The sequence below is a fragment of the Peptoniphilus gorbachii genome (assembly GCF_016908115.1).
Lineage (GTDB): Bacteria > Bacillota > Clostridia > Tissierellales > Peptoniphilaceae > Peptoniphilus_A > Peptoniphilus_A gorbachii.
The window spans coordinates 1-41904 of the sequence record NZ_JAFBDH010000010.1; the positions used below are offsets into that span (position 1 = coordinate 1).

Below are 41904 nucleotides of genomic sequence, written 5' to 3' on the forward strand. Positions count from 1 at the left end.
AACAAAGTGAAAACCAGCGCCTTGAGACGCTGGTTGGTATCACTCGGGCTTATAGCCCGTGATCAAACCACCCGTTTTACGGGTGGTTATGATTTGTAAAAAACTTTTTCTCATAAAAAATTATTCATACGCATAAAATTTATAAGAATTATGTGATTTTTAAAAATTTTAAGAAGTCCTATCAAAAACTTGTAATAAATTTCTTATGGTGTTATTATAATAATGAGAAACACCCCTAGGGGGGTATAGGAGGTAATATGGAAAAGAAATTTGATGTCAGTGGCATGACTTGTTCGTCTTGTGTCGCCAATGTCACAAAAGCTGTTGAAAAGCTTGATGGTGTGACAGACGCCAACGTCAACCTCATGACCAACTCAATGAAAGTATATTACGATGAAAATAAAACAAATGATGAAGAAATTATAGGAGCTGTGGAAAAAATTGGCTATGGAGCAAGCCCAGCTGGTGAGAAAGTAAAAGAAGAAGATAAACCAGTGGACGATAGGGAAAATGCCCTAAAGCACAGGCTTATCTCTTCAAGTATATTTATGATAATCCTCATGTATATTGCTATGGGGCCAATGATTCACCTGCCAACTCCAGGCATCTTTCATAGAAGAGAAGGGGCGATAATCTTTGCCTTTTCACAATTTCTATTGGCTCTTCCTGTAGTTTATATAAACAGGGATTTTTACATCTCTGGATTTAGGGGACTAAAGAATAGGGCCCCTAACATGGACAGTCTTGTTGCCATTGGTTCTCTTGCAGCCCTTGTCTATGGAATCTTTGCCATTTACATGATGGCCTATGGCTTTGGCCAAGGAGACATGGAACTTGTAGATGCCTACAGGCACAACCTGTACTTTGAGTCTTCAGCCATGATTTTAACTCTTATAACTGTTGGAAAATATTTGGAAGAAAAATCCAAGAACAAGACAAGATCATCTCTTGCAAATTTAATGGACCTTGCCCCAAAGATGGCAACAGTAATAGAAGATGGCGAAGAAGTTGTGAAGAATATTGAAGATGTAAGAGTTGGAGATATCTTGCTTGTAAGGCCTGGCGAATCTGTGGCAGTTGACGGAAAGGTCATTGAAGGTGCATCGTCCCTTGATGAATCTGCAGTGACTGGGGAGTCAATACCAGTTCAAAAATCTGTAGGCGACAGGGTAATCTCTGCTTCAATTAACACAACTGGATCTTTTAAGTTTCAGGCAGAGAAGGTTGGCGAAGACACAACTATTTCTCAAATTATAAAATTAGTTGACGAGGCCAACCAGTCCAAGGCTCCTATAGCCAAGCTTGCAGATGAAATTGCCGGGGTCTTTGTGCCAGCAGTCTTAATTATAGCTACCTTGACCTTTGGAGTTTGGATGGCTCTTGGCTATGGATTTGAAAATGCCCTTAACTTTGCAATTTCAGTCCTAGTTATTTCTTGTCCTTGTGCCTTGGGCCTTGCAACACCAGTTTCAATAATGGTGGCAACAGGTAAGTCTGCAGATTTTGGACTCCTATTTAAGAATGCAGAAGTCCTAGAAAATCTCCACAAGATTGACGTAATTGTCATGGATAAGACTGGGACAATAACTGAAGGAAAGCCAATTCTAACAGATATTGTGACAGACCTAGACCAAGATGAATTCTTAAAAATTGCTGGGTCTATAGAAAAAAATTCCCAACACCCACTTGCTTCAGCAATTATAAATTACGCACAAGAAAATGATATAGACTTAGAAGAAATCACCAACTTCAATTCAGTTAGTGGCAGGGGCCTAAATGGAGAGATTGCAGGAAATAAGTATCTTGCAGGAAACATTGAATATATGCTTGAAGAAAATATTGACCTAAAGGACTTTAAGAAAAAGGCAGAAGAACTAGCAGGAGAGGGCAAAACTTCCATGTACTTTGCCAATGAAAGTGAAGTCCTTGGTATAATTTCTGTAAAGGACCTTCCTAAGAAGTCATCAAAGGATGCAATTAAACTCCTAAGAGGAATGGGCAAAAAAATTATTATGCTAACTGGAGACAATGAAAAAACTGCAGAAGCAATTGCTGATGAAATTGGAGTTGACCAGACTCTTGCAGGACTTCTTCCACAAGATAAGAACAAGGAAATCGACAAGATCCAAAAATCTGGCAAAAAGGTCCTAATGATTGGTGACGGGATCAACGACGCCCCATCTCTTGCCAAGGCCGACATAGGCATGGCAATAGGTCATGGAACAGACGTGGCAATTGAGTCATCAGACGTAGTCCTAATGAGGTCAGACCTCTTAGATGTTGTTTCAGCTCTTGAACTTTCCAAGGCGACAATAAAAAACATCAAAGAGAATTTATTCTGGGCCTTTTTCTACAACACAATTGGAATTCCTCTTGCTGCAGGTCTTTTATTCCCAGCCTTTGGGATAAAACTTTCCCCAATGTTTGCAGCCTTTGCCATGAGTTTGTCCTCAGTCTTTGTTGTAAACAATGCCCTAAGGCTAAGAAGGTTTAAACCAAGAGGAGTGAAGAGATCCTTGGAAGAAGCAAAGTTTTCAAATGAAAAAGAAATTGTAAAAGAAGAAAATCCTATAGAAAAAAATGAAAAAATAACTAAAATAAAGGTAGAAGGCATGATGTGTGAGCACTGCGAAATAAGAGTAAGTGAAGCCCTGGAAAAAACTGGAAAGGCAAAAAATGTCCTTGCTAAGCACGAAGATGGTACAGTAAAATTTGTTGATAGTGGAATCGCTGCAGAGGAAATAAAAAAAGCAGTGGAAGAAGCAGGTTATAAAATTATAAAAAATAAAGGAGAAGATAGTATGGAAAAAATTTTAAAAGTTGAAGGAATGTCTTGCATGCACTGTGTAGCTCATGTAAAAGAAGCACTTGAAAAAGTGGAAGGCGTAAGAGAAGCTGATGTAAAGCTTGAAGAAAAAAGAGCAGAAGTAAAAATGGACAAAGAAGTTTCTGATGATGCCCTTGTAAAGGCAGTAGAAGGCGCAGGCTACTCTGCAAAAATAGAAAAATGAGAGCAGAAAAAGATGTGCAGCTGAGGAAATTAAAAACTGTCAGGGGACAAATTGATGGCCTTATAAAAATGGTAGAAGAGGACAGGTATTGCCTAGACATTTCTAACCAGCTTATGGCATCAATTTCCATCCTAAAAAATATAAATAAGGATGTCCTGACAGCCCACCTTAGGGGCTGCGTAAAAGATTCTTACTCTAAGAGCCAGGAAGAAATTGACGAGAAAATCGAAGAGATCAACACTATAATAAATAAGTTGTCAAAGTAGGTTTTTATGAAATTAAAAAAAATATTTTATTTGTTATTGGTCTTAATTTTTCTAACAGCTTGTAAGAAGGAACGAAGTCACGTGATAAAATTCTCCACTGGAGAAGTTTATAAATTTGAGTCTTTGAGCGTGGAAGTTATTGAGGACGAAGAAAAAATGACTACAAGAGAGATTTTTTCTTCTAAGGATAATGAAGAAAAGTTAAAAGAAATAATAAATCTCTTAGAAAAGTGCCAGGCTACCGATCCAGGCCATGGCTATGCTTCCATCCCAGATTATGAAAGTTTAATTATTAAACTAAGGGATAAAAATAAGGAAGACACAATTTTTATGTACGACTCAAAAAGAGATAGGAACACAAAAAAATTTCACTATTCCTTATATGGCAGGCTTGGAAAATATGATGGGGCTTGCCTCTTATCTGATGATGATTTAATTTCGGAGATAAAATATATAGTGGACAAATAAAAAAATCACGGTAGAAATATTTTTACCGTGATTTTTTGTGCTTAAAATTTTACCAAGTGCAGAGACCTGTCTTTTCTTGGATTTTCCAGAGGATTCTCATGAAAAATCTCTTTTCATAGTGATCTTCAAGAGGAAGAGTGTAGTCTCCGCCTTCGTTATTCCAAAGCCTCTTAAAATATGCTTCCATTTCTCTTGGCATATCAGAAGATTTTTCCATTTCAAGAGCCAGATTTGTCTCCAAATTATAATTGTCTAAATTTCTCCTTGTGTAGTTGGCAGAACCAAGTATTGCAAGGGGATTTTTGTCCTTGAATTTAAAGTAAATAAATTTCGTGTGGAACTGCTCGCCAGAAGTTTGATACCAGCGAATATTTATATCTTTATAGTCCTCTTTTAATTCACAGAGGGCAGGTCTATTTGGCGACCCATTTTTTTCAAGACCAAAGGCATCTTTGTTTAAATCAGCTATAATTTTTACATCTACGCCGCGTTCTGCTGCTTCGCCAAGGGCTTTTAAAATCCTAAACTCTGAAAGGTAAAACATTCCAAGATTTATTTCGTCGCCCTTTTTTGTCTCCCTTATATTTTTATAAATTTCATCAAAGATTTTTCCCTCACTAATAACTTTTAGCTTGTAAGGAGAAGCCACATCTTCTGCCTTAAAATTTTCTATTGCGTCAGGTAATTTATCAAAAAATATAGATTCAGACTTAATCAAATCTTCCATGGCCTTGCCGCGAAAGACAAGAGCGACATTAGAGTGATAAGCAGAAGGGTCGTGGGGATTTGCAGAGGCAACTATGGCTTCCTTTTCTGAAATGACAACTTTTCTGTGGTTGCCCTTAAAATTTACCAGCTTTAAAATTGACCTCACATTTACTTTTTCTCCGTCCTTGTCAAAAAAGTTTCTTATCCAGCCACTACCAGATGTGCCAAACCACTTTACATAAGCCCTATAGCCGCCAGATAAAAGAGGGTTGGAGTCACGCATCTTGTTTAAGTCAGTGACGACGAGGTCAATTCCATTTTCTCGAAGCTTCTTTAAATTATTTTCTTCATAGGCTCCATAAAAATTATTTATGGGGTCTGTTACAAATAAAATTGGCATGTCAGGATTTTCTTTTTTCTTTGCCACTAAAAGGTCTGTCATTTCTTCCACTTGATTTGGAAAGTCCATGGACTTGTCATAGTCATCATTGTAGAGGAAAAAATCAATCATTAGAAATTTTTCGGCATTTTTTATATTTTCCATCTCGCGCTTAAAAATTTCCTGCTCATGAATTCTCTTGCCACCTTTAAGATAAGTTAGGTCATATAAAAACTTGCAGTCAGCATCCTTAAAATCGCTGGATACATTGGTGCCAGGAGGATTTTTTGTATTTAAGCTGTATATAATTGGAATAAAAATAAGTAATAAAACAATTAAAATCATAATTTTCTTTTTCTTTTTCAAAATTTTCTCCAAAATTTAAAATTAGTTTCTGGGAATCAAGTCTTGAACCCTTGTCCCAGTACTTCCATAAACTCTATCAAACTCTATATTATATTTTCCTGTATCTGGATATCTAATATAATAAAAAATTTCTTCTCCATTTCTCAAATTTTCATTTTTGCTCCACTCAATACTTGGATTGTGAAGGATTTTTTCTATATTTTCTCTATCCTCTTCATTTTTTATACTTACAATTTTAGGATATTCTAAAATTTTTATCTCAGCTTTGCCAGATCCATCGTAGCCAGTGAAGTGAAACTGAATTGTAAGAGGGTCCATAGTTACATAGGCATCAGGCTTTCTTATCTTTACATTATAAAAAGTAGTAAAAAATATTATTAAAATGGCAAAAATTATAAAAGCAATATTAATTTTTTTAGAAGTTAAATCACTATTATTTTTTATAAAATAGCTCCTTTTAAATAATTATACCAAAAATTAATAGGTAACTTGTAAATAATTTTTTACAGGAAATAAATTGACAAGTGTTATAGAGTGTTATATAGTGTTATATAACAAGGAGGCATAATGAAAATTATTTTAATAAATGGTTCTGCTATTCCTCTTTATGAACAGATAAAAAATGCAATTAAAGAAAATATTTTAAAAAACAAGGTTGAAGAAGGAGAACAGCTTCCTTCTGTGAGGACTCTTTCCAAAGACTTAAAGGTAAGCATTTTGACAGTAAAAAAAGCTTACGATGAATTGGAAGAAGAGGGCTTTGTTGAATCTAGACAGGGACTTGGCACCTTTGTCGCAGCTAAAGACTCTGAAGTAAAAAGAGAAGAACTACAAAAGAAATTAGAAGAGCATTTGCAAGAGGCAATAAATTTGTCTATACAGTTAAATTTAGACAAAAAGACAATTTTAGAATTATTTGAAATTTTATACAAGGAGGGCTTGGACTATGACGAATAAAATTGAAGTTAGAAATTTGAAAAAAACTTATGACAATTTTGTTCTTGGGGAAAATTCCTTTGATATAAAAAAGGGATTTATCACTGGATTTATTGGGAAAAATGGAATGGGAAAGACAACAACAATAAAATCACTCTTGTCCTTAATAAATTATGATGGAGAAATTTTTATCGACGGCCAAGATGCAAAGGACTTAAATTATCTTCAAGATGTGGGGATAATTATGGACGATTCCTTTTTGTCAAAGGACTGGAAAATTTCCATGGTCAATGAGGCAATGAAGTGTGGCTATGAAAATTGGCAGGAAGATAAATTTTTTTCATATATCAAAAATTTTGGCATTGAAAAAAATAAAAAAGTTAAAGAGCTTTCTCGTGGAATGAAAATAAAATTAATGTTTTCAATTGCGCTTTCTCACAAGGCAAATCTTTTAATTTTAGATGAGCCAACAAGTGGACTTGACCCAAGTATGAGAGATGAGCTTACAGATATGTTAAAGGAATTTGTGGAAGATGAAAATAACACAGTGCTTTTTTCCACACATATCACTGAAGACTTGGATAGGATTGCCGATTATATAATTTTTATCGACCAAGGAAAGATTGTCGAAAACTCTAGTAAAGAAGATTTTTTGGAAAAATATTTGCTTTTAAAGGGAGGGGAAGAAGATAGAGAACTTTTAAAAGATTTTGATCTTCTTGGCATAAAATCTTCAGACACTTCCTTTGAAGTCCTTGTAAAAAATATAGATAGAGAAAAAATTCCAGATGAATTAATTGTTGAAAAACCAGATATAAATAAAATTTTAGTTTTATATGGGAGGAAAAAATGAAAGATATTAAAAAAATTATGGAATTAGATTATATTTCAATTAAGCCCTATTTCACAATAAAAAATCTTTTAATAATGGTTATACTCTATTTAGTTTACTTTTTTATGACGAAAAATCCACTAATAGCAATCTCAATGCCCCTATTATTTGCCATGATTTATTCCTCTTATCCCTTCCTTGTAGGAGATGAAGCTGGTATAGATTCACTTTACAAAATTTTTGGCATAAAGGGAGATAAAGTTGTGAAAGGAAGATATGCCTTTGCCTTAATTTTATTTATCGTATCTATAATTATAGGACTAATATTTTCCCTTGTGGCATCATTTTTTGTGAAATTCGATATAAAAATTGTCCTTCCAATTATTGGGTCTTTCTTTATAGTTTTTGTTTTTTTGATTTCTATGCAGTATCCCCTTTATTTTAAGTATGGATACAAAAAGGCAAAGACACTTTCAGCTATTAGTTTTGTGGTAATTGCCCTCTTTTCCTTCTTTAGTATGACCTTCAGGAATTCTTTAAAAAACCTACTTAATTTAATGACTAATAATAAGCTAATGAGCATTTTAATTATCCTATTTATAATTTTTGTAATAATTTCTATTTCAATAAAGCTTTCAGAAAAATTTTATAAAAATAGAGATTTCTAAAAAAGGTGTTGGAAAAAATCCAACACCTTTTTCTTTTATAAAATTTTATTCGTCGAAGCCACCTGTGTAGAGCTTGTAATAAATTCCTCTCTGTTCTAGCAAGTCTTTGTGGTCGCCTCTTTCTACAATTTCTCCATTTTGAAGAACTATTATTACATCAGAGTTCATAATTGTGGAGAGCCTGTGGGCGATTACAAAAGTAGTTCTTCCCTTCATGATTTGGTCCATGCCCTCTTGAACAATTTTTTCTGTACGAGAGTCGATGGATGATGTCGCCTCGTCTAGGATCATAACTGGCGGATTAAATATTTCTGCTCTTGCAATGGATAAAAGCTGCATTTGTCCTTCAGAAAGTTCGCCTCCAGCTCCAGTGATGAGAGTGTCGTAGCCATCTTCTAGGTTCTTTATGAAGTCGTGAGCGTTAGTCCTCTTAGCCACTTCAATAGTTTTATCCATGTCAAGGTCATCTACAGAGTAATTTATATTTTCTGCAATTGTTCCTGTGAAGAGGTGGGTGTCTTGAAGAACCATGCCAAGTGATGATCTTAGGTCCTTCTTTTTTATTCTTTTTATGTCAATGCCGTCGAAGGTAATTTCGCCATTGTCAATGTCATAAAATCTGTTAATTAAATTTGTAATTGTAGTTTTTCCTGCACCAGTTGCACCAACAAAGGCAACTTTTTGCCCTGGCTTGGCGTAGAGATTTAAATTTTTCAAAACTTTATTTTTGCCATCATAGGAAAAGTCTACATCCTTAAATCTTATGTCGCCTAAAAGTTCTCTATATTCATCTGTATTTAAGTCATGCCAAAAATATTTTTCTTTGCCATCTATATTTTTAAGAACTTTTTCAACATCGCCTGAATAATCTTCTGGCTCAACTTCCAAAAATTCAAAAATTCTTCTTGCACCTGCAAGGGCAAGGACCACAGAATTTATATTGCCGCCAATTTGTCCCATGGGACCAGTTATAGTTCTTGATAATTGCAAGAAAGATGCAACTACACCAACTGTTATGCCAAAGCCACCATGAACTGCCATTAGTCCACCAATGAGGGCAAATAAAATATATTGAAAATTTCCAATGCCAAAGATCAAGGGGAATAAAAACAAGCCCAGCCTATTGGCAATCATTGTGTTATTCATAAGTTCGTCGTTAATAACTTTAAAGTCCTCTTTTGCAACATCTTCGTGATTAAAAACTTTTACAACTTTTAGCCCGTCAATCATTTCTTCGATGTAGCCATTAGTTTTTGCAAGAGAATTTTGTTGGCTCAAAAAATAATGAGAAGACTTGCCCCCAATTACATTCATGACAAAAATCATAAGTCCCACTGTAAAAATTATTACAAGGGAAAGAGTAGCTGATTGTGAAAACATGGCAATTAAAACCATAAGTATTGTCATAAGTGATGACACAAAGGAAGGAAAGGACTGAGCAATCATGTCGCCAAGTGCCCTGACATCATTTGTGTAGTAGGACATAATGTCGCCGTGACTTTTTTTATCAAAGTAAGACACTGGAAGAGTCTGCATCTTTTTAAACATAATCTTTCTCATATCGCCAAGGGTATTTTCAGAGATGTAAACCATAAGCCTTGAATAGCTAAAGGATGAAATAACACCAATAGATAAAAATATTCCCATTTTAATTAACATGGCTAGGAGATTTGAAAAGTCTGGAGTATCCATTTTTAAAAGAGGAAGTATATAGTCATCAATTAAAAATCTCATAAATATTGAAACTGAAATTGTGGCAAGAGATGAAATTATTACCATAACAGAAACTGCAAGAAGTTTATACTTGTGTCTTTTAAAAATAAAGGACAACAATTTTTTTGCAGCTTCTTTATTTTCCTTTGATGTAATTTTTGTCCTATTCTTTTGCATCAAAATCACCGTCACTTTCTTGAGTTTCATTAATTTCTCTATAGATTGGACTTTTTTCAATTAACTCAGCGTGTTTTCCTATAGATTCAATTTCGCCAAGATCCATTACGAGAGTGTAGTCAGTATTTTTTAGGGACTTAATTTTTTGTGATATCAAAATTTTTGTCATGTCAGGTCTTAAATTATTTAGAGAAGCAATTATTTTTTCTTCAGTCTTGTTGTCAAGGGCAGAAGTTGAATCATCCATAATTAAAATTTTTGGATTCTTTAAAATAGATCTTGCAAGGGAAATTCTCTGCCTTTGTCCACCAGAAAAGTTTGTGCCGCCTCTTTGTACCATCATGTCTAAATCTTTTTCCACATCAATAAAGTCATCGCAAGAGGCAATATAAAGTGCTTCCTTTAAGTCATCGTCAGATAAATTTTCATTTGCCCACTTTAAATTTTCGCGAAGAGTTCCAGTGAAAAGTTGATTTTTTTGTAGGACAACAGAAACCTCATCTCTTAGAGAAACTAAATCGTAATTTTTAACATTTTCTCCAGCAACTATTACATTGCCACTACTAGTGTCAAAAAGTCTTGCTATTAAACTTATTAGAGTAGATTTACCAGATCCTGTTGGACCAATTATGCCCACATAATCGCCAGAATTTATTTTAAGATTTATATTTTTTAAAACAGATTTTTCTAGGTCGCCTGAATAAGAAAAGTAAACATGGTCAAAAATAATTTCTCCATCTTTTACATCTTTCACAGAATTTTCTGGGCTTACAATAGATGGTTTAGTTGCTATTACATCATTAATTCTTCTAATGGAGTTACGTGCAATTGTAATTTGAACAAGTATTATTGAAAGCATCATTAGAGAAATTTGAATTTGAATGGCATAAGTTACAAGTCCTGTAAGAGCTCCTGTAGACATATTTCCTGCCACAATAAAATGACTTCCCAGCCAAGCAATTAAAATTGTCATGAGATAAGTGGAAAAGTTCATTAGTGGATTTGAAAGGGCAAGAAGTTTTGACGCCTTGATGTAATTATTTTTTAAGTCATCAGAAATATGGTCGAATTTTTTTATTTCCTTGTCTTCTTTTACAAAGGATTTTACAACTCTTATGGCAGATAAATTTTCAGACACGTCTGTATTTAATTTGTCTGTAATTTTAAAAACTCTTTCAAAAATTGGATAGGCGCCCTTAATTATATAGCCCATGCCAAGGGCAATTAGGGGGATTATAATTACAAAGGTTGGCGCAAGTTCTCTTGAAAGCTTAAAAGACATAATAAAGCAAAAAATTAGGGTGAGAGGAGACCTTATTGCAATTCTAATTGTCATTTGAAAAGCCATTTGTACCATTTGTACATCAGTAGTCATTCTTGTTATAAGAGTTCCCCTCTTAAACTTATCCATATTTTCAAAGGAAAAATTTGTTATGTTTTGAAACATGGAGTAGCGCATATTTTTTGCAAGACCAGAGGATGCCTTTGTTGCCATATAACCTGAGATAATTCCTGTGGCAAGGGATATTCCTGCAACTACAAATAAAATAAGTCCATAGTGGATTATATTTTCACTTGAATTTTTAAGAATCCCCTCATCAATTATTTTTGTCATGAAAAAGGGAATTGCTGCGTTCATTAATACTTCTATTAAAACAAAAAAAGGCGAGAGAATAGCATACTTTTTATACTCGCCTAAATTATCGAAAATAATTTTTAACATATAACACTTCCTAAATTTTTAATATAACGCAATGTATTTACCCAAAAATATTTTGTCTAAAACTTTACTAAATTTATTATAATACTTTACTCAAATGAATTGAAATCATATCTTTTTTGTAATATTATAATAATAAGGATGTTTTATTATTAATGGAGGGATATTATGACAGACAATAAAAAAGAAAAAGATTTAATTGAAAATTCATCAACTCTTTCTGATTCAAAAAAGAAAGAAATGAAGGCAAATATGGAACAACAAAAGGAAATTAACCCAGCACATAGACCAGATTCTGATTTATATGCAAAATCAGAAGGAAAAGATCCTGAAACTGGAATTGAAATTCCAACAGATCAAGAAGTTGAAGAAGCAAAAGAATGGGTTGACAACGAAAACAGAATGTAAAATATGGCCTAGTGATAGGCCTTTTTTCATAAGAGGTGCAAATGGATAAAAAATTTTTAAATTGGCTCCTTGGCATAAGGAACGATAATTTAAATAGATATATGATTGCAATTACACACCTTGGCACTGGAGGTGCTATTTGGCTTTTTACCACCTTTATTTTATTTTACTTGGGATTTAGAGTTGAAAGCATAAATATAGCCTTGGCACTAATATTTAATGGAATAATATGCAATTTACTTTTAAAAAATATTTTGAAGAGAAAAAGGCCTTCATGGATTTCAAAGGTTGAACTTCTTATTAAAAATCCAACGGATTTCTCTTTTCCATCAGGTCACGCATCTTCATCCTTTGCCGCTGCCTTAACAATTTATTTTTATTTTAAGGGAATGGGAATATTTTTCTTATTTATTGCAACTCTTATTGCCATTTCTAGGATTTATCACTTTGTGCATTACCCTAGCGATGTAATAATTGGCGCAATACTTGGAATAGGCATTGCCATTATTACAAAAAATAATTATGACAAATTTATATTAGAATTTTTGCAAGAAAATGCAGAATTTTTATTTAGACCTCTTCCTAAGATCTGAAAAGAAATTACTAATTAAGCTTGCACATTCTCTCTCTAAGATACCAGACTCATAACTTATCTTGTGATTAGTTATGAGTTTTTCTATTTTTTGATGAGAAATAACTGCACCAAATCTTTTATTTCTTGCACCGAAATATAAATTTTTTATGCGGGCATTTAAAATTGCCCCAACACACATAAGGCAGGGCTCTAAAGTAACATAGATATCACAGCCTTCCAAGTGATAAGAATTCAAATTTTTTGATGCCATTTTTATAGCCATAATTTCTGCATGGGCGATAGGAGAGCGAAGCTCTTCTTTTTTATTGTAGCCATAACCAATTATTTTATTATTTTTTACTATGACACATCCTATAGGGACATCATCAGATAAAAGTGAGCGGCCTGCATATCGGATTGCCTTTTTCATATACTTGATTTCCATAAAAATATTATAGCAAATAAAAAATTTAATTGTAGATTAAGTAATTTACTTTGATAAAAGAATATATGAAAAATATTCTCTGTGATATAATATTTAAAGGTGATAATATGCCAGAAATAAATTTAGAACTAGAAGTTTGCGGTGGCTGCAATGAAAAAATTGGCATCAAAGATTTATCTAGCCTTTTAAAAGATTTAAATCCCTACAAGAGAAAAGAAATCACAGTTGGCTTTGATGGAAAAGACGATGCCTGTGTCTATAAAATAAATGAAGACATATCCCTAGTTGAGAGCCTGGACTTTTTTTCTACAATGGTAAAAAACCCCTACGACTTTGGAAGAATTGCATCAACAAATGCAATTTCTGATATATATGCCATGGGGGCAGAACCAAAATTTGCCCTAAATATAGTTTGCTTTCCTGAAGGAGAAAATCTTGAAATTTTAAAGGAAATTCTTCGTGGAGCTGAAGATATTTGTAGAGAAGCAGAAGTTTCTATTAGTGGAGGTCATTCCATTCACGATAGAAAAATAAAATTTGGTCAATGCGTAACTGGACTTGTGAAAAATAATGAAATTTGGAAAAATAGTGGTGCAGAAGTTGGCGATTATTTTATTCTCACAAAACCACTTGGCGTGAGCCTAGTTATGAGTGCCTATTCTGTGGGTGAAACTAGTGAAGAAAACTACATAGAAGCAATAAAAAATATGACCACTTTAAATAAATATGCAGCAGAAATTTTAAAAAAATATAAGCTTTCTTCTGTTACAGATGTTACAGGATTTGGTCTTATTGGTCATCTCGACGAGTGCACTGAAGAATCTGTAGAAATTTTTGCAGATGAAATAAATTTCTTGCCGGGAAGTTATGAAGCTGCCAGCGACTTTTTATTTACTGCAGGTGGCGAGAGAAATAGAAAGGCATTAGAAGATAAGGTTGAATTTACTTTTAATGATTTTGCCTTAGAAGAAGTCCTTTTTGATCCACAGACTTCAGGCGGACTTCTCTTTGCTGCGAAAAAAGACCAGGCAGAAAAAATTTTAGATGAAATGAAAGAAAGTGGCATCCCAGCTTTTTATGTTGGTCGAGTAATCTCAAGAGAAAATAAAAAATTTAAGGTGATATAAATGGAAATTGATGCAAGAGGATATGCTTGTCCAAGGCCAGTAATTATGACTAAAAGGGCAATTAGTGAAAACAATTTAGAAGAAGTTTTAGTAAGAGTTGATAACGAAATTGCTACAGAAAATCTAAAAAAGATGGCAGACCAATTGGGTTATAAGGCATCTGTAGTTGAAAATTCAAAGACTGATTATGAAGTTCATCTAAAAAAATCAGAAGATGGAAAAAAATCTGAAAGTGTTAGTGATGAATATGTTGTAATTTTTTCATCAGACAAACTTGGCATCGGCGAAGAAGAATTTTCCAAAAAATTAATGGAGTCCTTCACTTACGCCCTATCAGAAGAAGATAGTCATCCAAAATACATCTTGTGCTACAATTATGGAGTTCATCTAACTACAATAAATGAAAAAACTGTAGAAGATTTTAAAAAATTAGAAGAAAAGGGCACAGAAATTTTATCCTGTGGACTTTGCCTTGAAAATTATAAATTAAAGGACTCACTTAAAATTGGCGAAATAACAAATATGTATAGAATTTGTGAAATTATGACAAAATATAAAGTCGTAAAACCATGCTAGAATATTATCTTTTTACTTTTGATTCCTCAAATAAATCAATAAAGGCAGAAAGAGTTTTAAGAAAAAATAAATTAGCTGCAAGAGTAATACCAGTGCCTGAAGAATTATCCAAGGGCTGCGGCTTTGCTGTGAGGCTAGATGGAAATTTAGAAGAAGCAAAGAAATTTTTACAGGAAAAAGAAATTTATCCCGAGGGAATTTATAAATTTATAGAAGAAAAAACTTCCAGGAATATTATAAAGATTGGTGAAAAATGATTTACTTAGACAATTCATCTACAACCCTTATAAAACCAGATGTAGTGGCAAAAACTTTATATGAAGCTGTCGCCAGCAAAAAATTTTCCAATCCATCTCGTGGATTTTATGATGAGTCTATAAATTCAAGTGAAAAAGTCTATGATAGTCGAGAAATTCTTGCAGATTTTTTTGGCATTGATGATCCTCTTTCTATTGCCTTTACTGCAAATATTACAAGCTCACTAAATCTAGTCTTGTCATCTCTATTTAAGGCAGGCGACCACATTATAACAAGCCTAACAGAGCACAACTCTGTCCTAAGACCTCTCTATCAACTTGAAGATAAGGGCGTAGAACTTTCTTTTATAGATATTGACCATAATTTTAATTTAAAATTAGAGGAATTGGATAAATATTTAAAGAAGAATACAAGGGCAATAGTTATAACAGCAGAGTCCAATGTAAGTGGAGCTCTTACTGATTTAGATTATATATATGATTTTGCCATAAAACACGATCTTTTAGTAATAATTGACGGAGCACAAGCTGCAGGGACTGCGAAAATAAAATTTAATGAGAGAAAATATCCAAGGCTAATTTTTTGCCTAACAGGTCACAAGGCCCTTTTTGGTCCCAGTGGCACTGGAGCAATAATAGATTTATCAGGCGAAAAATTTAAAAATGTCTTTACTGGTGGCAGCGGTGTAAATTCCTTTGATAGATTTAATCCAGAGCTGATGCCCGATGTTTTCGAATATGGTACAATTAATTTTCACTCAATTATTGCCCTAGCTGCTGGGGTAAAATATATTGATGAAATAGGGATTGATGAAGTTTCATATAAAATTCACTCTTTAAGAAAAAAACTTTTTTATGGCATAAAAGATATTCCTGGAATAAAATTATATTCAAATGAAAAAAATTCATCTATAGTTTCCTTTAATTACAAGGACTATCCTTCATCAGAAATTTCAGAAAAATTATATAAGATGAGTAAAATTGCCTCAAGGGGAGGAATACACTGTGCACCACTTTTTCATGAGAGAGTGGGAACAAAAAATCAGGGCATAGTTAGATTATCTCTTTCCTATTTTAATAGTGAGGATGAAATAGATAAGACAATAGATACTATAAAAAAACTAAAAGATTAAAGTGGGGGGACAAATGACATTTAAAATAATATCTGATTCTTCATGCGACTTAGATAAAAATACACTAAAAGAACTTGACCTAGAAGTTTTAAAAATAAAAAGTACAGACCAAGATGGAATAGACATAAAAGAAGAGATGACCAATAAAGAAATTTACAAGGCCATGAGAGAGGGAAAATTTTTTAAAACTAGTCAAATAACTTATTATGAATACTTAAAAAAATTTGAGGAACTGGCAGAAAAGGGCATTGATTTTATTTGCATCACACTTTCATCGGGACTAAGTGGGACTTATGCTAATGCCTACATGGCAAAAAAAGAAATAGAAGAAAAGTACAATGTAAAGGTAGAAGTTATTGACTCTCTTGCAGCTTCCGTTGGCTTTGGTCAAATAACATATTTCGCAGGTCTTGCAGCAAAAAATGGTGCAAGCTACGAAGAAGTTGTTAGCCTAATAAAATTTTTGGTGGAAAAGACTAAACACATCTTTACAGTTTTCGACTTAAAATATCTTTATGAAGGCGGCAGAGTTTCTAGGACTAAGGCAAAAATTTCTAGCGTCTTAAATATTTTGCCAATTCTTGAAGTTGATGATGAGGGAAAACTTTATGTATCAGAAATTGTTCGTGGCAAAAATAAATCCTATAAAAGGATGGTGGAAATTATTTCTGAAAAATCAACATCAGATGGAAGTGACAGAGTATTCCCAGTTTATGCAGATGACAAGGAAATTTTAGAACCTCTTATTTCAAAATTAGAAAAAGAAAATTATCACAAATTTTTGCCCTTAGAGATTGGTCAAACAATAGCAGCTCATGTTGGTCCAGACATTTGTGGCTTGGGATATCTAAGTGAAAATATTCCTGAAGAATTTAAAAAATATTTAGATTAAAAAATAATATAAAAAATTAAAGGAAGTCAAATTAGACTTCCTTTTTTCATGCTCTTTCAAGTTTTGGTTTTTTTGTCATCTTCTTTAAAGAATAGAAGGCAATTAAAAATACTAAAAATTCAGATATAAAGGCTCCCAAGAATAAATATCTTGCTCCCAAAATTTTTACGCATAGGTAAATTGATAGAAATAGGGCGACAGATCCTCTCATTATATTAATTACAATAGAATATTTTGGATTTCCAATGGCAGAGGAAAGTGTTGCTATAAATAAATTGTGTCCAGCCAAGAAAAACATTAAGGCGTAAAGTCTAAGTGGTCTAATGGAAGATGAAATCATAGTTTTATTTTCCAAAAACATAGAAAATAATTTTTCTGCGCCAAAATAAGATATTGCATACATAATTATGGAAATTATAGAGATAAAGATGAAACTCATTTTTATAATTTTTAAACTTTTTTCTCGCTCTTCTGATCCATGATAGTAAGAAAGAAGAGGCAGTGTCCCGTGGCAGACTCCTTGGTAAGTTGAGTTTGCAAAGACGGAAAGATAATTTATAACTGCATAGGCAGACAAAAATTCTGGCGAGATATACTTTATTATAAATAAGTTAAAGATAAAGACAAAGCTGGCTGTGTTAAGTTCAGAAATAAATTCGCCAAAGCCATAGGCAACGGTTGTCTTTAGATAGGACAAAATTTCTTTTGTCTTCATTTTTATTTTCACAAAGCGAAGGTAGCCCTTGGCAGCTCTAAAGTGAAGGAAAAAAATGACACAAGATAAAAATTGTGCAATGCCCGTAGCAAGAGCAGCACCTCTTACTCCCATGTGAAACTTATCTATTAAAATATAATCTAAAATAATATTTGTAAGGCAGGCAGAAACTGCACCTATTATTGCAGTTCTTGGAAAGCCATCAACTTTAACAAGGACTTCAAAGGCATAGGAAATTATATAAAAGGGCGAAAAGAATACAATAACAGATAGATATTCATGAGACAGTGGAAATAAAGTTGAATTTGCTCCCAAAAATAAAATTATTTTATCCATAAAAATTATGGCAAGTGCCGCAAGAAAACCCGCAAAGGCAAGGATAAAAATAAGAATAAAAGTAAAAACTTTATTTGCCTCATCTCGATTTCCCTTGCCAAGCTCAATTCCAATAATTGTTTGAGAGCCAACGCCAGTTATAATGGCAATGGCAAAGAGAAAATTTACATAGGGAATAACTATTGTCACTGCAGATAATTCTAATTCACCTGCAAAATTTGCTACAAAAAATCCGTCCACAATTGTGTAAATTGAAAAAACCCACATAGCAATTATTGATGGGATGACAAATTTGAAAAATTGTTTATTTAAACTCATAAAACACCTCTAATCTAGTAATTATATATTAATTAATTTTTTTAGGCAATAAGCTAGTCAATAACATATTCTATTACAATTTTTATAAGTCTTTGTTATAATGAGTTTAATAAAAAAAGGGAGAAAGATTATGAAACCAATTATAGGAATTTCTGTTAATTCACTTAGGGATATTTCTCAAAATGACGTTGGACAAATTGGGGTAGAAGGCCAAGACTGGCAGCTAATAGCAGCAGACTATATTAGGGCAGTTGAAAGAAATGGTGGAATCCCAATTTTAATTCCAAACATAAAAACTATGGAAGACATGAGGACAGTTCTAGACAAGATTGACGGACTTCTTTTATCAGGCGGTCACGACGTAAACCCAAGGACTTACAACGAGAGAAACTCTGGCAAGGCTGGTAAGTTCGACAACTTAAGAGACCACGAAGAAATCTTTATGACAGAATACGCCCTTGAAAAGGACATCCCCTTCTGGGGGATATGTAGGGGACTTCAAATCTTAAACGTGACACTTGGAGGATCTATCCACCAAGATTTGCCATCAGCAGGTTTCCCAGCTCACTCTATGAGTAACTCTTTTAGAAACGAACCATCACACGAGCTAAAGGTCCTAGAAGACACTCCACTTTTTGATATCTTTAAAAGAGAAGAAATCTGGACAAACTCCTACCACCACCAAGGAATAAATGAATTGGGGAAGGGATTAAAGAAAGCTGCTCTATCAGAAGAAGGCCTAGTAGAAGCAGTTTACTTAGATGACAAAAAATTTGCCCTTGCAGTTCAATGGCATCCAGAAATGATGTACGACGACAAGGAAATGAATATGATTTTTGAAAAATTTATTGACGCTTGCAAGTAAGTTTATAAATTTTTGAGAAAATTAAGGGGTTGTTGCAAAAGACCCCTATATAGAAAAAAGACGAGGAAACATAAAAATCCTCGTCTTTTTGTAATTAGAATATCCCTGGTTAGACCAGGGGTTCAATTTAGCTTTAGCGATGAAAAACTAATAAAAAAAGACCTCCATGTTGAAATAAATTGTGGTTTACCAGAACACAAAAATAACAGGAGGTTTTTTATTTGTTTAACACCTCTATATTATTTCTTTCGTTTAGTGTAAGATTTTTATAGCTCATATTAACCTCCGTGTGTGTTTTTGTAGTTATTAACATTTTACACGAAGTTAGTATGAGTTTTTATTTTTTATTTGTATCACATTTAATTTTACAACTTATCAAATGAAAAGAGAGACTCGAATTAACGAGTCTCACCAATATTTGACATAGAGCCTTTTTATAAAAGTGATGGGATAATAAATTTTACTTTACATTAAATATATATAAAATTTACTTTTGAATGCAATAATTTTGCAGAAGGAGTGAAAGGATGAGTAAAAAAATAAAATATATTTGTAATGGGACGTTAGTTTTAATTTTAATTTTAATTTTTATTTTTTGGAAAGATGTAGACTTTGGAGATACAGTTATAGTTCAAAACGCAGTTTCTTATGAGAAGGGTAAGGTTATAAAAGTTTTAGATGAAGATACAGTTGAGAGTTATCCAAATTTAAAGACTGGATCCCAAAAAGTTTTGGTTGAAATGAAAAATAAAAGGTTTGATAAACCAATAACTATAGAAAATAATTTATTTTCGGAACATTCTGTGTACTTAAAGGAAGGTTCTAAGGTAATAGTTTATGTGGACGAACCAAAGGGGATTGAGCCATATTATACAATTTATAATTACGACAGATCTGTCCCAATAGCTATTATGTTAATTTTATTTTTAATAATGTTATATGCAATTGGAAAGTCAAAGGGGATAAAATCTGCGGCATCACTTTTTATAAGTTTATATTTAATGTTTTGTTTTATGATCCCTCTAATATATTTGGGACATTCGCCAGTATTGGTTACAATATTAACCTGTGTCTTGGGAAGTATTTATTCGGTTGTAATACTCCAAGGTTACACATTAATTGGACTTGTAAACTTAATAAGTGTGTCAGTTGGATTTATATCTGCTGCAATATGTTTTTATATTTCATCTTATTTCACACATTTAAGTGGATATAATTTAGCTGATGTAGAAGGACTCTTACTTATAAATTCAAAAACAGGTTTACAAATATATCCTCTTATGTTTGCAGGTGTTGCCATAGCAGCCTATGGAGCTTGTAAGGACGTTTCCGTTTCAATATCTTCTGCACTTCATGAGATATATGTAAAAAATCCTAAAATAACAAAAATAGAACTTTTTAAATCTGGGATGGTAATAGGAAAGGATATTATAGGTACTATGGTTGATACTTTGATATTTGCATTTTTGGGAAGCTCCATAGCTACAGTTTTAGTTTTAATATCCTATGGAGTTGATTTTAATCAATTAGTTAGTTCGGATTTTTTTGCTGTTGAACTTGTCAATTCGCTCATAGGTACAGCGGTAGTAATTATAATGGTTCCAGTTAGTGCTTATATATCAGGAGTAATCTATAAAAAAGAAAAAATCAAATTAAAAAGAAGATGAATTTACAAAATCTTTAAGAATACATTACAGATTATATTTTTTGACTTTACAATACTGTGAAATAATAATTCTAACTGAAGAGGAGGTATATAATGAAAAGGAGATTCAGTTTATTTTTAGCTATACTAATGTTAGTTTCAGTATTTTCACCATTAGGATTGGGATTTGAAGGTAATGAAATTAGATTTAGTACAAATGTAGTAGAAGCGGCAGAAGATGATGCTCAATTAAATGAAGCAACACCTAAAGAAGAAGTTAATAATGCATCAGATGAAGTGACACCAGATGTAGACAAAGGAACACCTTCTACAGATGTAAAACCAGAAGTAGATCTAAAAGATCAAAATATTATTTTAACAAATGATATATTGACTATAGGAAAAGATGGCACAGAAAGAAACTTCACATGGTATGCAAATACAAAAGAAAAAGGAAAGTTTGAGTTTGCAAAACTAAATGCAGAAAAAGATTTTAAAGGTGCAAAAGTTCTTGATGCAGCAGTTATCGAAAAAACAAATCTTTCAGGATATTCAAGTAATCAAGTAACTTTAGAAGGATTAAAACCAGACACTGAATATATGTATAGATTCTCTAATGGAGATGCAGTTTCTGAAGTTAAAACTTTTAAAACTGGTGGAACAGGAGATTTTAGTTTCTTCGCAGCAGGAGACCCTCAAATAGGGGCTGGTTTTGAAGACGAAGATGAACAAGGTTGGGACAAAACACTAAATCTTTTATCAGAATTAGATTCTAGTGCATCATTCTTACTCTCACTTGGAGATCAAGTAAATATTCCAGACAATGAAAGACAATATGATGCTTACATTAATAGAGATGGATTCAATGGATTAACTCTTGCACCAATAATAGGAAACCATGATTCAGGAAATCATGCTTACACAGAACATTTTAAAGTTCCAAACGTGCAATATGAAGGGACAACAAAGGCGGGAAGCAATTATTATTATGTATATAACAATACACTTTTTATTTGCTTAAATACAAACAAAGCTGATTTTGCTGAACACAAGGCTACAATTGAAAAAGCAATTGCAGATAATCCAAATGTAAAATGGAGAGTAGTGACATTCCACCAACCACCATATACAGTGGCAACACATGCTTTAGATAAAAATGTTTTAAACATTAGAGCAAATTTAGTTCCAATTTTAAAAGAAAATAAAATTGACCTTGTACTAAATGGACACGACCACGTTTATACAAGAACGCATGTAATGGATGGAACAAAACCAATAATTGAATGGAAAAATGGAGAAGAAGGAAAAGCACCGAGTGAATATGTAAATCCAAAGGGAATTATATATGTTACAACAAACTCTGCATCAGGTTCTAAATTTTATGACATAATGCAAGATAAAAAGTTTGAATATTCAGCAGTAAAGAACCAAGAAAAAGTTCCAAATATTTCAAATGTAAAAGTTACAGATAATTCAATTGAAGTTACAACTTATAGAACTAGCGACAAATCTGTTGTAGATAGGTTTAAAATTGTAAAAGAAGATCCAACACCAGTAAAGCCATCAGAAGTTAGAGTTACTTTTAAAGTTGATGAAAATAAAGGAAAATTCTTACCAAATGAAGATGGTGTAATTCTAAATACAAGAGTTCTTCCAATGAATTTTGATGCAACAAAATTAGAGAAAATGGCACCAGAAGTAGAAGGACTTGAAGGATATAAATTTAAAGGTTGGGACAAAGAGTTTGTAGGCGAATTAGACCAAGATTTAACAATAAATGCTATATTTGAAAAAGTAGAAAAAACAGAACCAGAAGAAGATAATTCAGTTGAACCAACTAAACCAACTCCTACTCAACCAGAAAAAGATGACACAAGAGAAGAACCAATAAGACTCTTCCCTAGACATCATGATCGAACAGAAACTCATCCTGTTTATGTATCAAAATCAAGTATATTCACAAAAGAAGATGCATTAAAAAAGGGAAAGGAAATTGCAAATAAAAATTTAGCAAAAAATTCTGGAAAAGCTACTGATATTGATGGACATTGGGCTAAAGATTCAATAAATTACGCACTTGAAAATAATTTAATTGACTTAATAGGAAATGAATTTAAACCAAATAAAAATGCTACAAGAGATACTGTAGTAAAGGCATTGGGAAGATTCAAAAAAATTGATGTGGAAAAATATAAAGGCAAGTCTTTGAAAGATGTTGATGCAAATTCAGAAGAATCTGCTTATGTAAATTGGGCAATCAAAAATGGTATTATAGCAGGCTATGAAGATAATACTTTTGGAGGAGATAGAGAGATAACTCGTGAAGAAATTGCGAGAATACTAAATTTATTTGCTGAAAAATTTGATATAAAAGTAAAGAATCTAGAAGCTCCTAAATTTAAGGATCAAAATAAGGTTTCTGATTGGGCATCAAAAGATGTAAAAGAAGCAACAGAAAAGGGTCTATTAGTTGGACGTGATGATGGAACTTTTGGACCTAAAGATAATTTAACTAGGGCAGAAGTCGCTCAAATGATTGTAAACATGATTAAATAAAATCACAAGTTAAAGTAAATCTCAGTGTAAGAGCTGAGGTTTATTTTTATCCAATTCTTTATTAAAAAACAATAAAAATTCATTGAAAATCATTAAATGAAGTTTTATTTTTAAAATGGGATACGTGATTTTAATAAAAGGTGTTGTTGAAAAAGACCCCTATAAAGATCCCTATATAGAAAAAAGACGAGGAAACATAAAAATCCTCGTCTTTTTTTGATACAATGTATTTATGAAAACCGTTAAAAATACATCATCATTAATTAACTAACTATACACTAGTTAATGATACAATTCAACTAAGATTAAACTTTAATACAGAAATATATATCCAATCTGAGCGTCTATTGTTCCCTGGCTATCATTTGCAAAATATTTTGGATAATATCCTCCATTTTGATAAACTGTAAACACAGATAGTCCTACGTTCTGAATATTATTAATTTTTTCTAATGTCAAAGCCTTTGATTTTGATTCCCCAACATTTCCTTTTTCTTGTAGATTCTTAGGAGTAGGAAAGGTCCTTCCGATGACCTCTGTGTGCCCGAATGGGTATTACTCCCCCTCCTAATAATAAAAATACATATTATTGAATAAAAAAATCCTAGATTTTTATTAATTTTTTTAAATTATTTTTATTCAAAATAATCAATTATAGTTTTAACAGCAATACCAGTGTCCTTGTGATAAACTACTCCCTCACAATAGGTCCAGTTTTCTTTTCCCACTTTCTTTTTTGCCTCTTCGTAATCTTTTTTCTTAACAATTTCAACTGTGCCATCAATGTGTCTTGGTCCATTTTCAATGTAGACTACATCTTTTTCGTAGCCAGGAATTTCTTCAAGCTTGTGGGTGAAGTCCTTTAAGCCCTTTTCTTTTGCGACATAAAATAAATCTTCCATTAAGCTGTCATAAATTTCCTTATTTATATTGGCAAGCAGCAAGTTATCAAAGGTCATCTTATCACCACGAGCCATTTTTTCAATAGAAGGACCATTCTTTGATCCATCTTCTGCCTCTATTTTTTTATCAAAGACAAAATTTTTATCTTCATCTAAAATATATTGAAATTCCATGGGAATAAGATAGCCTGAATCTTGATTAAAGATTCCATCTTTGTAAGAATAATTTGCATTATTAACAGATGCTAGAAAAATTAATTTGCCATCTTCAAAAAAGTCCTTTACTAAATTTGGATAATAAGTTTTGTACTCTCCAGGATTATTCATTGTTTCAACTTGGCGCATTTTATTTGAAAGCAGTAAAGTTAAAGCCTTTTTTCTTAAAGAATTATTTGATTCAATTAATTTTGAATTTTTATCATTAATTTCTTCATTTTCAAAAACCTTATCCTTATATACAGCTGCAAATTTTATTTCTCTACCATCAGATGAAATTATGACATCGCCAGGCTTATTTTCTTTCTTTTCAATTTCCTTATCAGTAAAGTTTGCGCCCTTAAAAATTCTTTCATAGTCATCTAAATTTAAGTCGCCAAGGATTTCTGCGAGAGGAAATTTTTCACTGGACTCTCCAAGATTTTCTCTTGCAATAAGGAGTTTTATCTCTGGATCCTTAACCTCTTCTTTTTTACTTTCTTCAATTTTATTTTTTTCAGCTAGATCTTTACTTGAATTTTCATTTTTGCCGCAAGCAGTGAAAAATAAAATTGCAATTAAAGAAATTATAATAATTTTTATATTTTTCATGATTTCCTCCTTTTTTCTTATAATATAATAAAGCAAAGGGACTTTCAATTACAAAAATATTATTAATGCATTAAATTATGGTATAATAATTGTAATTTTAAATAAGGGGGATGCTATGAAAGCTGTTATAACTGTTATTGGTAGTGACAAAATCGGTATAGTATATGAAGTAGTAAAGAAGATGGTGGAGTTTGACCTAAATATTGTTGATATTACACAAACAATTTTAGACGACTGCTTCACAATGATTGTAATAGTAGATTTAACAAAGATGAATGTTGAATTCCAAGAAGTTGTTGACGCCTACGAAAAACTTGGCGAAGAACTTGATCTTTCTATTAGAGTTCAACATCAAGGTATCTTCGATAAGATGCACCAAATTTAAGGAGCTATTTAAGGAGCTATTATGGATAAAAAAAGAATTTTAGAGACAGTTAGGATGCTTGACCAAGAGAACCTAGACATTAGAACTGTAACTCTTGGCATATCACTTTTAGACTGTATAGACAAAGACGCAGACCTAGCCTGTGAAAAAATTTATAATAAAATTATTAAGTATGGTAAGCACTTAGTAGAATATGCTAATGAAATTGGAAAAAAATATGGAGTAGAAATTGTAAATAAAAGAGTTTCAGTTACACCTATTGCACTTATTGCAGGGGCAACAGATGAAAAGGACTATACAAAATTTGCCAAGGCTCTTGATAAAGCTGCAATAGAAATTGGCGTAGACTTTATCGGTGGTTTTTCTGCCCTAGTTCATGGGGAAATGACTCCAGCTGATGAAATTTTAATAAATTCAATTCCTCGTGCCCTTGCTGAAACAGAAAAAGTTTGCTCATCAGTAAATGTTGGAACTACAAAAAAAGGTTTAAACATGGATGCAGTTAAACTACTTGGCGAAAAAATTCTTGAAACTGCAGAAAATACAAAGGACGCAGATTCCATTGGCTGTGCAAAACTTGTTGTCTTTGCCAATGCAGTAGAAGACAATCCCTTTATGGCAGGAGCCTTTCACGGAGTTGGCATGGGAGATGTAGTCCTTCATGTTGGAGTTTCTGGTCCTGGGGTAGTTAAATATGCTCTAGAAAAAGTTAAGGGCGAAAGTTTTGATGTAGTTTCAGAAACTATTAAGAAGACTGCCTTTAAAATTACAAGACTTGGCGAATTAATCGGCACAGAAGTTGCAAATAAAGTTGGAGTTCCCTTTGGAACAATTGACTTGTCCCTTGCACCAACACCAGCAATTGGAGATTCAGTTGCAAGGATCCTAGAAGAAATTGGCGTAGAATTTGCAGGTGGACATGGAACTACAGCTGCCCTTGCCATGTTAAATGACGCAGTAAAAAAAGGTGGCATCATGGCATCTGATCATGTTGGTGGACTTTCTGGTGCCTTTATACCAGTAAGTGAAGATGAAGGCATGATAGCAGCAGCAAGAAATGGTCACATTGGACTTGATAAACTTGAAGCCATGACTTGCGTATGTTCAGTTGGTCTTGACATGATTGCAATTCCAGGAGACACAAAGGCGTCAACACTTGCTGCAATAATTGCAGACGAAGCCATGATTGGAATTATAAATCAAAAGACAACTGCTGTTAGACTTATTCCAGTAATAGGAAAGGGCGTTGGCGAAGAGGCAACCTTTGGAGGACTACTTGGTTCAGCACCAATTATTCCAGTTCATGAGGGAAGTAGTGAAAGATTTGCTGCAAGAGGAGGATTTATTCCTGCTCCAGTACACAGCTTTAAAAACTAAAAAATCTAAGGGCAAAGCTTACTATGGATAATAAAGAAAGACTTGATTATATGTTGGACTTTGGCAGGGCGACAATAAAAACAGAGTCTGACATGATAGCCATGATGGCAAATATTTCTTCCATAATTTTTAATTCAGTAGAAGATCTTAACTGGGCAGGTTTTTATCTTGTAAGAGAAGATGAACTTGTCCTTGGACCCTTTCAAGGAATGCCTGCTTGCACAAGATTAAGTGAAGAAGGTGTCTGCGTTGCCGCCTGGAAAAATAAAAAAGTTATGAGAGTAAAAAATGTTCACGACTTTCCTGGTCATGTTGCCTGCGACAGTGCATCAAATTCTGAACTCGTTTTGCCTCTTACAGTAAAGGGAAAAGTCATAGGAGTTTTGGATTTAGATTCACCAAAAATAGGTCGCTTTAGAGAGCTAGAAGAAGAAAAATTTATAGAGCTTGTAAGGGCTATGGAAGATGAGTTAAATAAATAAAAATTAAGAGGTAGAGAAATTTACCTCTAATTTTTTGCAAAAAATACTCATGAAATTTAAATTAAAAAAATTAAAAGGGAGATAAGTTGTGAAATACCTTACAGCATCAAATATTATTTTATTTCTTGGAATTTTTATATTTGCAAGTTTTATCCTGGAAAAAGATAGTAAAAAGAAAAAATATTTGGGAATACTCTTAATAATTTTAGGCTGCATCTTAAAATTTTTGAAATTTTAAAATAAAAAACTAGGTCCTTAAACCTAGTTTTTTTACTTAATCTGAAATTATTTTATATAAGGCGTCAGATGTTTTTCTTTTTTTCTCGCGCAATTCATCATTTTTTGCGTAGCCAATAGCTATTACAAGTCTTATCTTGCTCTTTGTCTTTAAAAACTTTTGCAATTTTTCTTCGTCAAACCAACCGATTATGCAAGTTGATAGTCCAAGGCTTGTGGCTTCTGCTGTAAAGTAGGCAGCAGATATTCCTATGTCAATGGATTTGTAGTCTTGATTTTTTACGCTTGATCCAATTTTTGCAGACAAGTTGTAATTTTCTTCTGTTACAATGGCAAAGGCAGCTGCGTCCTTGGTAAAGGAGTTCATCTTGCCAAGTTGAAAATATTTTGAAAGGTTTTTTGCTTCGTCGCCATGAACAAGATAATAGTAATAAGGTTGTGCATTGCAAGCTGATGGTGCAAGCTTCATTGTTTCAAGGCAGGCCTCAATTTTTTCTATTTCAACTTCTCTTTCTGGGTCAAAATCTCTACATGACTCTCTTTTTTTCGCTAATTCTTTAAATTCATTAAAATCCATATTATCCCTCTAAAAATTCATCTAAGTTTCCATCAAAAAAGTAAAATTTGTCGTCTCGCATAAGTGCAGGCACGCCAACATTACCTTTTTCTACAATTTCGTCAAAGTCTTCGGAAAGGTCTCTTTCCTTTAAAAATCTCTTCAAGTTTGCCATTGACTCCGTTATGTCTACAATTTCGCAGTCCAAATTTTTCTCTTTTACTTCTGCAATTGCAGGTGGACAGTCTGGGCAAAGACTTGAAACAAAAAGTGTAAGCATTTTATTTTCCTCCAAAAATTTTTCTAGGGTCTTATAAAAATCATAATCGGCACTGACATCTCTCTTTGCAATATTAAAATAAACTTGTCTCTCTCTCATTTTTTTATTGAAGTGACGGCTCTCTAGCATGGCAACTATGTTGTCATCATCAATGAAGTTACCCTGGAAGTCCATAACCCTTGCATTTTTTGAAAGTCCAAGAGAAGATAGACCCTTGTCATTTGTTATTACGAGGTCTCCACTTTTTGCGTGATTTGCAATATAAATATCGGCTGCTTCCTTGGATATGTCGACGCTAATTACTTCACCATATATTGAGGAGAAGTCTTGGCTATAATTTTTTACCATTAATAGTTTTGTACCATACTTTTGACATAGCTTTTCAGTTATTTCACGGACTGGTGAACCGTCTGCATCTAATAATATTTTCATATTTATATTTTACCCAAAGTAAATTTACTATATCAGCTAAGTAAAAAGTATTGAAAATTTAGGACTTTTTATATAGACTTAGTTTAGGAGGTTAATATGAAATATATTTACAGAATATTTGTATTCCTTACAGTTATACTCCTCCTTGGAGCACTGGGACTTACATTTATGTTCATGCCAAGGGGAAAAAAATTAGATGAAAATAAAAGTTTTATAAATAAAGAAGAAGTAGCAGAACCTGAAAAAATTACTGTCTTTAACGATGATGAGGACATCGTAAATATTTTATTAATTGGACTTGATTCAAGTGCCGTAACTTATGAAAAGGACGAAGATTCCAAAAGAGCCGACACTATTATGCTCTTATCCATTGATCCAAAATACGACAGAGTGAGACTTTTATCTATCCCAAGAGATACATACTATAAATTAAAGGGCTATGACAATTATAGGATGAATGCAGCTTATGCTCGCGGAGGAATTGATTTACAAGTTTCAAGTGTTGAGGATTTTTTGGGACTTAAAATTGACCATTATGTAACTGTCAATTATGATGCAGTTAAGGAGCTTGTAGATGCAATAGGTGGAGTGGAAGTTTACACACCAGAATATAAGTACACAGACCCTTCAACTATACCGCCACTTGAAATTAATTTTGAAGAAGGACTTCACTTATTAGATGGAGAAGATGCAGTTAAGTATCTTAGAATTAGAAAAATTTACAAGGACCAAGACCTTGATAGGATTAAGGCACAACAAGATTTTATCATGAAAATTTTTGACAAGATGAAGTCACCTAAAATGCTTTTAAAACTTCCAAAACTTGTTTCTATTGCCAATAAACATGTTGAGACAGATATGAATTATGGTCAGCTTTCCTATCTTGCCTACTATGGTGTAACTCTTGACAAGGAAAATATTGGCATGAAAACTGTTGAAGGAACTACTAAAAAGGGATCGCCTTTATATTTTGTCAATAAAGATAGTGCAACTTATGAGGCCCATGAACTTAAAAGACTTAGAGATAATGAATCTGAAGCAAGTGGCGAGGACTTAAAATATACTGAAGAAGAATTAAAAAATATGACAGAAGAAGAAAGGGCAGCTCTCGAACAAAAAATTAGAGACAAAGAGCTTAGAGAGAAATTAAAAGAAGAAGCTGTTAAAGAAGAAAATTCTACTTCTTCTAATAAAAATGTTATTAATGATGAAAATTAAATAGTGAAAATTAAATTAAAAAGACCATCATTTTTTGTGATGGTCTTTCTTAATGTGATTCTTATTCAGCTAATAGCTTTATAATATTTTTTACAACTTCCTTTGACTTCTTCATTTGGTCAAGGCTAACAAGTTCATATCTTCCATGATAGTTGTAGCCACCTGTGAAGATATTTGGAGTTGGAAGACCCATAAAAGATAATTTTGAGCCATCTGTTCCACCTCTTACTGGGCCAATTTTTGGAGTTACGCCAGATTTTTCAAAGGCTTTTTTTGCAAGCTCAATTATTTCAATGTGGTTTTCTAAAACTTCTCTCATATTATAATATTGGTCTTTTATTTCAAGTTTTATGCGGTTGTCGTATTTTTTATTTAAGAAATCTGCAATCTCCTCAAATAATTTTTTCATGTCTTCAAACTTTTCCCTTGAGTGATTTCTTATGATATAGGACATTTTTGTAAATTCAACAGAGCCTTCCATGTTAAGAAGAAGGGAAAAACCCTCATAGCCTTCAGTGTATTCAGGTCTTTCATTTTCTGGAAGCATTGAATTAAATTCCATGGCAATTAGCTGAGAATTTACCATTGTGTCCTTGGCAGAACCAGGATGCACATTTTTTCCTTGGATTTCAATTTTTGCTGAAGCTGCGTTAAAGGTTTCGTATTCAAGCTCGCCAAGAGGTCCGCCGTCAACAGTAAAGGCAAAATCTGCCCCAAATTTTTTCACATCAAACTTATCTGCTCCTCGTCCGATTTCTTCGTCTGGTGTAAAGGCAATTTTTATGTCGCCAAATCTTGCATCCTTATCCTTTAAAAGTTCTTCCACGGCAGAAATAATAATTGCAATGCCTGCCTTGTCGTCTGCACCAAGAAGGGTAGTTCCGTCAGTTGTTATGATTGTTTCTCCTTTTAAATCTTTTAAAAAGGGAAAGTCGGAGACAGAAGTTGTGAAGTCATCATTTAATTTTATGTCGCAGCCATTATAATTTTCAATGACCCTTGCCTTTACATTTTTTCCACTCATGTCGGGAGCAGTATCCATGTGGGCAATAAAACCTACAGTCTTCTTGGCTTTAACATTACCAGGAATTTTCCCATAGACATAACCATTTTCGTCAATCTCTGAATCAATGCCAAGGGACCTTAACTCCTCCACTAAAAAATTTCCAAGCTTTAACTGTTTATCTGTTGATGGACAAGTTTTAGAAGCTTCGTCACTACTTGTCTCAAAGGAAACATAATTTAAAAATCTATCTAAAATATTTGTCATAAAAAACCTCCAATGAATTTATTTTATCAAAAAAATTAAAAAAAATAAAAGCGACAAAAAAGTCGCCTTTAAAAAATTAATCAAATTTATAAATATTTATCCCAGTGTAGTCGTCCTTTTGTCTTTTTACAGTGCCATCAATTACGTTAATTGTAAGTTCGCAAGTTACACTAATTTTAGCAGATTTTAAATGGCCGCCATAAACTTTTCCTTCAGAATCAGATGTTGAAATGTGAAGATGTGGATAGTATTCGCCATCTAGGGTTGTTATACTTCCAATTATAGATAAAATTTCAAATTCACCCTTGAAATTTTTTTCCTTATAATCTCTTTTTGCCAGGCTAAAAAGTCCAATAGTGAAGTCATCAGTTGCACCAATGCCATAAATGCTTGCAAGTTTAATATTTTCCTTTAAAGCAATTTCTTTTAATTTTTCTTGAACTTCTTCAGTTCTGTCAATTCTTGCTATAATTTTGTCCCCAAATCTTTTATAATCCATACTTCCTCCTATTTTTTTATGTTCATGCCAATAAACATACCTAGTATCATGCCAAATATCATTCCTACTTCTATCCTATTATTAAAAAGAAGACCAAAGGAAGATCCAAGGCTCATTCCAATTGCTATTCCTTCAGCAATATAATTTTTATCTTCATCACTGTCGTCAATATTTTCTTTTTTTTCTAAATCTTCAAAATTTTCTTCATTATTATTTTTTCTATTCTTAATATCTTGTAACTTTCCCATAACAAAACAAAAGACAAGAGCAATTAAAGATATAGCTAAAAGAATTCGCAATATTTTAAAAATATCCATAAATAAATTTTACCAAAATTTTTAAATAATTAATCAAAATCATTATTTGAAATTCTTTTTTCTACAGAATATTCATTGTCTAAAATTTCCACATCGTAATCTTCATTAAACATTGGCGAAGACAAAATATAGTCGCCAGTAGTAGGAGAAGTTGCCATGGCAATATTATATAAAGTTGAAATTCTAAGTAATGCTTTCACATCTGGATCGTGAGGTTGAGCTTCAAGAGGATCCCAGAAAAAAATTAAAATATCAATTTTTGAATCAGAAATTTTTGCACCAAGCTGCAAATCGCCACCTAGTGGACCAGAAACAAGCCTCTTGACATCAAGAGAAGTTTCACGAGAAATAAGAGCAGCAGTAGTCCCTGTTCCAATAAAATTGTGTCCCCTTAGCTTTTCTTCGTGCTTTTTAACCCAATCTAGTAATTCTTTTTTCTTGTGATCATGTGCCACAAGAGCAATGTTTTTCTTTTTCTTCACTTCAATTTTTTTTACTTGCATAATTACCTCAATTTTTAAAAAATCTTGACTAAGTGCTTTCTTTAATATATAATATCAAAGATTGTAATCCTTGCATAGTTTTTTAACTATGCCGTAGACCATGAGGAGGTGAAAGTATGAACAAATACGAAGCGGTGATTATGTTTTATCCTGAAGTGGAAGAAGAAAAAAGAAATGCTTCTTTCGACAGACTTAAAAAGGTAATCGAAAAAGACGGTAAAATTAATAACGTTGATGAATGGGGCATGAAAAAATTAGCTTACGAAATCGACTACAAAAAAGAAGCTTATTATATTTTCGTTGAATTCGAAACAAAACCAGAAGACATTGCTGAAATCAACAGAGTCGCAAAGATTATGGACCCAGTTATGAGACAAATGATTATAAAAGTTGAAGACTAAGGAGTTTTTATGAATTGTGTTAGTTTAATAGGAAGACTAGTAAGAGATCCAGAACTTCGTTATGCGCAAAATGGCACAGCTATGTGTAGCTTTTCGATTGCTGTAGACAGAAGAATGTCAAAGCAAAAGAGACAAGAAGCTCAGGCTAATAACCAACCAACAGCAGATTTTATTCGCTGCGTTGCCTTTGGTCAAACAGCTGAACTTATTGCAAATTATCATAGAAAAGGAAGTCAAATTGGAGTAGAAGGTAGAATCCAAACAGGAAGCTACGAAAAAGAAGGAAGAACTATTTATACAACAGATGTATATGTAAATAGTTTAACTTTCATAGGTTCAAGCCAAGGACAAAATCAAGGGGGCTTTAACCAAAACCAAGGCGGCTTTAATCAAAATAATTTCCAAAATCAAAACCAAGCTGGGTTTAACCAAGGCGGCTTTAACAATGACCAACCAGTAAATTCTGCTTACGGAAATGATTTTTCAAATAAAAATAACGACGACGAAGATGGATTTTTCCCTGTTGATAATGACGATATTCCATTTTAAGGAGGGTAAAAATGCAAAGAAGATTTGGCAGAAGGAAAAAAGTAGATCCTTTTGAAAAAGATAAAACTAAAAAAATTGACTATAAAGATGTTGATATGCTAAGAAATTATATTTCTGACCGTGGAAAAATTCTTCCAAGAAGAATCACTGGTTTAACTGCAAAACATCAAAGAGAAATGACAGTTGCTATTAAAAGAGCAAGACAAATTGCACTTATTCCATATAGCGCTGACTAATTAGACTTAAACTGCTGGCTTAACCCAGCAGTTTTTTTGCTTTTCTTTTGTATTTTTATACCCACTCATATATAATTGCTTTAAAGAGTTACATAGTAAAAGATTTTAGCTTAATTTATTTAGGAGGATTTATGAAAAAGAAATTTATTTTGGGAGCGTCCATACTAGCTCTTGCTATACCAAGTCTTGTTTTTGCAAATTCTGATATTAGGCTTTGGGTTAAGGGCAAAATTGTAAATTCTGATGTGGCGCCCTATATTTCTGAGGATAGAACCATGGTACCTATAAGGGTTATTTCAGAAAATTTGGGAAAGGTCGTTACTTGGAATAATGATGATAAAAAAGTTACCATCAAGGATGAAAAGGGCAATGAGTTTTCTCTTGTGATTAATGAAAAATTTATGGAAGATATTTCCAGCAATGTATATAGAAAGATAGAGCTTGATACGCCAGCTGTAATTAAAAATGACAGGACCTTTGTGCCTATAAGGGCAATTGCCGAGGCCTTTGGCGAAAGGGTTCATTGGGATAATGACAAGAGAGTGGTTGTAATTGGCGATAATTATGATTCTAAGAAAATAAAAAATGATGAGATAGAAAAGACAGAAGATCCTCTAGGTCTTGACTACCTTTACAAGAAGGACATGGCAGGAAAATCTGATGAAGAAAAGGCAATTTATGAAAATAAAATGAGAAATATGCCTTCAAAAGTTTTTAAGGGCAGAAAAAATGGTGAAGTTGAGGCTTGTCTTGCTTGGTTATCCTTTGCCAAGGCTGGAGAATTTTTTGAAGCTGACTTAAATAAAAATCCTTTTTTAAATCCTAATAAGGATGGACTCGACATAGGTCTAACTGAAAGAGGAGAATCCATGTCTAGCTTCGATGACTACGAAAAGGATGAGAAATACACAAGAGAAATCATGGGTGTAAGTTCTGGTCCTTCAATGGCAATGCTCGAACATTTTGATTATTATTTAAATTTTGATGGCACTTTTAATTATTTTAGGCTTCCTCTTCACTATCAAGGCAATGCTCCAGAAATGTTAAAAGAAGTTAAGGAAATTGTCTCTAAGCCAAAGAGGGTAAAATTTATTAAGGCTGATAAAAAGGATATTGAAAAGCTTTTAAGGATTTTGGGAGGAATGTCTTATAATCCCTATAAATAAAAATTAAGGCTAGCTTGTGCTAGTCTTTTTTGTTTTGCCTTTTATAAAGAAATACAAATTATAGCCAATCAGAAAGCCAATCAACTGCCTATCCCAGAAGTCGAACTTATAATATTTTATTTTTATAAATTCTAAAATAATAATAAGAAGGCTCAATATATAAATATTTTATCTTATATAATTTTTCTTTTTCTAATTTGTAGCCATATAAAAATTCAAGAATTATGTAGGCTATTGATTTTATAAAAAATGAAAAATTCATATTATCACCAAATTTATTGTAACAAGTCCTTGTAAAATTAGCGTAAAAAAGCCAGGCGAATGAAGCGAACCTGGCTTTTAAAATTATTAAATTGTCTATAAAAATTCTAATGATTTTTTATTATCTAAAGAATAGATAAAGTATTGGCATAGTGATTACTATACTTAAAATTACTCTTTCAATCCAAATTATAATATAATCTGAGAATTTTAGAGGTATTTCTGTTCCCATCATTACTGGAATTGATGCTGAGAAGAATAGGATTTCTGATACAGAAACTACTGCTACTAACATTTTTGCAATTAGTCCTAGTCCTGCATTTGCTACAACTGGTGCTGGTAAAAGCATTTCTGCAATACTCATGCCAAGTGCTTGTGCAACCATAAGTGGTTGTTCAACTCTAGTAATTAGTGTGAATGGATAGAAGATGTAGCCGATTATGTGAAATATTGGTGTGTATTCTGCAAGCAATAGTCCAATCATACCTACACCAAGAAGTGATGGTGCAATGTTAAGTGCCATTTTAAATCCATCAATAAAGTTATCTTTTATTACGCTACCTAAAGATCCAGAGTGCTTGAAGCCATACATTCCTGCGTCTAGAGCATTAGAGAAAGTAACTTTTTTCTTTTCTTCAGGAACATATTCTTTTCCAGAATAATATTCTTGAGCTTTTTTATTTAATGGGAAAATTCTTGCTGTAATTGCTGTTACTAAAAATGTAACAAAAAGGGTAATCCAGAAGTAGGCTAGCCAGTAGTCTAACAAGTCCAAAGTTTTTGCAACTATAATCATAAATGTTGCAGAAACTGTTGAGAAACCTGTTGCTATTATGGCTGCTTCCTTTTTAGTGTAAGTATCTTCTAAATAAACTCTATTTGTAATTAAAAGTGCTAATGAATAAGATCCTACAAAGGATGCAACGGCATCTACTGCTGATCTACCAGGAGTTTTAAATACAGGTCTCATCACTGGTTCCATAAATATTCCAATAAATTCCATAAGTCCAAAACCTGTCAAGAAGGCAAGGAAAACTGAACCTATTGGCACAATTGTTGTAACAGATACCATGATTCCGTTCCAAATAAGTGGAAGCATATCTCCATCAAATATTCTTGCGGGACCCTTATTTGTCAAATACATAAATACAAAAATTAGAGAAACAAGTTTAATTGCAAAGAATACTGAATGTAATTTACTTTTTTGCCAAGATTTTGTTTTAATTGCATAAGCAATACCAGCAAGGACCATGAAAACTCCAAAGACTAAATTATAATTTGGAATTTTTTTCACAAGGCTTGTGATGTGGTCAATTGGTATACTCTTGGTACCAGCAATTGTTATAGGCACAAAGAACATAAATATTCCAAAAAGTGCGTAAAAAATAAATAGTACAATATCTGACGACTTAAATTTTTTCTTTTCCATAATATCCTCCTTAGTTGTTATTAATATACTACGGTTAAGCTTTATTATAACATAGCATTATCAGATAAAATAAAAGTTGACTAAAGTTTCAACTCATTTTTTTTAAAATTGATTTTTATATATTTAGTTTTTATTTCTGTGTAAAATTTAAATTTAACTTGCATAAAAAAAGAGCCTGCCAAGGCAAGCTCAAAATTTTAATTTTTTTATTTGAAGTCAACTTTTATAATGTTATCTAAATTTGTTCTTTCTGTAGTGTAATAATTATATATGTCCCCGCCAAATTTTGTGAGTTTGATTTCACTTTTATCATCTCTATAATCTAAAAGATCAAGGTCCTTTAATATGTTTAAAAGGGCTAAATCTTCACTGTTAAAATTTTCATTTTTTAAAGAATTATTATCTCTTAGTTTTTTAAAAATTCCTATGACAAAATCTCTATATTTTTCATAATTTTTTTCAAAGGCAGATTTTATAAAATTTTTATTGGTAAGGACTTCTATCCAAAGGGAGAGCTTTGTCGCTTCATCGAAAACTTGATAATTTTCTGCATAGTCTGTGAGATAAAGTTCTTCAGGCTTATCTTTTTGTGTAATTAAGGTCAAATATTTTTTTACAGTGAAGTTTAAATAAAGTTCTATTAGTGGGAAGTGTTTATTCTTATAACTTTTAACATCACTTATTGCTTTAAGATTAATGGATTTTGCAAATTTAGCTAACATTGATGGAGAAAGATCTCCAGATTTTAAAAGATTTACATAATTCATGTCTAAAAATGTGAGGAAGTTGTCAAAATTTTCTACAAAAGTATTGCCAAAGACAGATTTTTTATTTTCAAGAAGTATTTTTATTATATTGTCGTCGTAATAAAATCCGCTTTCACTATTTTGCAAGAGGTCTAGATAATAAAAGATGTTTTCTTTTATATCATTTAAGTCCTTTAAAATATTTTTGACATCGCGACCCATAGTTAATAGTTTTCCATAAAAAATAATTAAAAAGTCTAGAGAATTTGACAAGTCTTCACGATTTAAAAAATCGCCAGATTCACAAAAGTCTTTAAATATTTTTTTGTAGTCTAAATCATAATCCTTAAAGGTTTTTTCTTCTAGAAATAGGAAATTTGAGTAAATTCTAGAAAATAAGTCAATAAAAAATCCCATTATAAATTCAGGATCAGCCTTTGGGAATATTTTCTTGAAGAGCTCATAGTTTTGCACCACCAAAAAATCTTCTTCATAAAATTTATTTAAGAGATCTTCAAGTTCACTCATCTCTTCAGTTTTATCGAAATCTATGTCTCCAAAATTTTTTTTGTTTATGGATTCAATGCTCACACCTAAAATAGAGATAATATTTAAAAATTCTCTCTTTAAAAAGTTTTTATCCATTTTAAAAGGTCCATAATTTTCTTCTAGGTGTTGGAAGAGATTGTCTATATTTTCAGAAAGAGTAAAGAATAATTCCTCGTCCATTATTTGGATAACTTGAAGTAAGGCTTTTTTATCTTCATGTTGAAAGACTCTATAAAGTCCAAATTCGTCTCTTGTGATATCTATATTTGTGTAATTATAAACTTCAATGTATTCATCTAAGAGTACATCGTAAAAAAGATAATTATCTTCCTTCTTTTCGATTCTAAATAGGGAGACATAGGAGTCCCTTAAAATTTTTATAATGTAGTCAAAGTTTTCATGAGGAACTTCAATTTCTTGTAGCATGCTTTTTAAAACTTTTAGGGCACTAGCTTCATACTCCTTTAAGTCAAAGAGCATAAAGGCTGCTAGCTCGTCATTATCTCTTACCATGACATAGGGATTTTCTGTTATGGGAGAAAATTCAATTGCCTTTAAAAATTTTTCAAAGCCAATAGTTGACTCTTTCAAGAGTTTTTTTCCAATTTCATAAATTTCTCCTGTGCTTAATTTCATTTTTTCACCTAAATTTCTTCAACTAATTCCTTTAGTTCATCCATGTATTTAAAAATGTATTCGATGTGATAATTGTATACAGCTTCTACTTCGTTTAAATTTTTAGAAAAGGGCTCATCTAATTCATAGCGCTTGTTGGCTTCATTTGAAACTTTTTCACTTAAATAATTTGCATTCATATTATTTATTACAGCTAATCTTACAGATATACTTTCAAGTAGAAAGAGAATTGTTGTCTCTTTATCCAGTGAATGGCCGTGGTGGAAAGGGGTTTTTACTTCCTTTTTCAAAAGTTTATAAAGCGTATTTGCATTAGCTAAATTTTCATTAAAATCATTTAAATTTGCTCTCTTGTCATAAATTATTTCTCTCAAGACTCTATTTGCAGAGTTGTAGGATTTTATTGAAACTGAAATAAAATCTTCCCAGATATTGGGAGAGGATATATAGTAATTTACAAGTACGCCAACAAGGACACCTATGACTGTTCCCAAGATCCTATTAAAGGCATAGACAACTTTGTCAGAGTCTGAACAAAAACTTGCAACGAAAACTATGCAGGAAAGTTGTGTCATGTCACGCATTTTTAAAATTGCAAGTATATAAATAATTATCAAAACTCCAAGCCCTGCAATTAAGGGTTCAAGTAAGAGGGGGAGGGAAATTTTTGAAGCAAGATAGCCAATTATTACACCAATTACTGCAGTAAAAAGTCTCTTCTTCATATCATCTAGGGATTCTGACATGGATGGCTTCATGGAAGAAACTGCAGCAATGGCAACAAAAATTTGTGAATTTAATTTAAAAAAATCTGAAATAAAAAGTCCAATTACAACAGCAAGAGCTGTCTTAATTGCACGCATGCCAATTCTGTATTTGTAATCAAATTTATTTTTTATTGCCATGTAATCACCCAATCTATTTTTATATTGTAGGATAATTATATCAATAATAAATATAAAAGTACATTTTCATAATTTACTGGAGTCCTGATATAATTTGTAAAAATTGGGTAAATAATTAACAAAGAAAAGGAGAGTGACATTTATGTTATTGAACTTTGTTGGAAAAAACATTGAACTTACAGAATCTTTAAAGAATGTGGCAGAAAAAAAATTCTCCAAATTGGATAAATACTTTTCTGAAGAAGCTGAAGCAAGGGTTGTATTCTCTACTGTAAGAGAAGAACAAACTGTGGAAGTTACAATATTTTTACCAAAGACAATTATTAGAGCAGAAGAAACTACAGACGATATGTACTCTTCAATGGATAACGCTGTGGATGCACTTGCTAGACAAATTAGAAAACACAAAACTAGATTAAAGAGAAGATACCAAAACAACGAAACAATTAGATTTGATGAAATTGTTGAAAAAGAAAAGGAAGAAACAGAAAAGAAAATCGTAAAGAGAAAAAATTTCGAATTAAGTCCTATGAATGAAGAAGAAGCAATTCTTCAAATGGAACTTTTAAATCACAATTTCTTCGTATTTTTAGATGCAGATACTGAAGCTGTTTCTATTGTCTACAAGAGAAAAGATGGAAATTACGGAAAAATTGAAGTATAAAATAAATTATAAAGGACGCCTAGGCGTCCTTTTTTTGTGGAATTTTTTAATAAATTTAGAAAAAATTTTTCATAAAATAAATTTTACATGTCATAAATATTAATTTTACATTTTTTTGTTAGATTAGATTTAATGAAAAGCCTAGGAGGAATAAATGAAAAGTTTTAAAAAAGTTTTGGCGGTAACACTTGCAGTAGCAACTCTTGCACCAAGTTTTGCCTTTGCTGAAAAGAAAGATTATGGCAGCGCCAAAAATGTAATTATGATGATACCTGATGGCATGAGTGTTGAGGCTTTAACTACAGCAAGATGGATGACAAAGGACAAAAAATTTGTAATGGATGATTTGGCAACAGGTCTTGTTAGAACAAATAATTCCAACACACCTATTGCAGACTCTGCTCCAGCAGGAACAGCTATGGCAGCAGGTATTAAGACTGAATCACCCTTCGTTGGATGTTATCCGACTAAGAGCGGCATGCCAGGTTCACTTGAAATTGAAAAAGATAGAGCAAAACAACCTATAGCAAATGTACTTGAAGGAGCTAAGAGAAGTGGAAGATCCACAGGAATTGTATCAACTTCAAATATTCAACACGCAACACCAGCAGATTTTTCTGCCCACAATCCTGACAGAAATAATTATGAAGATCTTGGCGAACAACAAGTTTATCAAGATATGGATCTTGTATTAGGAGCAGGCAGCACTTATTTAAGTAAGGAAACTAGAAAAGACAAAGAAGATCTTATTTCTGAAATTAAAAATAAGGGTTATGATTATGTAACTACTAAAAAGGCAATGGAAGATTCAAAGGGCGACAAAGTTTGGGGACTATTTGAAGATAAATCCTTCCCTTATGAAATAGATAGAGATAAAGTAAATAAACCTTCTCTTGCAGAAATGACTGACAAGGCACTAAATGTGCTTTCAAAAAATGATAAGGGATTTTTCCTAATGGTAGAAGGTTCAGAAGTTGACTGGGCAGCTCACGCAAATGATCCAGTTGCACTTGTTCACGAAATAAAAGCCTTTGACGATGCTGTAAAAGTTGCAAAGGACTTTGCTGATTCACACAAGGACACAGTAATTGTCATAGCAGCAGACCACGGAACTGGCGGAATAACTTTTGGACACAGAAATATTTCCCATGCCTATGATAAAGTACCTCTTGACGAATTTACAAAGTTAATTTCATCAGCAAAAATTTCTGTAACTAAAGCAGCCGAAGAAGTTAAAGAAGATAAATCAAATGTAAAAGATGTAATGGCAAAAGATTTTGGTATAAAAGATTTAACTGAAGAAGAAATGAACTTAATAAAAAGTGAAAAAGATATAGTTTCAGCAATGGGAAGAATCATCTCTGCAAGAAGCCACATTACATGGACAACTGGCGGACATGTTGGCGGAGATATAGGACTTTACTCTTACTCAACAGCAGAAAAAGCAGAAAGACTAATTGGAACAGTTCACAATTATGAAATTGGAAGATACATGGAAGATATTCTTGACATAAATCTAGACAAATTAACAGAAGAACTTTATCAACCAATTAGAAAGGGCTTCGAAGATAAGGGAGCTAAAGTTGAATTTAAAAAGAAGGGCGAAAATGATTACGAAGTCATGGTAACAAAGGGCGATGACAAAATTATTTTCCCAGTATCAAAGAATTACGCAATTAAAAATGGCGAAAAAGTTGAACTAGACGGACTTACAATTTACAGCACAAGAGCCGTATATGTACCACAAAGTGCCTTTGATTTAGTAAAATAACAAAAAAATAATAAATCCTAATATTTGAAAATCCTAATTATATTTCAAATCCAATAAAAAACTGCGGCTAACTAGTGATATGTACCCTCTTTACTGGACAAACCAGTAAGGAGGGTATTTTTTATGAAATATAGTTATGCATTTAAAAAAGAATGTGTACAGTTGTATAGAGAAGGTATATGGCCTGATACACCTGAAGGGACCAAAGAAAAAAACTTTCATGATTCAATTAGAA

Annotated in this window: 44 protein-coding genes; 27 read left to right on the forward strand and 17 right to left on the reverse strand. The window is 32.5% G+C overall.

Annotation, left to right across the window (positions count from 1 at the left end):
• Positions 1 to 257: 257 nt before the first annotated feature.
• The 3 genes from JOD41_RS08010 to JOD41_RS08020 are packed head-to-tail and all read left to right on the forward strand — an operon-like array spanning position 258 to position 3745.
• Positions 258 to 3011: a heavy metal translocating P-type ATPase gene (locus tag JOD41_RS08010; RefSeq protein WP_205052375.1), complete on the forward strand. Its 2754-nt coding sequence runs from the start codon at positions 258 to 260 to the stop codon at positions 3009 to 3011.
• Positions 3008 to 3277, forward strand: coding sequence for a metal-sensing transcriptional repressor (locus JOD41_RS08015; RefSeq protein ID WP_156701629.1), 270 nt, complete (start codon positions 3008 to 3010; stop codon positions 3275 to 3277). Before JOD41_RS08010 ends, JOD41_RS08015 begins: the two co-directional genes overlap by 4 nt.
• A gap of 6 nt (positions 3278 to 3283) precedes the next feature.
• On the forward strand, positions 3284 to 3745 hold the full coding sequence (locus JOD41_RS08020) for a hypothetical protein (protein WP_205052376.1): 462 nt from the start codon (positions 3284 to 3286) through the stop codon (positions 3743 to 3745).
• 49 nt (positions 3746 to 3794) lie between these two features.
• On the opposite strand, the gene JOD41_RS08025 is transcribed toward JOD41_RS08020, so the two are convergent.
• Entirely contained in the window at positions 3795 to 5198 is a 1404-nt protein-coding gene (locus JOD41_RS08025; protein WP_239541164.1) for a phospholipase D-like domain-containing protein, read from the reverse strand.
• A 21-nt stretch (positions 5199 to 5219) separates the two neighbouring features.
• Positions 5220 to 5516 carry a hypothetical protein gene (locus tag JOD41_RS08030; protein WP_205052378.1) on the reverse strand — a complete coding sequence of 99 codons (297 nt, stop codon included), beginning with the start codon at positions 5514 to 5516 and terminating at the stop codon, positions 5220 to 5222.
• 249 nt (positions 5517 to 5765) lie between these two features.
• Here JOD41_RS08030 and JOD41_RS08035 point away from each other — a divergent pair, with 249 nt between their 5' ends.
• The 3 genes from JOD41_RS08035 to JOD41_RS08045 are packed head-to-tail and all read left to right on the forward strand — an operon-like array spanning position 5766 to position 7634.
• On the forward strand, positions 5766 to 6155 hold the full coding sequence (locus JOD41_RS08035; protein ID WP_205052379.1) for a GntR family transcriptional regulator: 390 nt from the start codon (positions 5766 to 5768) through the stop codon (positions 6153 to 6155).
• Positions 6145 to 6987: an ABC transporter ATP-binding protein gene (locus JOD41_RS08040; protein WP_205052380.1), complete on the forward strand. Its 843-nt coding sequence runs from the start codon at positions 6145 to 6147 to the stop codon at positions 6985 to 6987. The genes JOD41_RS08035 and JOD41_RS08040 overlap by 11 nt, the downstream gene beginning before the upstream one ends.
• Positions 6984 to 7634 (forward strand): ABC-2 transporter permease, encoded by a 651-nt coding sequence (locus tag JOD41_RS08045; protein WP_205052381.1) that lies wholly within the window; start codon positions 6984 to 6986, stop codon positions 7632 to 7634. The genes JOD41_RS08040 and JOD41_RS08045 overlap by 4 nt, the downstream gene beginning before the upstream one ends.
• 45 nt (positions 7635 to 7679) lie before the next feature.
• Here JOD41_RS08045 and JOD41_RS08050 read toward each other — a convergent pair whose 3' ends face one another.
• Positions 7680 to 9524: an ABC transporter ATP-binding protein gene (locus JOD41_RS08050; RefSeq protein ID WP_205052411.1), complete on the reverse strand. Its 1845-nt coding sequence runs from the start codon at positions 9522 to 9524 to the stop codon at positions 7680 to 7682.
• Positions 9511 to 11247 (reverse strand): ABC transporter ATP-binding protein, encoded by a 1737-nt coding sequence (locus JOD41_RS08055; RefSeq protein ID WP_205052382.1) that lies wholly within the window; start codon positions 11245 to 11247, stop codon positions 9511 to 9513. The genes JOD41_RS08050 and JOD41_RS08055 overlap by 14 nt, the downstream gene beginning before the upstream one ends.
• A gap of 165 nt (positions 11248 to 11412) precedes the next feature.
• Here JOD41_RS08055 and JOD41_RS08060 point away from each other — a divergent pair, with 165 nt between their 5' ends.
• Both JOD41_RS08060 and JOD41_RS08065 read left to right on the forward strand, forming a co-directional pair.
• Positions 11413 to 11652 carry a CDIF630_02480 family spore surface protein gene (locus JOD41_RS08060; RefSeq protein WP_205052383.1) on the forward strand — a complete coding sequence of 80 codons (240 nt, stop codon included), beginning with the start codon at positions 11413 to 11415 and terminating at the stop codon, positions 11650 to 11652.
• Between the two features lie 41 nt (positions 11653 to 11693).
• The gene (locus JOD41_RS08065) at positions 11694 to 12245 is read left to right on the forward strand and encodes a phosphatase PAP2 family protein (protein ID WP_205052384.1); all 552 of its coding nucleotides are present in this window, start codon (positions 11694 to 11696) and stop codon (positions 12243 to 12245) included.
• Here the strand turns inward: JOD41_RS08065 and JOD41_RS08070 are convergent.
• The gene (locus tag JOD41_RS08070) at positions 12219 to 12656 is read right to left on the reverse strand and encodes a nucleoside deaminase (protein ID WP_205052385.1); all 438 of its coding nucleotides are present in this window, start codon (positions 12654 to 12656) and stop codon (positions 12219 to 12221) included. The genes JOD41_RS08065 and JOD41_RS08070 overlap by 27 nt on opposite strands.
• 122 nt (positions 12657 to 12778) lie before the next feature.
• Here JOD41_RS08070 and selD point away from each other — a divergent pair, with 122 nt between their 5' ends.
• From selD to JOD41_RS08095, 5 genes are read left to right on the forward strand one after another with little or no spacing between them, the layout of a single operon-like run.
• Positions 12779 to 13798, forward strand: a complete 1020-nt coding sequence (selD, locus tag JOD41_RS08075) for a selenide, water dikinase SelD (protein WP_205052386.1) — start codon at positions 12779 to 12781, stop codon at positions 13796 to 13798.
• On the forward strand, positions 13799 to 14374 hold the full coding sequence (yedF, locus tag JOD41_RS08080; RefSeq protein WP_205052387.1) for a sulfurtransferase-like selenium metabolism protein YedF: 576 nt from the start codon (positions 13799 to 13801) through the stop codon (positions 14372 to 14374).
• Positions 14368 to 14631 carry a putative Se/S carrier protein gene (locus JOD41_RS08085; protein ID WP_205052388.1) on the forward strand — a complete coding sequence of 88 codons (264 nt, stop codon included), beginning with the start codon at positions 14368 to 14370 and terminating at the stop codon, positions 14629 to 14631. Before yedF ends, JOD41_RS08085 begins: the two co-directional genes overlap by 7 nt.
• Positions 14628 to 15764 (forward strand): aminotransferase class V-fold PLP-dependent enzyme, encoded by a 1137-nt coding sequence (locus tag JOD41_RS08090; protein ID WP_205052389.1) that lies wholly within the window; start codon positions 14628 to 14630, stop codon positions 15762 to 15764. Before JOD41_RS08085 ends, JOD41_RS08090 begins: the two co-directional genes overlap by 4 nt.
• Positions 15765 to 15777: 13 nt before the next feature.
• On the forward strand, positions 15778 to 16656 hold the full coding sequence (locus JOD41_RS08095; protein WP_205052390.1) for a DegV family protein: 879 nt from the start codon (positions 15778 to 15780) through the stop codon (positions 16654 to 16656).
• 46 nt (positions 16657 to 16702) lie between these two features.
• Here the strand turns inward: JOD41_RS08095 and JOD41_RS08100 are convergent, their stop codons facing one another.
• Positions 16703 to 18025, reverse strand: a complete 1323-nt coding sequence (locus JOD41_RS08100; protein WP_205052391.1) for an MATE family efflux transporter — start codon at positions 18023 to 18025, stop codon at positions 16703 to 16705.
• 130 nt (positions 18026 to 18155) lie between these two features.
• Here JOD41_RS08100 and JOD41_RS08105 point away from each other — a divergent pair, with 130 nt between their 5' ends.
• From JOD41_RS08105 to JOD41_RS08115, 3 genes are all read left to right on the forward strand, one after another.
• Entirely contained in the window at positions 18156 to 18890 is a 735-nt protein-coding gene (locus JOD41_RS08105) for a gamma-glutamyl-gamma-aminobutyrate hydrolase family protein (protein ID WP_205052392.1), read from the forward strand.
• Between the two features lie 527 nt (positions 18891 to 19417).
• The gene (locus JOD41_RS08110) at positions 19418 to 20557 is read left to right on the forward strand and encodes a YibE/F family protein (RefSeq protein ID WP_205052393.1); all 1140 of its coding nucleotides are present in this window, start codon (positions 19418 to 19420) and stop codon (positions 20555 to 20557) included.
• 92 nt (positions 20558 to 20649) lie between these two features.
• Positions 20650 to 23091, forward strand: a complete 2442-nt coding sequence (locus JOD41_RS08115; protein ID WP_205052394.1) for an S-layer homology domain-containing protein — start codon at positions 20650 to 20652, stop codon at positions 23089 to 23091.
• Between the two features lie 635 nt (positions 23092 to 23726).
• On the opposite strand, the gene JOD41_RS08120 is transcribed toward JOD41_RS08115, so the two are convergent.
• Positions 23727 to 24800, reverse strand: coding sequence for a hypothetical protein (locus JOD41_RS08120; RefSeq protein WP_205052395.1), 1074 nt, complete (start codon positions 24798 to 24800; stop codon positions 23727 to 23729).
• Positions 24801 to 24915: 115 nt separating this feature from the next.
• Between JOD41_RS08120 and JOD41_RS08125 the strand changes: the two genes are divergently transcribed.
• From JOD41_RS08125 to JOD41_RS08140, 4 genes are all read left to right on the forward strand, one after another.
• Complete coding sequence (locus JOD41_RS08125) at positions 24916 to 25185, forward strand: ACT domain-containing protein (RefSeq protein WP_156701671.1); 270 nt, start codon at positions 24916 to 24918, stop codon at positions 25183 to 25185.
• A 21-nt stretch (positions 25186 to 25206) separates the two neighbouring features.
• Positions 25207 to 26562 (forward strand): PFL family protein, encoded by a 1356-nt coding sequence (locus JOD41_RS08130; protein WP_205052396.1) that lies wholly within the window; start codon positions 25207 to 25209, stop codon positions 26560 to 26562.
• Positions 26563 to 26585: 23 nt separating this feature from the next.
• Positions 26586 to 27044: a GAF domain-containing protein gene (locus JOD41_RS08135; RefSeq protein WP_205052397.1), complete on the forward strand. Its 459-nt coding sequence runs from the start codon at positions 26586 to 26588 to the stop codon at positions 27042 to 27044.
• A gap of 88 nt (positions 27045 to 27132) precedes the next feature.
• Positions 27133 to 27282 carry a hypothetical protein gene (locus JOD41_RS08140; protein WP_205052398.1) on the forward strand — a complete coding sequence of 50 codons (150 nt, stop codon included), beginning with the start codon at positions 27133 to 27135 and terminating at the stop codon, positions 27280 to 27282.
• Positions 27283 to 27318: 36 nt separating this feature from the next.
• Here the strand turns inward: JOD41_RS08140 and JOD41_RS08145 are convergent, their stop codons facing one another.
• Complete coding sequence (locus tag JOD41_RS08145; protein ID WP_205052399.1) at positions 27319 to 27858, reverse strand: nitroreductase family protein; 540 nt, start codon at positions 27856 to 27858, stop codon at positions 27319 to 27321.
• A 1-nt stretch (position 27859) separates the two neighbouring features.
• On the reverse strand, positions 27860 to 28549 hold the full coding sequence (locus JOD41_RS08150; RefSeq protein ID WP_205052400.1) for a DUF188 domain-containing protein: 690 nt from the start codon (positions 28547 to 28549) through the stop codon (positions 27860 to 27862).
• 96 nt (positions 28550 to 28645) lie between these two features.
• Here JOD41_RS08150 and JOD41_RS08155 point away from each other — a divergent pair, with 96 nt between their 5' ends.
• A complete protein-coding gene (locus tag JOD41_RS08155) occupies positions 28646 to 29767 on the forward strand; it encodes an LCP family glycopolymer transferase (RefSeq protein WP_205052401.1) in 1122 nt (373 codons plus the stop codon).
• A gap of 61 nt (positions 29768 to 29828) precedes the next feature.
• Here the strand turns inward: JOD41_RS08155 and pepT are convergent, their stop codons facing one another.
• From pepT to JOD41_RS08175, 4 genes are all read right to left on the reverse strand, one after another.
• Positions 29829 to 31037 (reverse strand): peptidase T, encoded by a 1209-nt coding sequence (gene pepT / locus JOD41_RS08160; RefSeq protein WP_205052402.1) that lies wholly within the window; start codon positions 31035 to 31037, stop codon positions 29829 to 29831.
• A gap of 76 nt (positions 31038 to 31113) precedes the next feature.
• Positions 31114 to 31536, reverse strand: a complete 423-nt coding sequence (locus JOD41_RS08165; protein WP_205052403.1) for a PPC domain-containing DNA-binding protein — start codon at positions 31534 to 31536, stop codon at positions 31114 to 31116.
• Between the two features lie 8 nt (positions 31537 to 31544).
• Positions 31545 to 31853, reverse strand: a complete 309-nt coding sequence (locus JOD41_RS08170) for a glycine zipper domain-containing protein (RefSeq protein WP_205052404.1) — start codon at positions 31851 to 31853, stop codon at positions 31545 to 31547.
• A 29-nt stretch (positions 31854 to 31882) separates the two neighbouring features.
• Positions 31883 to 32356, reverse strand: coding sequence for a methylglyoxal synthase (locus tag JOD41_RS08175; RefSeq protein ID WP_156701698.1), 474 nt, complete (start codon positions 32354 to 32356; stop codon positions 31883 to 31885).
• A gap of 116 nt (positions 32357 to 32472) precedes the next feature.
• Here JOD41_RS08175 and rpsF point away from each other — a divergent pair, with 116 nt between their 5' ends.
• From rpsF to JOD41_RS08195, 4 genes are all read left to right on the forward strand, one after another.
• Positions 32473 to 32757 carry a 30S ribosomal protein S6 gene (rpsF, locus tag JOD41_RS08180; protein WP_156701700.1) on the forward strand — a complete coding sequence of 95 codons (285 nt, stop codon included), beginning with the start codon at positions 32473 to 32475 and terminating at the stop codon, positions 32755 to 32757.
• A gap of 9 nt (positions 32758 to 32766) precedes the next feature.
• Positions 32767 to 33306 carry a single-stranded DNA-binding protein gene (locus tag JOD41_RS08185; protein WP_156701702.1) on the forward strand — a complete coding sequence of 180 codons (540 nt, stop codon included), beginning with the start codon at positions 32767 to 32769 and terminating at the stop codon, positions 33304 to 33306.
• Between the two features lie 11 nt (positions 33307 to 33317).
• Positions 33318 to 33542, forward strand: a complete 225-nt coding sequence (gene rpsR / locus JOD41_RS08190) for a 30S ribosomal protein S18 (RefSeq protein ID WP_019108153.1) — start codon at positions 33318 to 33320, stop codon at positions 33540 to 33542.
• A gap of 131 nt (positions 33543 to 33673) precedes the next feature.
• Complete coding sequence (locus JOD41_RS08195; protein WP_205052405.1) at positions 33674 to 34708, forward strand: copper amine oxidase N-terminal domain-containing protein; 1035 nt, start codon at positions 33674 to 33676, stop codon at positions 34706 to 34708.
• 106 nt (positions 34709 to 34814) lie between these two features.
• Here the strand turns inward: JOD41_RS08195 and JOD41_RS09230 are convergent, their stop codons facing one another.
• From JOD41_RS09230 to JOD41_RS08215, 4 genes are all read right to left on the reverse strand, one after another.
• Entirely contained in the window at positions 34815 to 34970 is a 156-nt protein-coding gene (locus tag JOD41_RS09230; RefSeq protein WP_239541169.1) for a hypothetical protein, read from the reverse strand.
• Between the two features lie 120 nt (positions 34971 to 35090).
• A complete protein-coding gene (locus JOD41_RS08205; protein WP_205052406.1) occupies positions 35091 to 36398 on the reverse strand; it encodes a YjiH family protein in 1308 nt (435 codons plus the stop codon).
• A 206-nt stretch (positions 36399 to 36604) separates the two neighbouring features.
• The gene (locus JOD41_RS08210) at positions 36605 to 38329 is read right to left on the reverse strand and encodes a hypothetical protein (protein ID WP_205052407.1); all 1725 of its coding nucleotides are present in this window, start codon (positions 38327 to 38329) and stop codon (positions 36605 to 36607) included.
• Between the two features lie 8 nt (positions 38330 to 38337).
• Positions 38338 to 39234, reverse strand: a complete 897-nt coding sequence (locus tag JOD41_RS08215; protein WP_205052408.1) for an FUSC family protein — start codon at positions 39232 to 39234, stop codon at positions 38338 to 38340.
• A 142-nt stretch (positions 39235 to 39376) separates the two neighbouring features.
• On the opposite strand from JOD41_RS08215, the gene hpf reads away from it, so the two are divergent.
• The gene (hpf, locus tag JOD41_RS08220) at positions 39377 to 39898 is read left to right on the forward strand and encodes a ribosome hibernation-promoting factor, HPF/YfiA family (RefSeq protein WP_205052409.1); all 522 of its coding nucleotides are present in this window, start codon (positions 39377 to 39379) and stop codon (positions 39896 to 39898) included.
• Between the two features lie 154 nt (positions 39899 to 40052).
• Entirely contained in the window at positions 40053 to 41669 is a 1617-nt protein-coding gene (locus JOD41_RS08225; RefSeq protein ID WP_205052410.1) for an alkaline phosphatase, read from the forward strand.
• Positions 41670 to 41904: the final 235 nt, after the last annotated feature.

Coding starts and splice junctions, on each gene's coding strand:
- JOD41_RS08105 (WP_205052392.1), top strand. CDS start 18,156: ATGAAACCAATTATAGGAATTTCTGTTAATTCACTTAGGGATATTTCT.
- JOD41_RS08130 (WP_205052396.1), top strand. CDS start 25,207: ATGGATAAAAAAAGAATTTTAGAGACAGTTAGGATGCTTGACCAAGAG.
- JOD41_RS08055 (WP_205052382.1), bottom strand. CDS start 11,247: ATGTTAAAAATTATTTTCGATAATTTAGGCGAGTATAAAAAGTATGCT.
- JOD41_RS08035 (WP_205052379.1), top strand. CDS start 5,766: ATGAAAATTATTTTAATAAATGGTTCTGCTATTCCTCTTTATGAACAG.
- JOD41_RS08070 (WP_205052385.1), bottom strand. CDS start 12,656: ATGAAAAAGGCAATCCGATATGCAGGCCGCTCACTTTTATCTGATGAT.
- JOD41_RS08065 (WP_205052384.1), top strand. CDS start 11,694: ATGGATAAAAAATTTTTAAATTGGCTCCTTGGCATAAGGAACGATAAT.
- JOD41_RS09230 (WP_239541169.1), bottom strand. CDS start 34,970: ATGAATTTTTCATTTTTTATAAAATCAATAGCCTACATAATTCTTGAA.
- rpsF (WP_156701700.1), top strand. CDS start 32,473: ATGAACAAATACGAAGCGGTGATTATGTTTTATCCTGAAGTGGAAGAA.
- JOD41_RS08135 (WP_205052397.1), top strand. CDS start 26,586: ATGGATAATAAAGAAAGACTTGATTATATGTTGGACTTTGGCAGGGCG.
- JOD41_RS08100 (WP_205052391.1), bottom strand. CDS start 18,025: ATGAGTTTAAATAAACAATTTTTCAAATTTGTCATCCCATCAATAATT.
- JOD41_RS08085 (WP_205052388.1), top strand. CDS start 14,368: ATGCTAGAATATTATCTTTTTACTTTTGATTCCTCAAATAAATCAATA.
- JOD41_RS08215 (WP_205052408.1), bottom strand. CDS start 39,234: ATGGCAATAAAAAATAAATTTGATTACAAATACAGAATTGGCATGCGT.
- hpf (WP_205052409.1), top strand. CDS start 39,377: ATGTTATTGAACTTTGTTGGAAAAAACATTGAACTTACAGAATCTTTA.
- JOD41_RS08210 (WP_205052407.1), bottom strand. CDS start 38,329: ATGAAATTAAGCACAGGAGAAATTTATGAAATTGGAAAAAAACTCTTG.
- pepT (WP_205052402.1), bottom strand. CDS start 31,037: ATGACAAATATTTTAGATAGATTTTTAAATTATGTTTCCTTTGAGACA.
- JOD41_RS08165 (WP_205052403.1), bottom strand. CDS start 31,536: ATGGATTATAAAAGATTTGGGGACAAAATTATAGCAAGAATTGACAGA.
- JOD41_RS08175 (WP_156701698.1), bottom strand. CDS start 32,356: ATGCAAGTAAAAAAAATTGAAGTGAAGAAAAAGAAAAACATTGCTCTT.
- rpsR (WP_019108153.1), top strand. CDS start 33,318: ATGCAAAGAAGATTTGGCAGAAGGAAAAAAGTAGATCCTTTTGAAAAA.
- JOD41_RS08060 (WP_205052383.1), top strand. CDS start 11,413: ATGACAGACAATAAAAAAGAAAAAGATTTAATTGAAAATTCATCAACT.
- JOD41_RS08115 (WP_205052394.1), top strand. CDS start 20,650: ATGAAAAGGAGATTCAGTTTATTTTTAGCTATACTAATGTTAGTTTCA.
- JOD41_RS08020 (WP_205052376.1), top strand. CDS start 3,284: ATGAAATTAAAAAAAATATTTTATTTGTTATTGGTCTTAATTTTTCTA.
- JOD41_RS08030 (WP_205052378.1), bottom strand. CDS start 5,516: ATGGACCCTCTTACAATTCAGTTTCACTTCACTGGCTACGATGGATCT.
- JOD41_RS08120 (WP_205052395.1), bottom strand. CDS start 24,800: ATGAAAAATATAAAAATTATTATAATTTCTTTAATTGCAATTTTATTT.
- JOD41_RS08225 (WP_205052410.1), top strand. CDS start 40,053: ATGAAAAGTTTTAAAAAAGTTTTGGCGGTAACACTTGCAGTAGCAACT.
- JOD41_RS08145 (WP_205052399.1), bottom strand. CDS start 27,858: ATGGATTTTAATGAATTTAAAGAATTAGCGAAAAAAAGAGAGTCATGT.
- selD (WP_205052386.1), top strand. CDS start 12,779: ATGCCAGAAATAAATTTAGAACTAGAAGTTTGCGGTGGCTGCAATGAA.
- JOD41_RS08015 (WP_156701629.1), top strand. CDS start 3,008: ATGAGAGCAGAAAAAGATGTGCAGCTGAGGAAATTAAAAACTGTCAGG.
- JOD41_RS08150 (WP_205052400.1), bottom strand. CDS start 28,549: ATGAAAATATTATTAGATGCAGACGGTTCACCAGTCCGTGAAATAACT.
- JOD41_RS08195 (WP_205052405.1), top strand. CDS start 33,674: ATGAAAAAGAAATTTATTTTGGGAGCGTCCATACTAGCTCTTGCTATA.
- JOD41_RS08095 (WP_205052390.1), top strand. CDS start 15,778: ATGACATTTAAAATAATATCTGATTCTTCATGCGACTTAGATAAAAAT.
- yedF (WP_205052387.1), top strand. CDS start 13,799: ATGGAAATTGATGCAAGAGGATATGCTTGTCCAAGGCCAGTAATTATG.
- JOD41_RS08155 (WP_205052401.1), top strand. CDS start 28,646: ATGAAATATATTTACAGAATATTTGTATTCCTTACAGTTATACTCCTC.
- JOD41_RS08010 (WP_205052375.1), top strand. CDS start 258: ATGGAAAAGAAATTTGATGTCAGTGGCATGACTTGTTCGTCTTGTGTC.
- JOD41_RS08050 (WP_205052411.1), bottom strand. CDS start 9,524: ATGCAAAAGAATAGGACAAAAATTACATCAAAGGAAAATAAAGAAGCT.
- JOD41_RS08170 (WP_205052404.1), bottom strand. CDS start 31,853: ATGGATATTTTTAAAATATTGCGAATTCTTTTAGCTATATCTTTAATT.
- JOD41_RS08090 (WP_205052389.1), top strand. CDS start 14,628: ATGATTTACTTAGACAATTCATCTACAACCCTTATAAAACCAGATGTA.
- JOD41_RS08110 (WP_205052393.1), top strand. CDS start 19,418: ATGAGTAAAAAAATAAAATATATTTGTAATGGGACGTTAGTTTTAATT.
- JOD41_RS08045 (WP_205052381.1), top strand. CDS start 6,984: ATGAAAGATATTAAAAAAATTATGGAATTAGATTATATTTCAATTAAG.
- JOD41_RS08125 (WP_156701671.1), top strand. CDS start 24,916: ATGAAAGCTGTTATAACTGTTATTGGTAGTGACAAAATCGGTATAGTA.
- JOD41_RS08040 (WP_205052380.1), top strand. CDS start 6,145: ATGACGAATAAAATTGAAGTTAGAAATTTGAAAAAAACTTATGACAAT.
- JOD41_RS08185 (WP_156701702.1), top strand. CDS start 32,767: ATGAATTGTGTTAGTTTAATAGGAAGACTAGTAAGAGATCCAGAACTT.
- JOD41_RS08205 (WP_205052406.1), bottom strand. CDS start 36,398: ATGGAAAAGAAAAAATTTAAGTCGTCAGATATTGTACTATTTATTTTT.